This window comes from Methylovulum sp. (assembly GCF_028687615.1).
Taxonomy (GTDB): domain Bacteria; phylum Pseudomonadota; class Gammaproteobacteria; order Methylococcales; family Methylomonadaceae; genus Methylovulum.
In genome coordinates this window covers 1-40,558 of the sequence record NZ_JAQTZU010000027.1, presented here as the reverse complement: position 1 = coordinate 40,558, position 40,558 = coordinate 1, and the positions used below count along the sequence as shown (strand labels likewise).

Annotated in this window: 36 protein-coding genes and 1 pseudogene; 12 read left to right on the top strand and 25 right to left on the bottom strand. The window is 50.0% G+C overall.

The features are described from left to right. Window positions 1-74: 74 nt before the first annotated feature. Complete coding sequence (locus PHH59_RS16970; RefSeq protein ID WP_366145499.1) at window positions 75-233, bottom strand: GNAT family N-acetyltransferase; 159 nt, start codon at window positions 231-233, stop codon at window positions 75-77. A gap of 225 nt (window positions 234-458) precedes the next feature. Further along, the gene (locus tag PHH59_RS14205) at window positions 459-824 is read right to left on the bottom strand and encodes a DUF1778 domain-containing protein (RefSeq protein WP_300017512.1); all 366 of its coding nucleotides are present in this window, start codon (window positions 822-824) and stop codon (window positions 459-461) included. Window positions 825-841: 17 nt separating this feature from the next. Here PHH59_RS14205 and PHH59_RS14200 point away from each other — a divergent pair, with 17 nt between their 5' ends. Beyond that, window positions 842-1,387 (top strand): C13 family peptidase, encoded by a 546-nt coding sequence (locus PHH59_RS14200; RefSeq protein WP_300017507.1) that lies wholly within the window; start codon window positions 842-844, stop codon window positions 1,385-1,387. A 107-nt stretch (window positions 1,388-1,494) separates the two neighbouring features. Here PHH59_RS14200 and PHH59_RS14195 read toward each other — a convergent pair whose 3' ends face one another. Continuing rightward, window positions 1,495-2,883: a sigma-54 dependent transcriptional regulator gene (locus tag PHH59_RS14195; RefSeq protein ID WP_300017504.1), complete on the bottom strand. Its 1,389-nt coding sequence runs from the start codon at window positions 2,881-2,883 to the stop codon at window positions 1,495-1,497. Next, on the bottom strand, window positions 2,876-4,336 hold the full coding sequence (locus PHH59_RS14190) for a HAMP domain-containing sensor histidine kinase (RefSeq protein ID WP_300017501.1): 1,461 nt from the start codon (window positions 4,334-4,336) through the stop codon (window positions 2,876-2,878). The genes PHH59_RS14195 and PHH59_RS14190 overlap by 8 nt, the downstream gene beginning before the upstream one ends. A gap of 738 nt (window positions 4,337-5,074) precedes the next feature. On the opposite strand from PHH59_RS14190, the gene PHH59_RS14185 reads away from it, so the two are divergent. Next, window positions 5,075-5,275, top strand: coding sequence for a cold-shock protein (locus PHH59_RS14185; protein ID WP_300017498.1), 201 nt, complete (start codon window positions 5,075-5,077; stop codon window positions 5,273-5,275). A 133-nt stretch (window positions 5,276-5,408) separates the two neighbouring features. Here PHH59_RS14185 and PHH59_RS14180 read toward each other — a convergent pair whose 3' ends face one another. From PHH59_RS14180 to gspE, 12 genes are all read right to left on the bottom strand, one after another. After that, a complete protein-coding gene (locus PHH59_RS14180) occupies window positions 5,409-6,407 on the bottom strand; it encodes a GTP-binding protein (protein WP_300017495.1) in 999 nt (332 codons plus the stop codon). Window positions 6,408-6,688: 281 nt separating this feature from the next. Beyond that, complete coding sequence (gspD, locus tag PHH59_RS14175; RefSeq protein ID WP_300017493.1) at window positions 6,689-8,857, bottom strand: type II secretion system secretin GspD; 2,169 nt, start codon at window positions 8,855-8,857, stop codon at window positions 6,689-6,691. Continuing rightward, a complete protein-coding gene (locus tag PHH59_RS14170; RefSeq protein ID WP_300017490.1) occupies window positions 8,850-9,500 on the bottom strand; it encodes a hypothetical protein in 651 nt (216 codons plus the stop codon). The genes gspD and PHH59_RS14170 overlap by 8 nt, the downstream gene beginning before the upstream one ends. Further along, the gene (gene gspM / locus PHH59_RS14165; protein WP_300017486.1) at window positions 9,497-10,087 is read right to left on the bottom strand and encodes a type II secretion system protein GspM; all 591 of its coding nucleotides are present in this window, start codon (window positions 10,085-10,087) and stop codon (window positions 9,497-9,499) included. The genes PHH59_RS14170 and gspM overlap by 4 nt, the downstream gene beginning before the upstream one ends. Then, on the bottom strand, window positions 10,074-11,186 hold the full coding sequence (locus PHH59_RS14160) for a PilN domain-containing protein (RefSeq protein WP_300017483.1): 1,113 nt from the start codon (window positions 11,184-11,186) through the stop codon (window positions 10,074-10,076). Before PHH59_RS14160 ends, gspM begins: the two co-directional genes overlap by 14 nt. Beyond that, on the bottom strand, window positions 11,161-12,171 hold the full coding sequence (locus PHH59_RS14155) for a type II secretion system protein GspK (protein ID WP_300017480.1): 1,011 nt from the start codon (window positions 12,169-12,171) through the stop codon (window positions 11,161-11,163). Before PHH59_RS14155 ends, PHH59_RS14160 begins: the two co-directional genes overlap by 26 nt. Then, window positions 12,171-12,890 (bottom strand): prepilin-type N-terminal cleavage/methylation domain-containing protein, encoded by a 720-nt coding sequence (locus PHH59_RS14150; protein ID WP_300017477.1) that lies wholly within the window; start codon window positions 12,888-12,890, stop codon window positions 12,171-12,173. Before PHH59_RS14150 ends, PHH59_RS14155 begins: the two co-directional genes overlap by 1 nt. Beyond that, on the bottom strand, window positions 12,887-13,309 hold the full coding sequence (locus PHH59_RS14145; protein ID WP_300017474.1) for a type II secretion system protein: 423 nt from the start codon (window positions 13,307-13,309) through the stop codon (window positions 12,887-12,889). The genes PHH59_RS14150 and PHH59_RS14145 overlap by 4 nt, the downstream gene beginning before the upstream one ends. Next, on the bottom strand, window positions 13,302-13,784 hold the full coding sequence (locus PHH59_RS14140; protein ID WP_300017471.1) for a GspH/FimT family protein: 483 nt from the start codon (window positions 13,782-13,784) through the stop codon (window positions 13,302-13,304). Before PHH59_RS14140 ends, PHH59_RS14145 begins: the two co-directional genes overlap by 8 nt. A gap of 78 nt (window positions 13,785-13,862) precedes the next feature. Beyond that, window positions 13,863-14,291 (bottom strand): type II secretion system major pseudopilin GspG, encoded by a 429-nt coding sequence (gene gspG, locus PHH59_RS14135; RefSeq protein WP_300017468.1) that lies wholly within the window; start codon window positions 14,289-14,291, stop codon window positions 13,863-13,865. A gap of 201 nt (window positions 14,292-14,492) precedes the next feature. Further along, entirely contained in the window at window positions 14,493-15,710 is a 1,218-nt protein-coding gene (locus tag PHH59_RS14130) for a type II secretion system F family protein (protein ID WP_300017465.1), read from the bottom strand. A 1-nt stretch (window position 15,711) separates the two neighbouring features. Then, window positions 15,712-17,397 (bottom strand): type II secretion system ATPase GspE, encoded by a 1,686-nt coding sequence (gene gspE, locus PHH59_RS14125; protein ID WP_300017462.1) that lies wholly within the window; start codon window positions 17,395-17,397, stop codon window positions 15,712-15,714. Window positions 17,398-17,756: 359 nt separating this feature from the next. Here gspE and PHH59_RS14120 point away from each other — a divergent pair. Beyond that, window positions 17,757-18,274: pseudogene (locus PHH59_RS14120) on the top strand (ISAzo13 family transposase). An 82-nt stretch (window positions 18,275-18,356) separates the two neighbouring features. Here the strand turns inward: PHH59_RS14120 and PHH59_RS14115 are convergent. From PHH59_RS14115 to PHH59_RS14095, 5 genes are all read right to left on the bottom strand, one after another. Further along, window positions 18,357-18,683 (bottom strand): iron-sulfur cluster assembly accessory protein, encoded by a 327-nt coding sequence (locus tag PHH59_RS14115; RefSeq protein ID WP_300017459.1) that lies wholly within the window; start codon window positions 18,681-18,683, stop codon window positions 18,357-18,359. A 9-nt stretch (window positions 18,684-18,692) separates the two neighbouring features. Then, window positions 18,693-19,802, bottom strand: coding sequence for a cysteine desulfurase family protein (locus PHH59_RS14110; RefSeq protein WP_300017456.1), 1,110 nt, complete (start codon window positions 19,800-19,802; stop codon window positions 18,693-18,695). Further along, a complete protein-coding gene (gene iscR / locus PHH59_RS14105) occupies window positions 19,799-20,290 on the bottom strand; it encodes a Fe-S cluster assembly transcriptional regulator IscR (RefSeq protein WP_300017453.1) in 492 nt (163 codons plus the stop codon). Before iscR ends, PHH59_RS14110 begins: the two co-directional genes overlap by 4 nt. Before the next feature lie 316 nt (window positions 20,291-20,606). After that, window positions 20,607-23,039 carry a dynamin family protein gene (locus PHH59_RS14100; protein WP_300017450.1) on the bottom strand — a complete coding sequence of 811 codons (2,433 nt, stop codon included), beginning with the start codon at window positions 23,037-23,039 and terminating at the stop codon, window positions 20,607-20,609. A gap of 289 nt (window positions 23,040-23,328) precedes the next feature. Then, a complete protein-coding gene (locus PHH59_RS14095) occupies window positions 23,329-27,237 on the bottom strand; it encodes an FAD/FMN-binding oxidoreductase (protein WP_300017447.1) in 3,909 nt (1,302 codons plus the stop codon). A 575-nt stretch (window positions 27,238-27,812) separates the two neighbouring features. On the opposite strand from PHH59_RS14095, the gene PHH59_RS14090 reads away from it, so the two are divergent. From PHH59_RS14090 to PHH59_RS14050, 9 genes are all read left to right on the top strand, one after another. After that, window positions 27,813-28,226 carry a hypothetical protein gene (locus tag PHH59_RS14090; RefSeq protein WP_300017444.1) on the top strand — a complete coding sequence of 138 codons (414 nt, stop codon included), beginning with the start codon at window positions 27,813-27,815 and terminating at the stop codon, window positions 28,224-28,226. 688 nt (window positions 28,227-28,914) lie between these two features. Next, window positions 28,915-29,706 (top strand): RMD1 family protein, encoded by a 792-nt coding sequence (locus PHH59_RS14085; RefSeq protein WP_300017441.1) that lies wholly within the window; start codon window positions 28,915-28,917, stop codon window positions 29,704-29,706. Window positions 29,707-29,721: 15 nt separating this feature from the next. After that, window positions 29,722-30,489 (top strand): YdcF family protein, encoded by a 768-nt coding sequence (locus tag PHH59_RS14080; protein WP_300017438.1) that lies wholly within the window; start codon window positions 29,722-29,724, stop codon window positions 30,487-30,489. A 24-nt stretch (window positions 30,490-30,513) separates the two neighbouring features. After that, window positions 30,514-31,353: a 23S rRNA (adenine(2030)-N(6))-methyltransferase RlmJ gene (gene rlmJ, locus PHH59_RS14075; protein WP_300017435.1), complete on the top strand. Its 840-nt coding sequence runs from the start codon at window positions 30,514-30,516 to the stop codon at window positions 31,351-31,353. Window positions 31,354-31,481: 128 nt separating this feature from the next. Beyond that, the gene (locus PHH59_RS14070) at window positions 31,482-32,258 is read left to right on the top strand and encodes a M48 family metallopeptidase (protein ID WP_300017432.1); all 777 of its coding nucleotides are present in this window, start codon (window positions 31,482-31,484) and stop codon (window positions 32,256-32,258) included. Between the two features lie 68 nt (window positions 32,259-32,326). Then, the gene (dapC, locus tag PHH59_RS14065; protein ID WP_300017430.1) at window positions 32,327-33,529 is read left to right on the top strand and encodes a succinyldiaminopimelate transaminase; all 1,203 of its coding nucleotides are present in this window, start codon (window positions 32,327-32,329) and stop codon (window positions 33,527-33,529) included. Window positions 33,530-33,541: 12 nt separating this feature from the next. Beyond that, the gene (gene dapD, locus PHH59_RS14060; protein WP_300017428.1) at window positions 33,542-34,375 is read left to right on the top strand and encodes a 2,3,4,5-tetrahydropyridine-2,6-dicarboxylate N-succinyltransferase; all 834 of its coding nucleotides are present in this window, start codon (window positions 33,542-33,544) and stop codon (window positions 34,373-34,375) included. A 568-nt stretch (window positions 34,376-34,943) separates the two neighbouring features. After that, complete coding sequence (locus PHH59_RS14055; RefSeq protein WP_300017425.1) at window positions 34,944-35,150, top strand: hypothetical protein; 207 nt, start codon at window positions 34,944-34,946, stop codon at window positions 35,148-35,150. Between the two features lie 31 nt (window positions 35,151-35,181). Beyond that, the gene (locus PHH59_RS14050; RefSeq protein ID WP_300017422.1) at window positions 35,182-35,937 is read left to right on the top strand and encodes a sulfite exporter TauE/SafE family protein; all 756 of its coding nucleotides are present in this window, start codon (window positions 35,182-35,184) and stop codon (window positions 35,935-35,937) included. 137 nt (window positions 35,938-36,074) lie between these two features. Here the strand turns inward: PHH59_RS14050 and PHH59_RS14045 are convergent, their stop codons facing one another. The 4 genes from PHH59_RS14045 to PHH59_RS14030 form a co-directional block, all read right to left on the bottom strand. Continuing rightward, window positions 36,075-36,755 (bottom strand): response regulator transcription factor, encoded by a 681-nt coding sequence (locus tag PHH59_RS14045; protein ID WP_300017419.1) that lies wholly within the window; start codon window positions 36,753-36,755, stop codon window positions 36,075-36,077. 95 nt (window positions 36,756-36,850) lie between these two features. Next, complete coding sequence (locus tag PHH59_RS14040; RefSeq protein ID WP_300017416.1) at window positions 36,851-38,434, bottom strand: HAMP domain-containing sensor histidine kinase; 1,584 nt, start codon at window positions 38,432-38,434, stop codon at window positions 36,851-36,853. A 5-nt stretch (window positions 38,435-38,439) separates the two neighbouring features. After that, on the bottom strand, window positions 38,440-39,054 hold the full coding sequence (locus tag PHH59_RS14035; RefSeq protein ID WP_300017413.1) for a hypothetical protein: 615 nt from the start codon (window positions 39,052-39,054) through the stop codon (window positions 38,440-38,442). Window positions 39,055-39,059: 5 nt separating this feature from the next. Further along, window positions 39,060-40,508 (bottom strand): HAMP domain-containing sensor histidine kinase, encoded by a 1,449-nt coding sequence (locus tag PHH59_RS14030; RefSeq protein ID WP_300017410.1) that lies wholly within the window; start codon window positions 40,506-40,508, stop codon window positions 39,060-39,062. Window positions 40,509-40,558 lie beyond the last annotated feature (50 nt).

Genomic DNA, 40,558 nt, shown 5'->3' with positions numbered 1-40,558 from the left:
TAATTGGCGTTGACATTGCCAAACATAAATTCGACGTTGCCCTTGACGGGAAACAAGTTTTGACTTTCAGGTTTTTATACCCTCTGGGGCACAAGAAACCTGGACAAGCAAGGCAAACGAGGCCGGGGCGCGGTGATCGCTTTCATGGCGGCATCCGCCAGTAGTGCCTTCCCCAATCCGCGCCCTTGATACTGCTGGTCTACCGCCAGCCGTCCGATGCTGACAACGGGCATGGTCGGGGTAACGGGGCAGACGTTTAATATCCTCCGGTGGTAAATCCGGTGTGTGGACGCTGGCTGGCGCGATGGTGTAGTAAGCCGCCACTTGCCCTGTCACCGTTTCGATAGCGACAAAGCAATTCGCCACGCGGCGGCGGATGTTTTGGGTGGCTTGCGTCTGGAAATAGTGGTCAAGCGACTCTTCGCCGTAGGCGAATGCCAAACGGTCATGACCGCCATTCAAGGCGGTGAGGCGGAAAGGCGGGGCCACTCCGTACCGAACAATTCGCGGTGTTTTTCAAACGCCCGCCGCAGGGCGGCGTTCGGTTCAGGCGGGTTGATGATGCTTTCGGCAAAAAGCCGTTGGTCTTCCACCGACAGGCGGATGATCTCGGTGGCTTCGACAGTCTGCCGTGCGGCCTCGCTGGAGGCGGCGACGGCCTGATATTCTTGTTCAAGCAACACCTTCAATTCCCCAGGATCACCTTGGACGGCGTTGCAGTCCTTCATGAAATGCCTAAACCGCACGGCTTGTAAGGCGTTTATGTCGGTGAAGATAAAATCCCTTTGCGGTTCGGTTTCCTGATTGTCATCAATCTGATACACCCGCTTGGGGCGTTGGCATGATAATCGTCCAAGAGGGATTCAAAGCGTGTAGACAAATAGCGGTAGAGGATGTGCTGGTGTTGTATTTGACCAGCCACGGTTCGGAAGACCATGAATTATCGGTCAATTTTTGGCCTTTAGCCCTGAACGACATCACTCCCGAAAAACTGCGTACCCTGTTGGACGATGCCAAAATCAAATGGCGGGTCATCATCGTTTCCGCTTGTTATTCAGGTGGTTTTATCAAAGCCCTAGCAAACGACAACACTTTGGTGGCGACCGCCGCCGCAGCCGATAAAACCTCATTCGGATGTGGCACAAAATCGACATTCACTTATTTTGGCGAAGCGGTGTTCAAAGACCAGCTTGCCCATGAATTTTCTTTGGTTTCCGCCGTGCAACAAGCGCGTATCGCCATCGGCCTGCGTGAAAAACGCGAAAATATTGAAGCCTCATCGCCGCAGCTCTCCATAGGCCCGTCTATAAAAACCAAACTGGATCACTTAAGCGGGGAAATTCGGCTCCGGCATTGCGGTACAGATGATAAGAAACGAAGTCGTTAATCTATTAAGTTGTTGGTCTATTAAGTCGTTGGTCTATTAAGTCGTTGATCTATTAAGTCGTTGATCTATTAAGTCGTTGATCTATTAAGTCGTTGATCTATTTTGAATTAATCAACCATCTTCAAATTATATTTTTTCACCCGATAACGTAGCGTTTCGCGGGTCGCGCCCAAGGCACGGGCGGCGGCGGTCAGGTTGTTTTCAACCCGTTCCAGGACGGTTTTGATGATGAACCGCTCCATATCCTCCAAAGCCATGCTGCCGTCTAAAGGCAGCATCAAGGTCTCTTCGGGGACACCCTGCACTGGCTTGCTGCTTTGTTGACCCGGCAGTTGCAGCCATTGTCCCGGAAATATCGGGCCATCAGCGAACAGCACACAGCGCTCAATGACATTACGCAATTCCCTGACATTGCCGGGCCAATGATAGGCTTTGAGTTTAATCCAGACCTCATCAGGAATATCTTTCACATGCTTGCCCGCTTTGGCGTTGTATTCGGCGACAAAGATAGGCACCAGTTCATCCAAATCTTCGACCGCATCCCGCAACGGCGGCAAGATGATTCGGAACACGCTCAGGCGGTGATATAAATCATTACGGAAACTGCCGTCCTGCGCCATTTTTTCCAAATCGCGGTTACTGGCGGCGACAATTTGGACATCGACGCTGATTTCTTTCTCGCCACCTAAGCGGCGGACTTTGTGGTCTTCGATGGCTTTCAGCAATTTGGCTTGCAAATCCAGCGGCATTTCGCCGATTTCATCCATAAACAAAGTCCCGCCATCGGCTTGTTCCAGCAAACCGCGATGCCGGCCTGACGCGCCGGTAAACGCCCCCGGCTCATGCCCAAATAACTCCGATTCCAACAGCTCACGCGGCAACGCCGCGCAATTGACTTCAATCATCGGTTGTTGCGCCCTGGAACCCCCGTAATGCAGGATACGCGCCGCCAGCCCTTTGCCCGTGCCGCTTTCGCCGCCGATGATCAAGGCGCTGAACGGCACTTGCGTGAGTTTGCCTAGCATCTGCCGTATGCCTTGCGCTTGTTGGCTGTGGCCGACATAAGCGTCGGGCGAATAACGCCGGTAGCCTTGGCGGGTTTGGTCAACGACACGCCGTTGTATCGAGGCACTTCGCGCCGCGCTGGTGACGACCAGGTCCAGGCGTTCCAAATCGCAGGGTTTTTCCAGAAAATCATAAGCCCCAAGACGCAAGGCGCGAACCGAATCCGGCACACTGCCGTAACCGGTCAAAAACAGCCATTCGGCATAACCGGAATATTTTTTGGTGATTTCCATAAAATCCAGCGCATTACCGTCGGAAAGGTTCATATCCGACAGGACCAGCAAGGGTTCGAGGTTTTTTTGCGTCAACAAGGACTTGGCTTCGGCAAGCGTATCGACCAACACGACTTCCCAACCTAATTGGCGGTAATGGCGGGACAATTCCGAACCTAGTAATTTTTCATCTTCTATGATGAGTAGTGTTTCAATCATGACGCTCTCCAAGCAAACAGACTTCAGGTAGCAATACAGTAACACAGGCCCCGTGTGGTTGCTGGTTATTGAGTTTAATAATCCCGCCCAGATTTTTGACAAAACGTTGCACCATCGCCAGACCCAAACCCGTGCCGCGTTGGCGGCTGGTGCGGAAAGGCCGGATGCCGTAATCGAGCATGTCCTGGTTAAATCCCGGGCCGTTATCAAGCACATCAATGCCCAGGCCTTTACCACGGCTACCGGCATAAACCTCGATGCGGATCAAACCCGGCTGGTGTTCCAGCGCGTCGGCGGCATTCAACAGTAAATTCAATAACATTTGCCGCATCCCGCTTTCCGGCAAATAGACGTGCAACTGTTCAGGCGTGTCGATTTCCAGTTGGATGATTTCGGGTATCTGGTAACGGGTCAGCGCGGCCAAGTCGCGGATCAATGCCGCCAAATCAAAATGGCTTGCCGTTTCCGGCGTGTGCTTGCTTTGGTTGAGCATATCGGTGAGCAAGACCGCGAGGCGTTTTAGTTCGGAATTGATCAGTTCCATGCGCTCGCATTGCTGCGGGTTGTCAATTTCCCGGCGCAAGTTGTTGAACGCCATGAGTATGCCCGCCAGGGGATTGCGGATCTCATGCGCCAGTTCGGCGGCGACTTCACCGATGGCCGCGAGGCGTTCGGCGCGGGCCAGGCTATGTTGCTGCTCCAGCAAAGCTTGGGTGGCCAGCCTGACTTCACGTTGCAAGGATTGCGCATACAAACGCTTGGCTTCCTCCAGTTCCGCCAGATGGATGACCATGACGTTATAACTGCTAAAAACCGGCAACAACAAGGGATCAAGATGGTCGGTGGTGATCGGGGTAAAATTTTCTTCGGTCAAACGTTCCAGCAACTTGCTCAAGTCATTGAGCGGATGCAGGATGCGCGAATGCAGGAAACTGATCGCGCCCAGCAAAATCAGCGTAAACATCGCCAAGGCGATATACAGCTCGTTTTGGGTGGTGAAGTTGATGTCTTCCAACGATTTTTCCCGTTGCAAGGCTTCATATTCCAGGGTTTCGTCCATGATCTTAAGGGCTTGCGACAAACGCCCGGTTTTCTCCAGTTGGCCCAGTTCGGCGACGTCTTTCAACATCGTCCGAAGTTCCGCCAAATGGTTTTTGGTGGCGTCAGACAAATAGCGTTTATCCGCCATCAATTCTTCCATCTCTTCCAATGTCTTAGCCAAAACCATCGGTTGCCAGTCGCTACGATTTTCTATCAGATAGCCAATTATCGATTGATGCAAACCCACCGAAATTTTTTGGATGCGGTGGGAATAATCGACATAGGACAACACGCTTTCAAAATGATGGAAATTACGCCAAATGGTGCCGCCAAGTATGCCTATGGCCATCAACAATAGTCCCAAAAACAGCAAGGCGCGGGTTTTGGCGGGCCGGGATAAGATGGGTTTCATTGAGTTTTCCTTAAAACTGTTCAATATCTTTGTAAACCGGGCAAAACCACTACGGAATGGGCATAAGGTGATTTCGTCACTTAAAGATCTTTCAGGTTTCTTGTGTTCCGTGCGCTTTGCAATCGAGCCGCTCGCGACGCTTTTAAAACACGTTCTGACCACCACCAAAGCTGCCCTGGACCCAAAAATCCGGCTAATCAGCCGATCCAAGATATTTTAACCCACATCTTGTTTAGCCGAATAACTGGGAATAACTGGGGTCAGAGTAAACTTATATATCACTGATCCGTCCTTTCCTTCCGCCAACCGACAGGCCTACCCATTTTTTGGGCGGTCATCCGCCGACCGCTCAAATTTTCTATTTCCGCTTTAAATCGCTCGCTGTCAAGTGCCATGCCTTTGTTTACTGGGGAATTTCGATTGGACACGCGGGGGGGCAGTCTCGCCATTTGTTTTTCCCGAAGTCGATAGATATAAATATCAACAGTATAGCAGAGGTTTAAGTTTACTCTGACCCCAGTTATTTTTGACCCCAGTTATTTTAAGACAGTAATTGTTGACATTACCTGACGTAGCCTATATTCTGGCTTCAGCTTGAAATTGTTTTTACCGTTATGCTTATCTCTACGATGTTTTATCTGTATGCTCGTCCTGTTTATCATCTGTAATTCTCAAATTTCCTTGCGCCATCAGCCCCTAACAAGGCTTTATTTATTTTAATTTTTTTAAGGTTCCAACATGACAACAGGTACAGTTAAGTGGTTTAACGCAGAAAAAGGCTTCGGTTTCATTCAACAAGAAAACGGCCCTGATGTATTCGTCCATTTCCGTAACATCAACAGCTCCGGTTTTAAATCCTTGGACGAAGGCCAAAAAGTTCAGTTTAACGTCACTCAAGGTCAAAAAGGCCCACAAGCAGAAGACGTAACCCTGATCTAAAGCGATTCGACTGCAACCTGGACACTCCGGGTTGCAGTCACTCCCACCCTCCCCGCAGTATCCCTAAGCCACCAGTGCTTATCCCACATCAACGCTATTCAAACCAAACTTCCTAATTTTGATTGCCAGTGTTTCACGGTATGGCAGGTATCATTTGCATAATTTCTTCAGACAACAGCTTCACTTCACCTTCAAAAATCAACACCAAACGTCCGCGCCCATCATCCCCTGCACGGACAGGCAAGCGTTGCGGCGGATAAAGCCTGCCACCGACACCTTGTATGATCAACGGACGCCCATCATCAGGGGTGTACAGCATTCCCTTCATCCGTACCAGTGACCTGGCATAAAGCTTGGTTATCATCGCTAAAATAGCCTGTATACGCTCCCAAGGCAACGGGTCGTCAAATGACAAAGTTATGCTATTAAACTGATGGTCAAGCCTCCCTGTCGCCGTTTTTAAGCGGAAACGCTCACGATGCGGAAACAACACTGGATCATCAGACCCGATAACCCCTTGCACAGCGTGTAAACGTTTAGCAACGGGTGATAGTTTGTCCAAAACCGTATGCAATCGGGCAAGGCCTTGGTCATCTACCAAATCGGCCTGCGTCACCACCAAAGTATCCGCCCAGGCCACTTGCGCCTGCGCCTCGGGAAATCGGCTTAGCACCTCCGCACCATTCACCGCCGACACTGTCGTAACCATCCCTTCCAAACGGTAACGGGCGGACAACCAACGCTCCCGCAACAAAGTGTCCAACACCGGTTCAGGATTGGCTATGCCGCTGGTTTCGATAAAAATGCGCTCAAATGGTTTACCGTGGATTGGGTCGGACGGCCTGGCATCCCACGCCATACGCAGGTTCTTCAACAAAGGCGTTAAAGATCCTATCACTTGGCAACACAAACACCCGCCCGTCAAGATACTTAACGGCATGTTATGTTCCCTGAGCAATTGCTGGTCTATCGGTGTGCTACCGAATTCATTGATAATGACCGCCGACCTCGGCGCATGGGCTAATAAGCGGTTAAGCAAGGTAGTTTTGCCGCTACCTAGGAAACCACTGAGCAGGATGACGGGTATGCGGTTATCAGAAGCGGGGCTGTTCAATAGGGACTTTTTATTCAATGTTAAGAACGGGTTTTAAAACACGTTCTAAGGTGAAAACTGGCAGTTTTAGCCAGTCAACTTTAGCCGGGTTACAAAACAATCACCGATAGTGGACAGTGTAACTGTTCGGCCAAAGCCCGTCATTCCGATAGAAATTGCCGGAATTTAGTCGGTCGGGATATTCTTAAATTGAATAACCGTTCTAATTCGACCCGCACCGGATTTCGGACGGAGTTCAAATTCCGCCCCAATCCCAACCATCCCCCCCCGACAAAGGGTTGAAAACTTTCGTATTTTTGTTAGCGGTAAATCCCCGTCAGCCTACGCTTGAACTCTTGGGAAATTAACCTGGAATCTTGCTTGCTTTTGACGACACGTGGGGTAATCAGCACCACCAACTCATTTTTGGTGTTCTCCCTAGTCGTATTGCCAAATAACGGCCCTATCCACGGCAGTTCATGTAACCAAGGGATTCCACCTTTATTATTAGTATTGTTGTTGTCAATTAAACCGCCCAATACGATAGTCTCGCCATCCAGTACAGCAACCGAACTTTCTATCTCTTTTTTATTAATGGTCGCTGTCGTTGTAACACCCGTCGTTGGCGCGTCTGTCACCACACTACTGACGATTTGGCTGATTTCCAGAATCACCATACCATTGGCATTCACCCTAGGGGTCACCTCCAACGTGACACCGGTGTCTTTATATTGTATCTGGTTTGATTGAGCTAATGTGGCCCCACTGCTTCCACCCGCTATAGGAACGGATGTCGAGCTGGTTTGTATCGGCACCTGGTCACCGACGTTGATCTTGGCTTCCTGGTTATTCAAGACCATCAGGGAAGGCGATGAAATGATATTGACATTGCCTTTGCTGGCCTGTGCGCTTAACAAGGCGTTGACTACGCCAGAATTATACATGGCACTTAAGCCTCCACTAGCAACAGCTTCGGCTCCGGCGACGGCAATGCTGCCAAATGCTTCTTTGCCATTACCACTGCTGATGCTACTGCCTTGATGGTCTAAAAACCATTGTATCCCGTACTTCAATTTATCCGTCAATTTGACGGAGACAATCGTCGCATCAATCAACACCTGCAACGGCAAAATATCCAGTTGCTTGATCACTGGCAGTATCACCTCATATTCACGTGGCGTAGCAACAATAATCAAGGCATTATTAGTTTTGTCAGAAATAATCCTGACATCATCGACATTGGCGACGGTTGCGGTACCACCCGAACCACCAGAACTACGGCGGTTACTGCTGTCTTTTTTGGATTTTCTGCTACTGGACGCGGTTTTCGTGTCCTGTTTAGTGCTGTCTGGGTTTTTGTTGGAAATTTCCGTGGCTTTTTGTCCGGGCGACACTTTTGCAGAACGGTCCTGCTTTTGTGCGCCGGTAAAAATTTCGTTCAAGGTATCCGCCAATTCTTCGGCATCGGCATGTTGCACCTTATAGACATTGACACCGCCACCACTGGCGGTATTGGTTTTATCCAGCCGCAACACCCAGTTCTCAATATCCTGCAAATAGCGGCCTTGGTGCGTGATCGCCATCACCGCGTTCATGCGTTCAATCGGGATAAAACGGAAAAATTCCGAATCTTCGGCCTTGCCTTTGCCGATAAAGACTTCTTCCAACTCTTTTATGACCGACTCTGGATCGCTATGCACCAGCGGAAACAAGCCGAAGGAACGGCCCCTCAACACATCAATGTCAAACGTGTTGACCATGTCCATGACCCGCGCCATTTCATCCGGTGTGCCCGAGGCAACGATGATGTTACGGGTTCCGTCCACATTCAAAATAGTTTTTTCCTGGACTAATGGCTTGATGACTTCAACCATTTCATCAACCGCGACGTTCCTTACTGGAATGATCCGCGTCTGATAACCCTCCTTGCCGCCACCCGTTGAAATTTCGGACGTGAATAAAGCATCGCCTGCGGGTTCGATATGGTAAATATTGCCGTCTTTGACCAGCGCGGCGTTGTTCATGCGCAAAACCATTTCCAAAGTGGGCAGCAATTCGTCTTTAGTGAGCGGATGCGTCGTTTGCAAAGTCACTTTGCCGGCGACTTTAGGACTGAGCACATAATTCAACCCTAGACTGTCACTTAACACGGCTTTGGCAACTTCGCCAAGATCGGCGTCATCAAAATTCAGGTCGTAAGTGCCCTGTTTGCCAGAACCCGCCGGGCTTGATTGCCAACTGGCGGCGGGAGTCCCTATGTAACGGTCGGTGCCTGGATAAATTTGCGCTTTCGGGCGAACCGTATCGCTGGCTGGCTTATTTTGCAAATCCTTAAAAACGGCGGCATCTTTGGCATTCCCTGTTGGTTTGACCTCCGATGCCAACGATATCAGCTTCGTCGATTTTGGGGCTAGCAATTCACAACTGGACAGCGACAACCCCATCGCAAGCAGGCACGATGTGGTCAATATTTTTTTGGCATTATTCATTTTCAATATTCTCAATGGGCTCTTCTGGAGATTCAAGTTCTTCTTGCATCAGATCTTCCGGCTCTTCGGGTGTTTGCCCAGCTTCCGGTTGTTCACCTGGTTGCGGTGGCGGCTCTTTACCCGGTTTGGGAGGTAATTGTTTTGGCTTGGGTTTGCGTAGCAATAATTCTTTCTGCTCGTTATCCAGAATGAATATCACCCGATCTTTTTTGATTTCAGCGAGTTTCCAGCCATCCAACAGGGTGCCCACCGTGATCCGGCGAAAATTCTCTTTGCGCGTCTTTAACGGGGTGGCGTGGGTCAATAGTGCGGACAAACCCTTTTTTGAGGTATAGACACCATTCAAGAACCAATCAAACTTTATCGCCACGCTGTCCGTTTTCACCGAGTCAGGTGGCGGTTCGACGACGGGTTTCCGTCCTTCAATAAATAAGGGGCGGTTGACTAAATCGGCATAGCTTTCTTCATCTTGCGCCGAAAGGTCTATGCGGGGCATTTCATCCGTCAGGGCTTTTTTATCAATCGGTAATTGGGCATTTAGCAACTGTTGCTGGCTCAAACTGGCATAAAACCATTCACCAACAATGATCAGCAACAACACGCCGCAGATTGCGCCCAACACCGTCACCAATTTGCTGTTCATTCGGGTTGTTTTCTCATAAAACTGACTGCTTGAAAATTGACGTTAAGATCATTGCTTTGCTCAATTTTATGGGTGAGCACACTTCTACGCCCGCGCATGGGCCGGATGTCGATTTGGTCAACAATGATCAACGGTGTCGAGGTTTCGATTTTATATAACACCGCCCGCAATACATCACTGTTGCCGGTCATCCTGACCCTGACCGTGATGCGGCTGAAACCTTCTTTGACGCTGACCGGAATCGCCTGGGTGCTGCTTAATTGCCCGCCCGCATCGACGATGGTTTTTTTGATGAAGTTCTGCATTTCCGCCGAAGCCAGCGCGTCGGTTTGTTGGCTGTTGAAATAACCTTGCTCGTCATGTTGCTGCTTGATTTTATCCATGCTGGCGATCACTGCGTCCTTTTTGGCTAAAATCCGCTGGTATTGTTGCAATTTAAACAGCAGGCCTTCCTTTTCTTCATTCAGCTCCATGCCTTTGCCAGCCAATGGGACTATCAATACCGCGCCGATTAAAAGCACGACAGCCACCAGCAAACCGACCGCCAACCAACGTTCAGAATTTATCGGCTGTTTAAGGATTTTCATGCGCACCTCCCGCCTGGGTTACGTCAACGGTAATCTGGAAGCGTTCCAGTTTGCTGATGGTGTTTTGCGTTACCGGCGAAACAAAACGGGCATTGTTAAATAAATCAGACGCTTCCAGCACCCCGATCAAGGTCGATGCGGCTGGCGATTCGCCTTGGATTTGCAGATGCCCGTCTGAATATTGCAAGTAGGCCAAGGAGGTGTCGTCTTTGATCAGGCGGCTCAGTTCATTGAGCATCATCACCATTGCCGGACGCGCCCGTTTTTCGTCCAGCAATTTTTGGGTTTCATTGATGACGCTATCGACTTCCTGTTGCAATGATTTGATTTTTTTTGCATCTTTTTCGATGACTTTGACTTTTTCCGCCAGCGCGTTGACCGCTTGATATTGCAAAGCAACCGGCAAGGCCAATGAGGTAATTAATAATAAGATTGCACCAACCAGTAAAGCCGAATGGATCAAACGCGGCGTGTTGGCGGATTTTTGCCGGAACCGTTCCGGCAATAAATCATAAGCCCCGTAATCGTCATCCAAATTGTTGGCAACGCCTTGGTAATCAGCGAACAACGGTGATATGTCCATCGCTTTCAGATCTTCGCACAGGCCATCCAATAATTCCCGTGTCGTCAAAACCACCACGACTTTGATTTGCCCCGGTTCATTGTCGGTGTCGAGCACCTTGACGGCAAAATAGACTTGCCCGGCTTTGAACGGCGTGAAACGGTCCAGCTCATAGGCGACGACCTGGAGCAGGTTTTCTTTGGCGGCGGCGGGCAAGACCAGTTCCCGGTGGATGGCGTCATGTCCATTTAAACGCAGGATCACATTGGCTTTACTGAATTTTTCATCGCTGTTCAGCAAGGTTTTAAGCCGTGCGATACCGAATTCGTTACGATCCAGCGTCGCCAATGGCTCAATCTGCCCGTCCAGGACGTAGCTTAAAATCAAGTGCGAATTTTCAGGGCTGACAATAACAAATCCCCGCCGGTCATTGACCAGCCGCTTGATTTTTTCGGGTACCAAAAAACTTAGCTCCCGCCACCACCAGCGCAGAAAGCGTTTAAAATCAATATCAATGGTTGAATTCAGATTCGGCATATTCTTTTATGACCAGCTCGTTTTTTGCCTCGGCAAATAAGGATTCATTGTTGCTTGTGTAATGTTGCCATTTTAAAATCTGAAACGGTTGTTTTAGCCCCCCGCCCGCCCTGATGACGGCACTGATGACCGCGTTCGCGCCATCATCCATCTGCGCTTCACAGACGATGGTCAGCACGTCATTGTCGCCTAAGGGGGCATTTTTGGCATTGGCAATTGGTGGCGGTGGTATCGGCAGGCCCTTCAGGATGCTCTCGCGGCGGTTTTTCAAATAATCGTCTATCATGGCTAAATCGACATCAGGCAAAAGCGACAGCACTTCTTTAGTCGCTTGCTGGGCATTGACCTGCGCTTGCCCTGAATACACCGTGATTAACGGAAGCAGCCATTTATAAGTCGCCTCATCCATGCCCAACACCAGGCGCAATTCTTCAACTGTCTGGAACGGTTTATTGCTGGGTTGGTAGCTTAGTTTGGCATCCTGGTATTCTTTTTTTTCCGCGCCATCAATATGCACCAAATCGTCTTGGTCACGCCAGTCGATAATGGCGCCAATCAACCGCGCCTGCTGTTTTTCGTCGTCCGCCAAAGGCGATTGCAAGAACAGGCTTTCCAGCAATTTTTGGTCGGCTTTATTGATGTCGATTTTGCCGGTTTCCGCCAACATCCTGATACGGATTTGCCCGCCTGTCCCGCCCGTTCCGGTAAACGCGTCTTCGGTATTGATTTGGTAAATGCTGCCATCAGCCAACCAGCGTTTGTCCTGCTCAGGAACCAGCAGCATGGTGTCCGCTATGGCGATACCCGATTCCACCAAGGCCGACGCTTTCGCCGAATTTTTGATGCCTGCCACTATCGTCGCTTCCCGCCGCATGCTTAGCGCGAAACTCCCTGCCATAATCGTCAACAGGCTTAACACCCATAACACCAACACCAAGGCGAAACCACGTTGGCGTTGCCCCAAGCTCGACAGTAAGCCGGTCATTATTCAGGCTCCTGTAGGTTTTGCGGGTTTTGCGGATCTTGGGGATCTTGCCCGTTTTCTTCCACTTGCCCGTTGGCTTGGTTGCCTTCGGCATCTATTGGCGCATCCGCGACTTTTAATTCGACAATCATATCCGGCCAATAGCTGGCGTTTTCCAATTCGATGCTGACTTTGACCAATTGCGGCTGGTTTTCCCGTTGCAGCCATTGGGTCTGCCAACTGGACTCCCCACCGGTCTCATCAGGGCCAAAATAAGCCAAGGAAATGGAGCGGACATGCTTGATCAAGGCGATTTCTTCTTTGGGTAATGACTGCCCGTCAGGAACCGGCAGGAACGGCGTTATAGCGACGTTGATGACATTACCGTCATCCAGCTCTTGCAAATGCAATGAAAAAAGCTGGGCTCCGATTTTGCCGACACTGGCAGGGAACTCGCCGACAAATTGTAACGATTGTGTATCTCCCTGAAACGCCAAAGTCCTTTGTTCTTTGACGCTAAAATCATCCCATAAGGGTTTGGCGGCGGTTAAATGTTGCTGAAAAAAATGGTAAACCACGGCCACTTCATTGACATCAGCCATCTTGCTTTCGCCTTTTTCCCAGCTTTGCGCGCAAATTTTCAAACTGGCGAACAGCAAGACCACCATAATGCTCAGCAGCGTCATGGCAATCAGCACTTCCATCAGCGTAAAACCCAAGGCCGATTTTATCCGCTTCATGGCGCGGCTTCCTCTTTGTTGCGTATTTTCAGCGTGGACAACTCTAGCTTCCTGCCCTTACCAACGTCATCATCCCAACTGACAACCACATCGACTTTAAACAGCTCGGTTTTTAGTTTAAACGCATCAACATCATCGGGACTAAAACGATACGGGCTGACAACCACTTCCCATGAATATTTGTCATTGTCGCGCCCTGACACTTCCCCGGCTTGTAACGGAGTTTCTATCCCCGCCCTGACCATCAGCGATTCGCCCAATTGCACCGCGACCGTGTAATCTTCGGCAATGGCGGCGGTATTGACGCCTGCGGAAAATATTTTCAGCAAAATGCCCAGGGAAACCGCCAGTATCGAAAAGGCTATCAGGATTTCCAGCAGGGAGAAACCCTGTTGCGCCAGCTTTTTATTTTCAGCCATCATCGAAAGTGTCACTGAGTTCAGCCGCTCCGGTCAGCCAGTTGATGTCGATTTGCCATTTAGCCTTTTCATTTTCCAGCGTCACCCGCCCACCCGTTGAAGAACCATCAGGGAAAAAGCGGATATTGCCCTGCCCTTGTCCGGTCAATTCGCTTTGTGCAGTGACCACGCTCAGGCTGATGGTTTCAGGGATGTCATAAACCTTATCCCTGTGGCTGACCGTGTAGCTATTTTCTTCCAAATCAAAATTGACCGTGGTTTCTTCGTGGTTCATTAAGGCTTCGCCCCGGGCAAAACGCAATGCCGAGGCAATATCGCGCGCCGCCGCTTTAATTTCGGCGGTGTCGTGCCCGGAAGATAGGCTGATGCCGATTGCGGCAAAACCCAAAATCACAATCACCAGCACGACAATCAGTTCGATGAGCGTAAAGCCCTGGGATTTGCAACCCCGTCCCTTAGATTTTACCGCTTCCATCAGTATTCAAAACGATACGGAACGGGTAACAAACCCGTTCCGGCAGCGAATGATATAAAAGCACGGAGATTATCGGCATTATTCCCAACTAACCAGATCTTGGTCTTCGCCTTCGCCGCCTTCCTTGCCGTCTGCGCCGTAAGAATACAGATCAAATTTACCGTGCTCGCCGGGTGCGGCATAGTGGTATTCGTTTTGCCAAGGATCTAAGGGGATTTTATTTTTTTGCAGATAAGGCCCGTTCCAGCGTTTGGCGCTGTCGGGCGATTCGATCAAGGCTTTCAGGCCTTCTTCGGTGCTGGGGTAACGGCCCAAATCCAATTTGTACATATCCAAAGTGGCGGACAAATCTTCAACTTGCACTTTTGCGGCTTTGGTTTTGGATTCGCCCATGTGTTTCATGACTTGCGGGCCGACGATGCCGGCCAACATGGCGATGATCCCTAACACCACCAATAATTCTAGCAAGGTGAAGCCGGATTGGGGCTGGATTTTGGTTTTATTCATGATGTGTTCCTGTATGTAATGTGTTGATATTGTTTTATTGTCCACGACCCGTAGAGCGCGAAGCGAAAAACACGAAAAGCACGAAAAATTCAAGGCGGCCCGACCTACGATTACTTCAAAACAAAATTTCCTTGCGTTTTTTCGTGCTTTTCGTGTCGCCTAACGCGCCTACTGTTGGCTTTCGTGGACAATGTGTAAAAATTAAAACGCCAAATCATTGACGCTTAAAATCGCCAGCAAGATGGAGACGATAATCCCCGCAATCATCAAGCCTAAGGTGATAATCAACGCCGGTTCCAATAAAGCCAGCATCCGCTGGATGGCGACCCTAAGCTGTTTGTCATAAATTTTCGCCACGCGCAGCAGCATTTCTTCCAGGCGCCCGGTTTCCTCGCCCATCTTGACCATTTGCATCGCCATTTTCGGGAAGATGGCTTTTTCCTGCAAGGCATCGGACAAATGCTTGCCTTGTTTCAACTGTTCTTCGGTTTCGCCTATCGCATCGGCGATGACCAGATTATCGACGGTTTCACGGACAATCACCATCGCCGCAATGATGGAAACCCCGTTGCCCAGCAAAGTTCCCAAGGTGCGGCTGATGTTGGCGGTTTCCTTATTCAACAACACTTCACCAAACAGCGGTAATTTCAGAAACCGCCCGTCCCAGACCTTTTTACGCAACGGATCCGCCATTTGGAATTTCATGTAACTGGACACGCCGAAAAACACGCCCAGCAAGGCCCACCAATAACTTTGCAGCCATTCTGCCATACCGACGACAATTTGTGTCGATACCGGTAAATCTTTGCCCGCGCTTTCAAACATTTCGGTGAATTGCGGCACCACAAACGTCAGCATGATGAACACCGAAGCCAGCGACATGACCAGCAAAATCGCCGGATAAATCAACGCGGTGCTGACCGTGTCCTTCAATTCTTGCGAACTTTCCAGATATTCGCCCAAACGGTTCAGCACTTCGCCCAAACCGCCGCCCGCTTCGCCGGCACGGATCATATTCAGGTAAAACTTGCTGAAAATCCCCGCCTGCATTTCCAAGGCATCCGCCAAGGATGTGCCGCCTTTGACTTTTTCCAGAACCTTAGAAATCAGCTTGGTGAGCCGTTCATTGTCTTCAGTCAAATCCATCAGGACAATCAGTGACTTGTCTATCGGCAAACCCGATTCCAGCAAGGTCGCCAATTCCCCGGTGAACAGCAAAATGTCTTTTTGTGAGAGTTTGTTTTGTTTCGCACCTAAACCAAAGCCCAAAAACGAGCGGGAGCTGGCGGTGCTGACCTTGATGGGGATATAGTTTTCCGCTTGCAGCGCGGCGATTAACTGCGCCTCATCGGGCGCGTCACGCAAACCTTCCTCGGTTTCGCCCAAGGCGTTGATGGCTTTGTAAGTGAATAGCGGCATCTTACGCTTCCGAAGTCACGCGCATGACTTCTTCCAAGGTCGTCACGCCCTGCACCACCTTATCCAGGCCGTTTTCGTACAAAGTCTGCATGCCTTCGGCTACCGCCAGTTTTTGGATCGCGCCCGCTTCCTCATGCGCCAGGATCAATTTTCGGACCGGGTCGGTCATGGGCAGGAATTCGATGATCGCCATACGTCCGCGATAACCCATACCGTTACAAGCCGCACAGCCGACGGGTTTGTACAAGACAATGTCACCTTCGGGTGCGAAACGGCGCAAACGCAATTCAGCAACGACTTCGGGTGCAGGGGTGTAAGGCAATTTGCAATGAATACAAAGCTTTCTGACCAAACGCTGGGCGAGGATGCCGTTGACCGTGGAGGTGAGCAGATATTCTTCCAGCCCCATGTCCTGCAAACGGGTGACACCGCCGGCGGCATCGTTGGTATGCAGGGTGGACAACACCAAATGGCCGGTCAGCGCCGATTGCACGGCGATACGCGCGGTTTCCAAGTCGCGCATCTCACCGATCATGATCACGTCCGGGTCTTGGCGGACAATGGAGCGCAAGGCCGAAGCAAATGTGAGGCCGATTTGCGGCTTGGCTTGGATTTGGTTGATGCCTTCCATCTGGTATTCGACGGGGTCTTCGACGGTGATGATTTTCCGCGCCGAGGTGTTGAGCTGTTTCAAGGCCGCGTACATCGTGGTCGATTTACCGCTACCCGTCGGGCCGGTAATCAGGATAATGCCATGCGGCAAGGCCAGGACATCAAGGAAACGTTGCAGATGGATACCGGCAAAACCCAGTGCCTGGAAATCCAGCACGGTATTTTCCTTGTCCAGCAAACGGATAACGACGCTTTCGCCGTACATGGTCGGTATCGTGGAAACCCGCAAATCCAATTCCTTGCCGAGCATTTGCACTTTGATGCGCCCGTCTTGCGGTAGACGGCGTTCGGCGATGTTCAGTTTCGCCATGATCTTGATCCGCGAAATCACCGCCGCCGTGGATTTGACAGGTGGTGCCTCAATCTCTTGCAACACGCCGTCCACACGCAGCCTAACTTTCAAGGTCTGTTCAAATGGTTCGATGTGGATGTCCGAGGCTTTGGTCTCTATCGCCCGTTGCATAATCAGGTTCACCATTCTGATGACCGGGGCTTCACTGGCGAGGTCTTTCAGATGCTCCAAATCTTCTTCGCCTATGTCTTCCATGGTCAGGCCATCGACGATTTTGTCCATTTGTGAGCGGCCTTCGCCATACTGCACTTCCAGCGCGGTATCAATTTCTGATAACAAACCGACTTTGACGATGAGGTTCTTGCCCGTCGCCAACTTCAAAGCATCAATGGCGAACTGGTCTTCAGGATCCATCATCGTGACCGTGACCTCATGCTCATCCTGATGCAAGCCGATGACATGGAATTGTTTGAGGAAGCGTAAGGACACACTGTCCGGCAACTGCATTTCCATAGGATATTGGTCAGCAACCACTTTCTCAAACTGACCGGATTCAACAAAGGCATCGGCGACATCCGCCTCGGAACAAAGACCCAATTTGACCAGCAATTGCGGCAGACTGTCGCCCATCGCACTTTTTTTAACCCGTTCAACTTTTTTCAATTCCGAAGCCGACAGTTTACCTTTCGTTTGGAGTGCATGCAGCAGTGATTCGTAGGCCATTAGTTGATTTAGATGGTTTATAAAAATAGTGGCGATTTAAACGGGTAAGCAAGCCGCGTATTTTATCATAACAGTTTTATAAAAATGCTGTGCTAATGCCAGAACCAGACAGATGTAATTCTATTTGGTTTCTTTGCATACGGAATTACGCCAGTTTATAGCACCATAACGCCGTTGACCGTCAAATGATACGCGGCGGGCATGGTGGGCGATGGAAAATTAGGGCTACCAACTTTAAGCGGGACAAAAATACCTGGGCTAGACCTGGCAGGTTTTAAAAACCAGACAGGTCTAAAGTCCTGCGGGTACGCCTGTGGTCAGTAGCCGAAGGTGTCGCAGTGCCCCATGCGCTTTATGATATGGAGCGCAACGAAGCCTACGTCAACATTGGCACGAGCCGTGACACCAGCGAATTTTCCTGTGATTCGATTCGCCACTGGTGGTACACCTACGGAATCATCTACTATCCTCTGGCAACCTCCATTTTATTATTGATGGATGGCGGTGGCGGCAACTCCTCCAGACACTACATTTTCAAACAGGATTTGCAGGCTTTGGTGGATGAAATAGGCATTGAAATACGGATAGCGCATTATCCGCCGTACATGTCGTGTGGAATCCCATTGAGCATCGGGTATTTCCTCATATTACCCGCGAATTAGCCGGCATGATTTTAACCAGCCATCCCTTTATGAAAGAGCTAATAGAAAAGACAACAACAAAAGCGGGATTAAAGGTCTTTGCCTGTATTTTTAACAAGGTTTATGAAACGGGCAGAAAAGTTGTGGAAGGCTTTAAAGAATCCATGCGAATCGTATTTGATCAGTATCTGGGGCAATGGAATTATGTCGCCATGCCTGAGGCAACAATTTTATAAGTTGCCTAAATTATTTTAGGCTCATTCCTTATTTGTTTAGAAGAATATCCCATCAATAAGCGTCTATCTAAAAGCCTTGATGTCACTTCACGGCAAAACTCTCGCCACAGCCGCAAGTCCCTGCCACGTTCGGATTATTAAACTGGAACGCCTCGTTGATGCCTTCGCGCCGGTAATCCAGCTCGATGCCGTTGACCAACTGCAAATCCTCATCTTTGACGATGACTTTAACGCCGAAGCCTTCAAACACCCTATCGTTTTCGTCCAATTGGTCGGCATAATCGAGTGCGTAAGCGTAGCCGGAACAGCCGGATTTTCTGACACCCAGCTTTAAACCTATCCCTTTGCCGCGTTTTAGCAATTGTTTTTGGATTTGACGGGCGGCACTTTCAGTTAATGAAACAGACATAACAAACTCCTATGCTTGGCTGACCAAGTCTTTTACTACATGAATAAATTGCACTATTTCCGCTTCAGTATTGGCTATGCCCAAACTGATACGAATCGCACTTTTGGCAAGTGTCGGGTTGACACCCATCGCCATTAAAACCGGACTAGGCTGGCCGCCGCCGCTGGCGCAAGCGGAACCGCTGGATACGGCGATATTTTTTTTATCCAGCTTCATCAGCAACATCTCGCCGTCAACGCCGTCAATACCAAACTGCACGGTATTGGGCAAGCGATTGACATTTTTGGCAAACATGCTTAAGCCTGGGATCGCCTCCAGATTGGCTTCAAGCAACGTCCTTAACCCCAACAAGTGCTTGCCGCGTTCTGCCAATTCGGTTTTTGCCAATTCCGCCGCCTTACCAAAACCCACTATCGCGGCGACATTTTCCGTACCCGAACGTAAGTCTTGCTCTTGCCCGCCACCAACGATGAGCGGATTAATGGGGACGGATTTATCAAAAACCAAGGCGCCGCATCCTTTCGGGCCGTAGATTTTGTGGCTGGATAAGCTCAGCATCTGCACACCTAGTCGCTTAAATGAGACGGGGATTTTGCCAGCCGCCTGCACGGCATCGGTATGGACGATTATCCCGGATTCGCGCCATTGCCCTGCATAAGCGGCGACGTCTTGCACAACGCCCGTTTCATTATTCGCCAACATTAGCGAAACCAACGTGGGCTGGAAACCCATAAGTTGGCTGAGGGCGGCTTCGGTAAGCAAACCATTGCCGTCAACGGCAATAATTGACAGCCCATGCCCCTGGCGGGACAAACGTTTGGCTGGTTCGGTGATGGAAGGATGTTCGGTGGCGGCAATAGCCAAGCGGCAAGCTGCTGGCAGGCTTGCCAAAGCCAAATTATTGGCTTCGGTACCGCCGCTGGTGAAAATAACCGCTGCGGGATTGGCATCGACCAAGGCGGCGACTTGCTCCCGTGCCGTGTCCAGCGCACTTCTCGCCAATCGGCCATGACGGTATAAGCTGGACGGATTGCCATAGAACGATTTAAGAAACGGCAACATCGCCTCCACTACCCGCCCGTCCAGCGGGGTGGTGGCATTATGATCGAGGTAGATCATGCAAGTTCGGCACCCACCTCACTTAAGCGATGGATTTCGATGATGTGTTGCACATCTTGATCTTGGCGTTGGGCAATTTCTTGAACATGGTGTTTTTCAAGCAATTCCGCCAAGGTGATGCCTTTTAAATACTCCCTGATTTGATCGCTCAAGCCCATCCATAAATCATGCGTCAAGCAGGCCTGATGCTGTTGGCAGTTGGCTTCGCCACCGCATTTAGTGGCATCGACTTGCTCATCGACGGCGGCAATAATATCGGCGATATTAATTTCGCTAGCTTCGCCGCATAAGGTATACCCGCCGCCAGGGCCACGCACACCTTTGACCATTCCGGCACGGCGCAAACGGGCAAATAATTGTTCAAGATAAGATAACGAAATGGTTTGACGGGCGGCAATTTCCGTCAGGGTGACCGGTTTAATTTGACTGTGGAAAGCCAGATCGAGCATGGCGGTCACTGCATAGCGGCCTTTAGTGGTTAAGCGCACGGGAATATCCTTAATAAATCTAATTGAATAAGAATTACTATACTTAACCTAGTGAAATAGTCAACTATTACGCAGAGACAATGTGGTTTATCGAAGCTGGAACGTTGGGCGCACACTCTGATGCCAAATGATTTACCGGTAACCAGCCTGTTACCGGTTATTTGATTCTTGAGAACGTGTTTTAAGCGTCGCGAGCGGTTCGAGTGCAAGGCGCACGGAATGCAGAAACCGGAGTGTACTGGACGTACATGAGTATTTCGAGCACCGCGCAACGCCGCGTAACCGCTTTTAAAACACGTTCTGAGATGTTTGATGATCAGTAAAGATGGGTATAAGTCTCGCGGACTTCTTTCAATTCCAAGGCGATTTCCCGACGTAGGCGAAAATCGCGTTTGGAATGGGAGATGTTGTAAGGGATGCGGGGATTCCTCTCGTATTTGACGGCGGTGCGGATAATGCCTATCCATTGCCGTTCGTTGTCTTCTATTTCTTTGAAGCGGTTGCGGATACGCTCCAACTCTTGGTTGCAATAAGTGATGAATCCCGCCGCATAGAACACGCTATTTTTTAGATAATCTTCCAAAGCCGCCAAATCGCCGTTGATCTCTTCGACCACTTGTTCAAAATTGATGGGTTCGGGTGAGCGTTCTTGCTCTTCAATTGCTGTTGCCGCTTCGGACAACTCATGTATTGCCGCTGTTTTGGTCGTGCGTGTGCTTCTGCCCGCCACTGCCGGGGCGGCATCCGCCACCGTTTCTGCCAATTCCAGGGCATTGGCGGCTTTGGTTGCACGGGTGGCTTTATTGATGGCAACCGGAATCCGGCTGACGGCTTTTTCCCACAAACCGTAACGCAGATAATGGGTCAGGCGGCCTTCTTGTTTGTGCTGGTCATTGTCTCCGGCATAAAACGCTTCCAGGGTTTTGATTTCGGCGGCGCGTTCATGCAGCAGGCGTTCACGGGCTTGCAAGGGTTTGGCGATGAAGGCTTCCACCGCAACGCGCCCAAAGCGCAGGAACAGCACCTGAAATCCGTGGCGTATCCGCGCTTGTTCAATCGTTTCGTCCATTTGCGAGTGCAACAGGGTTTTACGCACGTCTTCGGTTTCCCACAACAATTCTTGGGTCTTGCGGACGATCTGGTCGATCAAGGCTTGCAAGGCTTGGGCGAGTTCGTCGGTCAGTTCGGTCTCAAATTTTTGCTGGATTTCGCGGAACAGCTCTTCGCGGATTTTGTAATTGCCTTCGCGGGCATCCGGCATCGAAATAGTGCCGCCAGCCGTGTAAATCCGTTTCAGTTCATCGGCTTGCGCGGTGGACAAATTTGCCAACAAGGCTTCGATTTTACCGTCGTAAGCATCATGCAAGGCCGCCAATTCCTGATGTTCGGCACCTAGTGCGTCCGCCTCCGTGCGGCCCTGGATGCTTTCTGCGTACCAAACATCAAAGTCTTTTTTGATGCGCTGCCATTCGCGTCCCCACCATTGGTTAAATTCCTTGCCTAGCAAATTGTCTTCGTGGCTTTCGCTGTCGCTGTCGGCGAAACTGGAATAAATCGGCTCCAGTTTTTGCAGAATTTCACTGGCGTATTGGCGCATATTGTTGACCAGCGCGTCACAGCGTTTTTGCAGCACCGAAGCGCGTTCGTTATCAATGTAATAACTGACCGATTCTTTCAAAATCGGTACGCCATCGGTGATGCCAAGTTTTTTTAACTTACCTTTATCATCGGCACTTTTGGAACGTCTTAGCGTGTCTTCGGAAGGGATGCCAAATTCGACCAGATGCGCCCGTGCGCAAACCGGAATCAAGCGCCGTTCCGGGACGGCGGGCCAATAATTTTTATGCTTTTCGTAAGTTTCTTTAAAATCAATCGGATCATCAAGCGCGTCAATTTGCGTCAGCACGACAAACACTTTGTCGGCGACGCGGATGGCGGGGTCTTCGGCATCGGTGACCATCAACATCTCTTTTTCGGGCCCGGTGATGGATGGCTGTTTCATTTCCTTGGCGTAAATAATCGCATCGCATTTTTTCAGACGGTCAATGGCTTGTTCGGCGTGCATCAAAATGCCGGAGTTGAAGCCTGGTACATCGTGGAAAATAATGTCGCGGTCGCTTCTAAGGCGCACGGTTTTCAGTTGGATGCGTTTGATTGCCAGTGATTGCGCGCGGTTTTTGAAAATCGCCGACTGCAAATGCTCGCTGATTTCGCTGATGTCCATAAACGACTGGCTAAAGCCGTTTTTTAGCTTGGTGAATTCTTTGATGGCCTCCAAATGTTTTTCGGTGTCTTCCAAATCTTCCTGGATTTCCTTTTTCTCCTTGTCGCTCAACAAACTGCTAGCCAAAGCCTCGTGGCGTTGCCCTTGCAACGTGGCGATTTCTTCTTTCGTGTAATATTCAATCAACAACATTTGATCATGTTCGGTTTGCGCCGACCAGATTTCGGTGCTGGTAAAAGTGCAGCGTTCCCGCGCCGATGGCAGGATTTCCTGGCCCAACCACGCATTTAACAACGCGCTTTTGCCGGCTTTTTCCAAGCCGATGACGGCGACTTCAAACCGGTTGGCGCGTAAACGTTCCAATTGGTTATTCAGGCGTTGATGCTCGATGTTGAGTTTTTGCAAGAGTTCAGCGGGCAAATCAGCAAGTGTTTTGCTGCACAAAGTATCGAGTTTATCGACCAGCACCGAAGTTTTTTCCAAGCGTATCAGTTGTTGTTGACAGGTTTCTAGCCAGGTAGCCATAAAAATTCCACAAGGGTTAAGTAGTATGCGTACTGTGATGTTTTGTTCAAAACACTGGTTGCAGCGGTTAGTGTTTTATTTTCCTTTTTAAACAATGACTTAAAAATTCACGACCACACTAAGCGCGAGTGTAAACCCTAATCGGGAAGCTGGGTCAATTGATCAAAATAGGATACGTTAGCATGGAAGCGGTGTAAATATGGCGTTCATTAAGCAATGTTGATTGGCTAAGGTTAGGATAATCCGCTTCAAAACAGTTTTTCAAATTTTAAAAACGCCCACCCTGCCCTTACAACAGAACCCGCTCGATACCGCCTTTTCCCGCTTGCTTGATATAGGTTTTCATCCAATCCTTGCCCAACACATGCCGGGCAATTTCCACGACGATGTAATCGACTTCCATAGCATCCACGTCATCAAAACGTTTCAAACCCTGCACACACGATGGGCAGGATGTCAGCATTTTGATTGGCCCGTCAAATCCGTCGGCACGTAGCTTAGCCGTGTCATCCTGCAATTCGGCGGCTTTACGATGACGCACTTGCGTAGAAATATCAGGACGCGCCACCGCTAAAGTCCCCGATTCGCCGCAGCAGCGTTCGGATTTACTGACGGGCGAGCCGATCAACTCGTTGACGGTTTTCATGGCGTCTTGTTGTTTCATCGGGCTGTGGCAAGGGTCGTGATAGAGATAACGCGCCCCATTCACCCCTGCCAACTTAACGCCTTTTTCCAGCAGATATTCGTGGATGTCGATCATGCGGCAGCCAGGAAAAATCTTGTCAAATTCGTAATCTAGCAGTTGGTCAAGGCATGTCCCGCAACTGACCACGACAGTTTTAATATCCAGATAATTCAGGGTATTGGCGACGCGGTGGAACAGCACCCGGTTATCGGTGGTGATTTTCTGCGCCTTGTCATATTGTCCGGCGGCGCGTTGCGGGTAGCCGCAGCATAAATAGCCGGGCGGCAAGACCGTTTGCACTCCCACTTCATACAACATGGCTTGGGTCGCCAAACCGACTTGCGAGAACAAGCGTTCGGAACCGCAACCAGGAAAATAAAACACCGCTTCCGAATCGGCACGGGTTTTGTTGTGGTCGCGGATGATCGGTACGATTTGGTCACTCTCGATACCCAGCAACGCCCTTGCCGTTTTGGCAGGCACGTTATCAGGCATTTTCCGGTTCGTGAAATGGACGACATACTCGCGCATGGCGGGTTGGCCAGTCGATGACGGGGGTTGCACCAATTGTTTCCGGTTCCACGGTTTCAACAGGATATTGCCGATACGTTGCGCTTTATAAGCCCATTCGATGAGCAGCTTACGCATCACTTTAATGCTATTGGGATGGCTGGTGGATAAAAACATAATCGCCGCCGTTTTCACCGGATTAAAACTTTGCTTGCCCATTTTGCGCAACAGATTACGCATGTTCATCGACACTTCGCCGAAATCTATATCGACCGGACAGGGATTGAAGCACTTGTGGCAGACCGTGCAATGGTCGGCGACATCCTCGAATTCTTTCCAATGGGTGATGGAAATGCCGCGTCGGGTTTGCTCCTCGTATAAAAAGGCTTCGACCAGCAACGACGTGGCGAGGATTTTATTGCGCGGCGAATACAACAGATTGGCTGTAGGCACATGCGTGGCGCACACGGGTTTGCATTTGCCGCAGCGCAGGCAATCTTTGACCGAATCGGAAATCGCGCCGATGTCGCTTTGCTGCATGATCAGCGATTCGTAGCCCATCAGGCTGAACGACGTGGTGTAAGCCGTACTGAGATTTGCCCCCGGCATCAGCTTGCCTTTGTTGAAACGGCCTTCCGGGTCAATGCGCTGTTTGTAATCGTGGAAATCGGCGAGTTCTTCAGCCGTTAAAAACTCGTATTTGGTGATGCCGATGCCGTGTTCGCCGGAAATCACGCCGCCCAGGTCGCGGGCGAGCACCATGATGCGGGCAACCGCCGCATTGGCTTCCTGGAGCATTTCGTAATGGTCGGAATTGACCGGCAAATTGGTGTGGACATTGCCGTCGCCCGCGTGCATGTGCAGGGCGATAAACACCCGTCCGCGCAAGATTTCCTTGTGTACGGCTTCGATGCGTTTAATGACGGGGGCGGTCGTGTCGCCTTCGAAAATCTCTTTTAACAGTGGCAACAATTCCTGCTTCCAGGATACGCGCAATGAATAGTCTTGTAAGCGATGGAACAAGGTTGGCTGTTCAGTCCGGTTGGTCAGTTCGCCGACGCTGATGCCGTACCCGCTGAACGAGGCTTCCGCTTGTGGCAATGGCAAATCCAGGTTGTCATAAAGCCATTGCCAACGCTCCCGCACCGTAGTGATCGCCGCTAAAGCGGAACTGCGGCGGTCGCCAAACAGCTCGGTTTTGTCGATAGTGTCTTCATAAGCGCGTAGCGGTAAATCACCTGCCAATAATTGGCTAAGTGCATCACACAATCGCAATTTGTTGCGTAGCGACAATTCAATATTGATGCGTTCGATGCCATCGCAATAATCACCCATGCGCGGCAACGGAATCACGACATCTTCATTGATTTTAAAGGCGTTGGTGTGTTTGGCGATGGCGGCGGTACGCGCCCTATCCAACCAAAAAGTCTTGCGGGTTTCCGGGCTGACGGCAATAAAACCTTCGGCGTTACGGGCATTGCACAAGCGCACGACTTCGGATGCCGCCAACGCGACTTGTTTATCGTCATCGCCGACGATGTCGCCGATCAACACCATTTTCGGACGGCCATGATGCTTGGCTTTGCTGGCATAGCCCACGGCCTTGACGTAACGTTCATCCAAATGCTCAAGACCCGCCAGCATCACGCGCTGTGGGCCGTCTTTGGGTAAGGCCGCCAGATAATCGCGGATTTCCAGGATAGCCGGCACGGCCTCGCGGACTTGCCCGAAGAACTCCAGGCAAAACGTGCGCGTATGTGGCGGCAGTGAGTGCAAAATCCACCGCGCCGACGTGATGATGCCGTCGCAACCTTCTTTTTGGATGCCCGGCAAGCCGCCTAGGAATTTGTCGGTCACATCCTTGCCCAATTCGCCTTTGCGGAACGCGGGGCCGGGAATGACCAGTTGCTCTTCGGAAAGCAACACCTTACGTTTGCTGTCAAAACGTTTTAAGGCAATGGTCACTTCTGCTTGTTCGTGGATTTTGCCCAGATTGTGGTTGAGACGTTCCACGTCCAACCACAAACCATCGGGCGTGACCATGCGCCAGGACGCCAGATTGTCCAGTGCCGTCCCCCACAACACGGCTTTTTTGCCTCCCGCGTTCATGGCGATGTTGCCGCCTATGCAGGACGCATCGGCGGAAGTCGGGTCACAGGCAAACACTAGCCCCGCCTTTTCAGCGGTCTCCATCACCCGCCGTGTCACCACACCGGCACCGGTATAAATGGTGGCATAGGTTTGTTCGATTCCCGGCAAATGGGATTCAGGATCGACGCGGCCTATTTCAATCAATTTTTCCGTATTGATGACGGCGGAATAAGGCGTCAACGGCACTGCGCCGCCGGTATAGCCGGTACCGCCGCCACGCGGGATGATGGTCAGGCCCAATTTGATGCAATCACGCACCAAATGGCCGACTTCGTCTTCCGTACACGGATAAAGCACCACAAACGGATATTCAACCCGCCAATCGGTGGCGTCGGTGACATGGGACACGCGGGCAAAGCCGTCAAAACAAATATTGTCTTTGCGGGTATGCTTGGATAACAAAGCCAAGGTTTTGCGGCGCATCTCACGGGTACGGTCAAAATGGGCTGCAAAGACATTGACGGCCTGATGGGCGGCGGTGATTAATAGCGCGACACGCTTAGCCCGATCCGTATTTTCGCCTTCATGTTCGGTCAGGCGATTTTTCATTTGCTTCAGCCGATGGCGTAACGCTTCCAGCAAGGCTAACCGGCGTTTGCGGTTATCCAATAAATCGTCCTCAAGGTAAGGATTACGCTGGACCGCCCAAATATCGCCCAAAACTTCAAACAGCATCCTGGCGGAGCGGCCTGTGATACGTTCGCCACGCAACGATTCGATTATTTGCCAACTTTCCGCACCCAACAAACGGATGACGATTTCGCGGTCAGAAAAAGACGTGTAGTTATAAGGAATTTCGCGTAGCCGTACTGGCGACACATCGGAAGACAAAGGGGAAAATGTTGAATTCACTGATATTCTGCATACAGGCGTGATTGATTAAAGATATTGTAACACTCGTGGATGGAGCGAAAATAGCAAAAGCCTCTTAGTCTGTGTATTCCAGCAAACCAAGCCCCCGCATAATCATTCCGAAGAGGGCTGGCAAACTATTCGATTTCATTGGAAGCTGTCGTCAGTTATCGCTGACGGGCATACAAAGTTGGGCTACCAACTTAAGGCGGGACAAAGGTAACTTCCCAATTACCCGCAGGACTCTAGACCTGTCAGGTTTTAAAAACCTGACAGGTCTAGATCGGGTCTTTTTGTCCCGCCTTAAGTTGGTAGTCCAAAGTTGATCGAATATTAGATATTTTGTGCCCATGTTATGATTTAAAAGCCCAAGGCAACCACAATTGAAAACACAATTGAAAATATTGGCTCTAGGATTGGTGTTTTTCTTGAGTTCATTTATATTGGTTCGTTGACGGATGCAATTGGCTTTGCTTGCGTTAAACCATAAAAATAAGCGGCGGATTTTAAAATAACTAAAAAGATAATAATTCTGCGGAAAACAGACAATAACTTAAAGAGGGGAGGAATATCTTATGAAAAAATTAATTTCAGCTACTTTTTTGGTGGCTATATTTTCAATGACTACCGCTTATGCCGCAGAACATCACAGCGGTCATGGCGGTGGCCAAGGTGGTGGCGGCGGTTCGGCAGGGGCATGTATGAAGCCCAGATTGTCGAATTTTACGCCAGGGCATCTAGCCAAAGTGGCGCCTGAAAGCGAAATATCTTTTAAGATTATAAACATAGACAACCCTGACCAAATATCCATCACCATCAAAGAAATAAGCGTTGAATTTGATAGCGAATTCAAAGCCCCTTTCTATTTGATAAAGGCCAAATTGCCAGCCAGTTTGCGCAATACCGCCGCCCGTATCAATATCCGGGTCAATGCCAAATATCCACAATGTGAAGGTGAAGACGGTTGGTTGGTCTTGATTTCTGGTTAATCTGGCCTAGGCTCTAAGTGGCAAGGGCTTATTCCCATACGCATCAAGCTTAGGATTTGGCCATTAATAACTTCCCGATATTAAGACCTGACAGGTTTTTGAAACCTGTCAGGTCTAGGGTTCCAAGAATGGTTCAGGGAAGTTATTTTTAGCCAAATCCTTAGTGTTCACGAAAATCACGAAAAAAAACTAGATGAATTTTCGTGTTTTTCGTGTCGCCTCGGCACACCGCTACGCTGCTCCTGCATTGCTCTACCTCCTGCATCCATGCTGTCGTAAAGTGCCTACTGTTGGTAGCGATAGCGTAACCCAACAGCGTAGCGGTGTGCCGCTCCGATGCTGTTGGGTTACGGCTACCGCCTAACCCAACCTACGAAACTTGATGCGTATGGCTTATTCCCCGTCGTTTTTTCGAAAAACCCAAACAGATGCCGGTCTTTGTACGAATGGCATCAGTTTTGCCACATAAGCGGCAGGCAAATTCCTTACTAAAGACGAATATTTTCGGAAAATCTGGAAAAAAACTGCCGCGATGTCCGCACACGCCGTAAAATACAACGGCTGTATCTATTTACGGGTGCTTTATTAGTATCCACTCAATAAGCTATGTGTGTTTCATAAGTGCTTGCTGAAACAATGTTAGCGAAAAAATCCCATTTCCAATGCAAGCATTTATGAAACAATTAATATGTCTGAACAACCTGCAAAGCAATGCGCCGCATTTTGCCTAGCACAAGGATTTGATATTAGTGCGCTGGCAAAGCTGATTTCTGATACGACGCTGATCCGCATCATTAAAGGCGCGTTGTTGATCGAAGACAATAACGCTTGGTCAGTGGTGTTTTCTTATGGTGCGGTGGTGCATTGGAATGTCAGCACCGAACAGCAAGGCAAACTGCATCAACTGCTCCTCGCCCATGCCGAAAATCCGCTGCTTGCCGTTGAAGAAGATAATTTCACTTTCGAGCTGGACTGCCCCTGCACACGCATTATTGAAGACCATATCGAAGTCGAATCATCCGACCCTATCCTATTGTTTTCATTGTCACAAGGCATGGCGCAATCGATTAAATTGGCTTCGTTTGAAACCAACGCCATCACCACGATCAACAACACCAATTACATCCCCAAATCCCTGGCGGAAGACGGACGGATCAAACTCAGCCGCCATAAAATCGCCAAAATCCGCGGGCAATTGTTTTTGACCAAGAGCGACATCATCCTCAATTACGATTTGCTGGACACGCCGGATTTCTTTTGGGAATATCCCGAATACGAGGATTATTACAGCATCACCGCGAAATATTTGGAAATTGCCCCACGCACACGGGTATTGTCAAAAAAACTGGAAACCATCCACGAATTGTTTGAAATGTTGGCTGACGAACAAAAACACCGCCATTCGTCGATCTTGGAGTTGATCATCATCGGTCTGATTGCCTTTGAAATTGCCATGACGCTAGTAGATAAAGTGTTTTAGGGCACTTTCCGCTTTATGGAAATAACCGCTATTTACTTTATCAAATTGTTGATGCTGCCACCGGCGAGTTTATTGCTCATGGCGATGGCAGGCTTGCTGTTGCGTAAATACCGCTGGGGCTTGCCTTTAACGACGGCGGGCTTATTGATCCTGACCACGCTAAGCCTGCCAGTGGTCACTGAGATTATCGCCGGCACCTTGGAAACTTATCCACCCGTGACCGCCGATAAAATCACCGCATTCAAACCGCAAGCCATCGTCGTCCTCGGTGGCGGTGAAAATTCTGGATTGGAATACCATCAAGCACGGACAGTCAACGAACGCACCCTGTTGCGGTTGCGCTATGCCGCGAAACTAGCCCGTGACACAGGATTGCCGGTTTTGGTTTCAGGCGGGAAAGTGTTTCAAGAAGAATACCCCCCAGAAGCACAGCTCATGGCGGAGGTTTTGCAAAATGAATTCCACATCCCCGTAAAATGGCAAGAACCCAGCAGCCGCAATACGGCTGAAAACGCCCGATTTAGCCGCCAACTTTTACAGACCCAGGCGATGGATAAAATCTTGCTGGTCACCCAGGCTTTCCACATCCCCCGCGCGGTATGGTCATTCCAGAACGCCGGTTTCCAAGTGTTGGCCGCCCCAACCGCCTTTTTCAGCGGCTCTCCATCCGAATCGCCATTACGCTTCATCCCCTCCGCAAACGCGCTGGAGAAGACTTTTTTAGTGCTGCACGAATATTTAGGCTTGTTGTGGTACCGCCTAAATTCTCCAGTGCAATCGTGACCATCGCATCCAACACCCACCCCCATGCTCAGTTATCGCCACGCCTTCCATGCCGGCAATTTCGCCGATGTTTTGAAACACACCGTTTTGGTACAAATCCTTCGCTATCTAGGCCAAAAAGACAAGGCGTTTTGCTATGTTGACACCCATGCCGGCCCTGGCGATTATGTCTTGACTAGCGAATACGCTTTAAAAAACCGTGAATTCGATAACGGGATTGGACGCTTATGGCAACGCGATGACACACCCGCCTGCGTCGCCGATTATGTCCAACTCGCTAAACAAGCCAACGCGGGCGGGCAGCTTGGCCATTACCCTGGTTCACCAAGGTTTGCGAAGATTCTGCTACGTCCACAAGACCGCCTGTTTTTATATGAACTGCATCCGACAGAACAAAAAATCCTGCAAAAAAGCCTTGGCGGAGACAAACGGGCCACGATCATCGCTGATGATGGTTTAAAACACGCATCTGGGTTATTGCCCCCCCATGAACGGCGCGGTTTGGTATTGATCGATCCGTCTTATGAACTAAAAAACGATTATGAATCAGTTGTTGAAACCTTGATAAAAATGCACAAACGTTTTGCCACCGGCACTTACGCGCTGTGGTATCCGGTGGTCAGCCGTCGGCGCACCCAAGCTTTGGAACACGCCCTGCATCGTAGCGGCATTGCCAATATGCACTTGTTTGAATTGGGCGTTCAGGAAGATTCACAAGCCCCTGGCATGACGGCTTGCGGGATGCTTGTCATCAATCCGCCCTGGACGCTACCAGCGGAAATGCAAACCACGCTGCCTTGGCTTGCGGACACCTTAGGAATAGACGGAGCCGGTTTTTACCGCATTCAAACCTTGGCGGAATAATTCAGCAAATGCCGTTTAAGCGTCATTTTTAGGACGGCTATTTCCTTCATCGACCGCACAATTTTCAAACTTCCAATAACAAGTTACGTTAGAATGGCGGTTTTATTTACCACCTGTTGGTTTTGCTTATGTTGAAAAAAAATCTCCTCGTTTTACTGGCGGCTGGATTGTTAAACGCCTGTGTCACCAGTCCTACCGGCAGAAACCAGTTTATTTTTATGCCCGAAGCGCAAATGGACCAAATGGGTTTGCAAACCTTTAGCGCCTTAAAAACCCAAAAACCTATTAGCCACAACCCTCAATACAACAAACTCACCCATTGCATTGCCAATGCGATCACGGAGCAAACGGGCGGTAAATGGGAAGTGGTGGTTTTTCAGGATAAATCTTTCAACGCTTTCGCTTTGCCCGGCAATAAAATCGGTGTGTACACAGGATTGATTGAAATGGTTGGCGGCAACCAAAACCAGTTGGCGGCGGTCATCGGTCATGAAGTCGGCCATGTCTTGGCCAGACATAGCAACGAGCGGGCATCGCAACAAATGGTCATGCAACAAGGTATGGGCATCATCAAGCAAACAACGCTTGGGCAGAATCCAACCACCTTGGGATTATTGGGTCTGGGCGCACAATATGGTGTTCTGATGCCGTTCAGCCGCACCCAAGAAAGCGAAGCCGATATTATCGGCCAGGATTTAATGGCGAAAGCGGGATTTGATCCTAGACAAAGCATTATTTTATGGCAAAAAATGGCGCAAGCATCGCAAGGCCAGGGACCCGCCGAATTTATGTCCACGCATCCTTCCGATGCCACCCGTATCCAGAATCTGGAACAGCACATGCCACAAGCGATGGCGCAGTTCCAGCAAGCCCAGGCAACAGGTAGGCAACCCCATTGCAATTAATCTGAGAAACCCCCTGGAATCCAAATTTGTCTGGATTCCACACCTTTTTAATGCGTCAGTCCCGATCAATGAACCCAAACCTACCATATTTACACCCCTACCCGTTTGAAAAACTGGCACAATTGAAACACGGTATCACGCCACCGCATGACAAAGCCCATATCTCATTATCAATCGGCGAACCCACGCATCCAACGCCACATTTCATTGAAGAGACCTTACTGACGCATATCCAAGGCTTGGGGGTTTACCCGACCACCAAAGGCATATTGGAACTGCGCATGGCGATAGCCGGCTGGCTATCTAAACGTTTCCAAATTCCTGTGGACGCGCTGGACCCAGACACCCAAGTCTTGCCTGTCAGCGGAACCCGCGAAGCCTTGTTTTCGATTGCCCAATGTGTGGTTGACGCCAGCGGTGGCGAAAAACCGGTGGTCATCATGCCCAACCCGTTTTATCAAATTTACGAAGGCGCGGCCTTGTTGGCGGGCGCGGAACCGTATTTCGTCAACAGCACCGAAGCCACCGGTTATCTGCCGGATTTTGACAGCGTACCGGAACGCATTTGGCGGCGTTGCCAGTTGTTGTATATTTGCTCGCCTGGAAATCCCAGCGGCGCGGTGATGGGCCAAGCCGACCATGTAAAACTGCTGGATCTGGCGGATAAATATGACTTCATCATCGCTTCGGACGAATGTTACAGCGAACTGTATGACGATGAAACCCAGCCGCCCGTGGGTTTGCTGGAAACCGCCCACCGCATCGGCAATAGCGCGTTCAAACGTTGCGTGGTGTTCCATAGCCTGTCCAAACGCTCCAACGCGCCGGGCCTACGTTCCGGTTTTGTCGCCGGTGACGCCGAGGTTTTGCAACCCTATTTCCAATACCGCACCTACCAAGGTTGCGCGATGCCGTTGCCGACGCAACACGCCAGCATCAAAGCCTGGCAGGATGAACACCATGTGCTTGAAAACCGCCGCCTATACCGCGACAAATTCACCGCTTTCATCACCATTTTGTCCGAAGCTTGCACGATCAACAAACCCGCCGCGAGTTTCTATGTCTGGCTGAAAACGCCGATAGATGACTGTGAGTTCGCCCAAAAACTGTTCGCGCATGAAAACCTGACCGTCCTGCCCGGTAGTTACCTATCCCGCGAATTTAACGGCGTCAACCCAGGCGAAAACCATGTCAGGATTGCCTTGGTCGCACCGCTGGATGAATGTATCAAATCCGCCCATCGCATTAAAAATTTCCTCAACACTTTATAAAAAGAAAAAATCATGAACGACTATTCAATTGACACCTTGGAAAACATCATCAACACCGCTTTTGAAAACCGCGCCGACATCACGCCAGCCAACGCCAGCACCGAAGTGCGCGAAGCCGTCAACGAAGTGTTGGGCTTGCTGGACAACGGCACACTTAGAGTCGCCGAAAAACTTGACGGCGACTGGGTTACGCACCAATGGTTGAAAAAAGCCGTGCTGTTGTCCTTCCGCATCAACGAAAACCGCCTGATGGACGGCGGCAACACCCGTTATTACGATAAAGTCGAGTGCAAATTCTCCACTTACAGCGAAGAAGACTTTGCCCAAGCGGGTGTCCGTGTCGTGCCAAACGCCGTCGCCCGCCACGGCTCCTACATCGCCCCCGGCGCGATTTTAATGCCGTCTTACGTCAACATCGGCGCCTACGTGGACAGCGGCACGATGGTTGATACCTGGGTGACGGTCGGTTCGTGCGCACAAATCGGCAAAAATGTGCATTTATCCGGCGGTGTCGGCATCGGCGGCGTATTGGAACCCTTGCAAGCCAACCCGACCATCATCGGTGACAATTGCTTCATCGGCGCACGGTCTGAAATCGTTGAAGGCGTGATCGTTGAAGATGGTTGCGTCATTTCTATGGGCGTTTACATCGGCCAAAGCACGAAGATTTTCAACCGCATGACCGGCGAAGTCTCTTACGGGCGCATCCCGGCAGGTTCTGTCGTCGTGTCAGGCAACCTGCCTTCGGCTGATGGCAGCTACAGCCTGTATTGCGCGGTGATTATCAAACAAGTGGACGAAAGGACGCGCAGCAAGACGGGGATTAATGAGTTGTTGCGGGATTAATCAACTCCATAAAGCGCGATAGACTATGGTCTATCGCGCTTTACAGGTTAATGATTTTCAAAAAGCGGCGCAAACCCAGTGTCCGACAAAATATCCTCGCCAGTCCAAGGGCATTATTCAGGAAATTTCTCGTAAGACACCCCCCGTTTCCTTTTCCGCCGCATCACGCGCATCATCCCATGCGTCAGCCCACCATTCAGCTTAGAATTCCCGCCAGATAGGGGTAAGGATTTGACCATTAATAACTTCCCGATATTAAGACCTGACAGGTTTTTGAAACCTGTCAGGTCTAGGGTTTCAAGAATGGTTCCGGGAAGTTATTTTTAGCCAAATCCTAAGTCCATTTATGCGGCCAATAGTTTCTTGTACCCATTCCCCAAAGTTTCTGCCAGATTTCATCAAAAAAACCATCCAGGCTTCTCCTGGCTTCCACAAAATCGTTTTAAATGTCCAACCCGTCGTTATTAGTCTAGACTCCACAATTACTACTTTTTTGGATTTCGTTTAAACTTGTTTGAGGGCGATTGCTAAGAAATTAACGGGTCAGATGATAAATTAAGGGGGGCAAATGAGTGGCGAATCGGGACTTCTTTGGAGTGTGTTGTTTGGTTCTATCGGTTTTGGTTTCTTTATCTATGGCAAGAAACAGTCAATGCTTATCCCGCTTGTGTGCGGCCTGGCATTAATGGCGTACCCGTATTTTATGCCGAATGCAGTTGTGCTGGTTTTGGTCGGTGTGGTGTTGATTGCTGTCCCCTATTTCTTCCGTTTTTAGCAAACACCCCGTTTTACCCGCCTAAACCTTTATGAATCCTCTCATTGAACAACTCATCGTTTTTATCGCGTCCCTGATTGCCAACACGTTTTCTGCACTGGCAGGTGGCGGTGCGGGTTTAATCCAATTTCCGGTACTCATTTTTTTGGGATTGTCTTTTAGCGTCGCCCTAGCCACGCATAAAGTCGCTTCAGTTGCCCTAGGCGTGGGTGCGACGGTGCGTTATCTGAAAGAAGACATCGTGGAAAAAAACTTCGCCGGGTTTATGTTCTCTGTTGGTGTGCCCGCTGTTGTCCTAGGCTCGTTTGCGGTGATCCACATTCCCGATAGCGTCGCTAAATTGGCATTAGGGCTGTTGACGATGTCCTTAGGCATTTATTCTTTTTTTCAAAAGCAGCTAGGCCAGCACTACGCACCGCAGCATCGAGATAAACAAGGGCTAATCATCGGCGGTGGTTTGTTATTTTTAATTGGCTTTTTAAATGGTTCGATTGCTTCCGGCACCGGCCTTTTTGCCACCTTGTTATTGATACGCTGGTTCGGCATGGACTATAAACGCGCCGTGGCTTACACCTTAATCATCGTCGGCTTGTTTTGGAACGGTTCGGGCGCGGTGGTGCTGGCGCTCATCTCAGAGGTGAAATGGAGTTGGATTCCAGTGCTGTTATTGGGTTCTTTTGTTGGCGGCTATTTGGGGGCGCATCTGGCGATTTTAAAAGGCAACAAATGGATTAAACGCAGTTATGAGATCATCACGGTTTTAGTCGGCTTGAAACTGCTGCTTTAAGCCATGCAAATCCAGACGGTAAAAAGCATTGAAAAACCGGCACAACATTAAAATACAGAGACTTTAAACTGTTAAGTTTTCGGTTTTTGGAGCGCGGCCATCTTGGCCGCACAGCGGGCAGGATGCCCGCGCTCCGACTAGAATCCATCTAATTTATAGCCAAATCCCCGCACGGTCTTAAGTAGTTTCAATTCGTAACCATCATCAATTTTCCGTCGTAATTGGCGGATATAGACATCCACGACATTGGTCATCGGATCGGTGCTGTAACCCCAAACTTGGTCCAGGATACGGGTGCGGCTGATGACTTTGCCGGGCATCCGCATACAGCATTCCAACAAGGTAAACTCTTTGGGCGTTAGCTCAATCCGTTTGCCGCCACGATGCACTTCATGGGTTTCTAAGTTTAAGACGAGGTCGGCTATCTGCAATGTTTTGCTTTCCGCTTTCAGCCCGCCGCCACGACGGCGCATCAACGCCTCGATTCTTGCCAACAATTCTTCAAAAGAAAACGGTTTGGTCAGGTAATCGTCTGCGCCTGAGCGCAAACCGCTGACTTTATCTTGTACGGTATCGCGTGCCGTTAGCATGAGGATGGGCGTGTCGATGCCCGCTTTGCGCAGCCGCTCGCAGACTTCCCGCCCGTTGATATCAGGCAAGCCTAAATCCAGAATGATGGTTTGAAACTGGCCTTCGCTACCTAAAGCAATCGCGTCCAAGCCATTGCGGGCGACTTCGACCACATAGCCTTCTGCCTTTAAGCCCCTTTGGACAAAATCAATAATCCGTTCATCGTCTTCCACGAGCAGTATTTGCATGTCCGCGTTACCTTTTTTGAGTTGTGCGTTTCACTGGTTTGCTGGTTTTGCTGGTTTCCAAGCTCAAGCTTGGGAACCAGCAGAAGTTGCCTCTATCACTGAAAATCATTTGGTGCAATTAACGGCAACCTAACGGTAAATGTCGAGCCAGAGTTTTCTACGCTAGCCACGCTAATTTCCCCGCCATGCGCGTTTAAAATGGATTTTGCCATCGGCAAACCTAAACCACTGCCGTCCGCGCAGGAGTGACGGGCGTTTTGGCTGCGGAAACGGCGGTCAAAAATCTTTTCCAGATCTTGTGCTGGAATGCCTATGCCTTGGTCGCTGATGCTGAAAAAGGCTTGTTCGCCTTCTTGCCATAACGTGACGGTAATTTGGCCTGCGGGCTTGGAATAGCGGCTGGCGTTGTCGCCTAGTATAAACAGCAACTGCCGTAGCCGTTGCCTATCGCCGTAAATCCACAGCGGATCGCTAGGTGCAAGCAAAGCTACGGGATTGCCATTTTCTTCCGCCATCAAGCGGAAATCTTCCACGGCGCTGCCCACCAATTCTGTCAAATCCAAGCTATCCCATTCAAATTGCAGATGGGCCGTGTCGGCGCGGGCCAAAAATAACAAGTCTTTAACATAAGCCCCTAATTGCATCGCCAATTCAACGATGCGTTGCAAGGCGTCTTTATACTCTTCGGCTGCACGGTCTTTGCCGCGCAAGGTCACTTCCGCCTCGCCACGGATCACGGTAATCGGGGTGCGCAACTCATGGCTGATGTCCGCCAAAAATTCCCGCCGCGCCGTGTCCATGCGTTTTAATTCTTCATTCAAGCGGTGCAACTCCAACGTCCGCTCGGCGACCCGTTTTTCCAGCACCGCACGGCCTTCGCGTAATTTGTTTTGCTGGCTATGGATTTCCTGCGCCATTTGATTGAAATGGCTGGCGAGATAGGCGAATTCATCATGGCTATCGACACTAATCCGGTAATCCAAATTACCGGAAGCGATTTCGTCCGTGCCTTTCATCAGGGCTTCGACAGGTTTTTTAAAGCCGCGCAACAAAAATATCCCCGCTGCCAGGCTAAAAATCGCCGCCAACACCGATGCCAAAATAGCCAACCCACGCGACCTAGCGACCAAATCTTCCAGCTCTTGCTTGGCTTTGCTGGCTTTCCCGCGCTCGGCGTTGATGGCGGCATCAATCAGCGGTTGGAATTTGCCGTCAATTTCTTCTTCGGAGAATTTTGATAAGGCTTGCATCGCCAAGTCCAGCTTGCCTTGTTGGCGTAGGCGTTCGATGTCGTCAAAGCGGTATTCGCTGGCATCCAAAAAAGCGGTGAAATGGGCGACCCGTTCCAATTCGGCGGATTTGTCGGATTCGTCGCCTGCCTGTTCGGTTTTGACGGCGATGTCGCGCAGTTCCTGCATGGCTTGGTAAAGGCGTTGTTTGGAGGCTTCAACACCTGCTTGTGCGGCTGGCGTATCGCTGATTTGCCTGTCCAGCCGTTGTTTGAAATGGCGGTAAGCTTCTTGGGACAAACGTCCGTAATGATCGAACGCGTCATACGCCGTTTGGCTGCGCTGGAAATACCAAGCGACTTGGTTGGAACTCCAATACAGGGCAATGCCTAAAAACAAGACAAAGCCCAACGACACCATAATGACTATCGCCAAACGCAAACGGAACATAAGGCTTAATTTCCGCCGCCGCTTTCATCCAAATGCTTTTCCATCGAGCGTATGGCTTCCAGTTTTTCGCGCAGCAAACGGGCTTCGTCATTTGACGCGGCGTCGGACTCTTTGCTTTCAACTGAGCGTTGGCTGGATTTTTGTTTACGCTTTTGCGACGTGGATTTTTTCGTTGGACAAACCGGCGTATTGTTCGCTTGGCTGTTGATACGTTTCAATATTTCTGTATCCAGCACCAGCAGTTTTTGCAAGCGTTCATCACCCAGATTTTCGGCAGGGATGGCATTGATACCGTCCAGAATTTTGGGAATGTCGCCACAGCTATCGGACAGCAAACGCCCGACCAGCAAGTGCAACTGAAACCCTGCACCTGGCGATTCTTGTTGACGTTTCAATAAGGTACGGCAAGCTTCGGCGCGTGACGACGACGGCACTTTTGCCATCGTCGCACCGAACGCCAGCAATTCATCAAAATCGGCTTGGGCATAAGGTTCTGAATAAGTAGCGGAATTACCGTTCCAATTTTGGGTAAATTCGGCGCAGCCAACTAATAGGAATAGGCTGGATACCAAACTGATTTTTAGCATAGAAAATGTTGCGTCCATTAATGTTGCGTCCATTGTGGTTAAGCATCTCCAGTCAAAGGGATTTGCACACGAAACCGTGCGCCTTGCTGGTCTTCCCTAGGGTCAATAATCTCGGCTTTGCCTTGGTGGTTGGCGACATATTCGCGGACTATCGCCAAACCCAAGCCCGGGCCTGCATCATCGGCATTGACCGTTTCGCCACGAAAAAACGGTTCGAAGACATGTTCCCGATCTTCTGGCGCAACGCCCTGCCCTTCATCCTCCACTTCCAATTCCATTTGCTGCCCAGAATCACGCAACATGATGCGGATTTCGCCGCCCGTAGGCGAATATTTCACCGCATTCGCCAGCAATTGTTCGATGATACTGCGTAATTGCTCTGCTACCCCATCAATTTCTACAGGCCTGACCAGTTTTTTCACGCTAAGATTTTTGTCTTGCAAACGGGGTTGAAAATCCTCCAGCACCGATTCCAGCAAGGCTTTCATATTGACGTTGCCTTTACGGATGCTGTCCGGTTTGGTGTTGATTTGGCTATAGCGGATCAATTCATCAGACACGGTTTTCAGCTTATCGACCGTATTGCTTAAGCGTTGCGCGATTTCCTGCTGCGGATTGTCCGCGTCCGCGTTGGTGATCAACATTTCCGCACTCTCGCGGATACTTGCCAAAGGCTGCTCAATCTCACGCGCGACATTGTGGATGAATTGCTGTTTCGACACTTCCAATTCCAGCAAATGGCTACGCAACCATTCCAAACGGTTGCCCAAATACCGTAAATCCGAAGGGCCCGCCACCACGATGGTTTCCGCCAATTCCCCCGAACCCAGACGGCGTATGCTGCTATCGAGCTGGCGCAAGGAACGCGAAATGACCAGCAATAAGGTCACGATCACCCCAAACGAAACTGACAATAACACCGCCCCTTTCACTAACAAGCCTTCTTCCAGGGTTTCTGATTGCTGGTGCAAGGCATTGAATTCATGGTCAACATGGTTTTCAAATTCACGCGACAGATTATGCGAAGAATCGCGCAAGCCTTGGAACGCTTCATCAATCGCCACGCTAGAATTAGTGCCGCTTGTTGAACTGATGATCTGTTGATAAATGAGTGTTTCTTTCTCAGACAATTCATTGACTAACAAAGCGATTTTGTTATCAACCCGCAGTTTTAACAACTCGCCCAAGGCTTGTTTAAACGCCGCCCGCGTACTTTCATAGGATTGCCGCTCATAAGGCTGGCGCACCGCCGGGTCGGACAACAACACGAACAAGCGGGCTTTGCGTTCAATATCGGCGGTCTTTTGCAAAACCAAGCGCACCACTTTAGTTTGTTCAAACACTTGGGTGTTGATAATCCGACCCAATGCCGAGGTTTCCCGCAACCCCAAAGCGGCATAAATCACCGCCAGAAACAACGGGATAACGGCAATGACAAAGCCGAGGATGATTAGGGATTTTAACGATAACAGGTTTTTGAATGTCATTCGAAATAGCGGCTAGATAATGTCCACAAGCGGCGGCTTAGGCAAGCGCG

Excerpts from the sequence above, each read along its gene's own strand:
- PHH59_RS14170 (WP_300017490.1), bottom strand. The coding sequence starts at position 9,500 with ATGAACAGCAAATTGGTGACGGTGTTGGGCGCAATCTGCGGCGTGTTG.
- PHH59_RS14190 (WP_300017501.1), bottom strand. The coding sequence starts at position 4,336 with ATGAAACCCATCTTATCCCGGCCCGCCAAAACCCGCGCCTTGCTGTTT.
- dapD (WP_300017428.1), top strand. The coding sequence starts at position 33,542 with ATGAACGACTATTCAATTGACACCTTGGAAAACATCATCAACACCGCT.
- PHH59_RS14030 (WP_300017410.1), bottom strand. The coding sequence starts at position 40,508 with ATGACATTCAAAAACCTGTTATCGTTAAAATCCCTAATCATCCTCGGC.
- gspM (WP_300017486.1), bottom strand. The coding sequence starts at position 10,087 with ATGAAAATCCTTAAACAGCCGATAAATTCTGAACGTTGGTTGGCGGTC.
- PHH59_RS14140 (WP_300017471.1), bottom strand. The coding sequence starts at position 13,784 with ATGGAAGCGGTAAAATCTAAGGGACGGGGTTGCAAATCCCAGGGCTTT.
- PHH59_RS14115 (WP_300017459.1), bottom strand. The coding sequence starts at position 18,683 with ATGTCTGTTTCATTAACTGAAAGTGCCGCCCGTCAAATCCAAAAACAA.
- gspD (WP_300017493.1), bottom strand. The coding sequence starts at position 8,857 with ATGAATAATGCCAAAAAAATATTGACCACATCGTGCCTGCTTGCGATG.
- PHH59_RS14055 (WP_300017425.1), top strand. The coding sequence starts at position 34,944 with ATGAGTGGCGAATCGGGACTTCTTTGGAGTGTGTTGTTTGGTTCTATC.
- dapC (WP_300017430.1), top strand. The coding sequence starts at position 32,327 with ATGAACCCAAACCTACCATATTTACACCCCTACCCGTTTGAAAAACTG.
- PHH59_RS14155 (WP_300017480.1), bottom strand. The coding sequence starts at position 12,171 with ATGACCGGCTTACTGTCGAGCTTGGGGCAACGCCAACGTGGTTTCGCC.
- PHH59_RS14200 (WP_300017507.1), top strand. The coding sequence starts at position 842 with ATGATAATCGTCCAAGAGGGATTCAAAGCGTGTAGACAAATAGCGGTA.
- gspG (WP_300017468.1), bottom strand. The coding sequence starts at position 14,291 with ATGAATAAAACCAAAATCCAGCCCCAATCCGGCTTCACCTTGCTAGAA.
- PHH59_RS14045 (WP_300017419.1), bottom strand. The coding sequence starts at position 36,755 with ATGCAAATACTGCTCGTGGAAGACGATGAACGGATTATTGATTTTGTC.
- gspE (WP_300017462.1), bottom strand. The coding sequence starts at position 17,397 with ATGGCCTACGAATCACTGCTGCATGCACTCCAAACGAAAGGTAAACTG.
- PHH59_RS14195 (WP_300017504.1), bottom strand. The coding sequence starts at position 2,883 with ATGATTGAAACACTACTCATCATAGAAGATGAAAAATTACTAGGTTCG.
- PHH59_RS14090 (WP_300017444.1), top strand. The coding sequence starts at position 27,813 with ATGAAAAAATTAATTTCAGCTACTTTTTTGGTGGCTATATTTTCAATG.
- PHH59_RS14130 (WP_300017465.1), bottom strand. The coding sequence starts at position 15,710 with ATGCCGCTATTCACTTACAAAGCCATCAACGCCTTGGGCGAAACCGAG.
- PHH59_RS16970 (WP_366145499.1), bottom strand. The coding sequence starts at position 233 with ATGCCCGTTGTCAGCATCGGACGGCTGGCGGTAGACCAGCAGTATCAA.
- PHH59_RS14150 (WP_300017477.1), bottom strand. The coding sequence starts at position 12,890 with ATGAAGCGGATAAAATCGGCCTTGGGTTTTACGCTGATGGAAGTGCTG.
- PHH59_RS14160 (WP_300017483.1), bottom strand. The coding sequence starts at position 11,186 with ATGCCGAATCTGAATTCAACCATTGATATTGATTTTAAACGCTTTCTG.
- PHH59_RS14085 (WP_300017441.1), top strand. The coding sequence starts at position 28,915 with ATGTCTGAACAACCTGCAAAGCAATGCGCCGCATTTTGCCTAGCACAA.
- PHH59_RS14110 (WP_300017456.1), bottom strand. The coding sequence starts at position 19,802 with ATGATCTACCTCGATCATAATGCCACCACCCCGCTGGACGGGCGGGTA.
- PHH59_RS14050 (WP_300017422.1), top strand. The coding sequence starts at position 35,182 with ATGAATCCTCTCATTGAACAACTCATCGTTTTTATCGCGTCCCTGATT.
- PHH59_RS14040 (WP_300017416.1), bottom strand. The coding sequence starts at position 38,434 with ATGTTCCGTTTGCGTTTGGCGATAGTCATTATGGTGTCGTTGGGCTTT.
- PHH59_RS14145 (WP_300017474.1), bottom strand. The coding sequence starts at position 13,309 with ATGGCTGAAAATAAAAAGCTGGCGCAACAGGGTTTCTCCCTGCTGGAA.
- PHH59_RS14070 (WP_300017432.1), top strand. The coding sequence starts at position 31,482 with ATGTTGAAAAAAAATCTCCTCGTTTTACTGGCGGCTGGATTGTTAAAC.
- PHH59_RS14185 (WP_300017498.1), top strand. The coding sequence starts at position 5,075 with ATGACAACAGGTACAGTTAAGTGGTTTAACGCAGAAAAAGGCTTCGGT.
- rlmJ (WP_300017435.1), top strand. The coding sequence starts at position 30,514 with ATGCTCAGTTATCGCCACGCCTTCCATGCCGGCAATTTCGCCGATGTT.
- PHH59_RS14080 (WP_300017438.1), top strand. The coding sequence starts at position 29,722 with ATGGAAATAACCGCTATTTACTTTATCAAATTGTTGATGCTGCCACCG.
- PHH59_RS14100 (WP_300017450.1), bottom strand. The coding sequence starts at position 23,039 with ATGGCTACCTGGCTAGAAACCTGTCAACAACAACTGATACGCTTGGAA.
- PHH59_RS14035 (WP_300017413.1), bottom strand. The coding sequence starts at position 39,054 with ATGGACGCAACATTAATGGACGCAACATTTTCTATGCTAAAAATCAGT.